Origin of the sequence: Streptomyces sp. NPDC051963 (assembly GCF_044593495.1) — a bacterium.
Classification (GTDB): domain Bacteria; phylum Actinomycetota; class Actinomycetes; order Streptomycetales; family Streptomycetaceae; genus Streptomyces.
In genome coordinates this window covers 114,607-163,666 of sequence record NZ_JBIUCC010000014.1, presented here as the reverse complement: position 1 = coordinate 163,666, position 49,060 = coordinate 114,607, and the positions used below count along the sequence as shown (strand labels likewise).

Annotated in this window: 43 protein-coding genes (1 of these 43 cut by a window edge); 21 read left to right on the top strand and 22 right to left on the bottom strand. The window is 69.7% G+C overall.

Annotation, left to right across the window (positions count from 1 at the left end):
* Positions 1-257 (bottom strand): aldehyde dehydrogenase family protein (locus ACIHFB_RS42550; protein ID WP_400129679.1); only part of this gene is annotated, 257 nt, incomplete at its 3' end.
* Positions 258-671: 414 nt separating this feature from the next.
* Here ACIHFB_RS42550 and ACIHFB_RS42545 point away from each other — a divergent pair.
* Genes ACIHFB_RS42545 through ACIHFB_RS42525 form a run of 5 tightly spaced genes read left to right on the top strand, consistent with a single transcriptional unit; the run spans position 672 to position 5,772 of the window.
* Positions 672-1,691: a sugar ABC transporter substrate-binding protein gene (locus tag ACIHFB_RS42545; protein WP_365285707.1), complete on the top strand. Its 1,020-nt coding sequence runs from the start codon at positions 672-674 to the stop codon at positions 1,689-1,691.
* A gap of 5 nt (positions 1,692-1,696) precedes the next feature.
* Positions 1,697-2,725 (top strand): substrate-binding domain-containing protein, encoded by a 1,029-nt coding sequence (locus ACIHFB_RS42540; RefSeq protein WP_365285705.1) that lies wholly within the window; start codon positions 1,697-1,699, stop codon positions 2,723-2,725.
* Positions 2,725-3,804 (top strand): ABC transporter permease, encoded by a 1,080-nt coding sequence (locus ACIHFB_RS42535; RefSeq protein WP_365285703.1) that lies wholly within the window; start codon positions 2,725-2,727, stop codon positions 3,802-3,804. Before ACIHFB_RS42540 ends, ACIHFB_RS42535 begins: the two co-directional genes overlap by 1 nt.
* A gap of 5 nt (positions 3,805-3,809) precedes the next feature.
* The gene (locus ACIHFB_RS42530; RefSeq protein WP_365285701.1) at positions 3,810-4,724 is read left to right on the top strand and encodes an ATP-binding cassette domain-containing protein; all 915 of its coding nucleotides are present in this window, start codon (positions 3,810-3,812) and stop codon (positions 4,722-4,724) included.
* Positions 4,725-4,752: 28 nt separating this feature from the next.
* Positions 4,753-5,772: a Gfo/Idh/MocA family oxidoreductase gene (locus ACIHFB_RS42525; RefSeq protein ID WP_365285699.1), complete on the top strand. Its 1,020-nt coding sequence runs from the start codon at positions 4,753-4,755 to the stop codon at positions 5,770-5,772.
* Positions 5,773-5,830: 58 nt separating this feature from the next.
* Here ACIHFB_RS42525 and ACIHFB_RS42520 read toward each other — a convergent pair whose 3' ends face one another.
* The 4 genes from ACIHFB_RS42520 to ACIHFB_RS42505 are packed head-to-tail and all read right to left on the bottom strand — an operon-like array spanning position 5,831 to position 9,839.
* Positions 5,831-6,850 (bottom strand): Gfo/Idh/MocA family oxidoreductase, encoded by a 1,020-nt coding sequence (locus ACIHFB_RS42520; RefSeq protein WP_365285697.1) that lies wholly within the window; start codon positions 6,848-6,850, stop codon positions 5,831-5,833.
* Entirely contained in the window at positions 6,847-7,851 is a 1,005-nt protein-coding gene (locus ACIHFB_RS42515) for a Gfo/Idh/MocA family oxidoreductase (protein ID WP_365285695.1), read from the bottom strand. Before ACIHFB_RS42515 ends, ACIHFB_RS42520 begins: the two co-directional genes overlap by 4 nt.
* Before the next feature lie 31 nt (positions 7,852-7,882).
* Complete coding sequence (locus ACIHFB_RS42510) at positions 7,883-8,644, bottom strand: SDR family oxidoreductase (RefSeq protein WP_365285693.1); 762 nt, start codon at positions 8,642-8,644, stop codon at positions 7,883-7,885.
* Between the two features lie 16 nt (positions 8,645-8,660).
* The gene (locus ACIHFB_RS42505; RefSeq protein WP_365285691.1) at positions 8,661-9,839 is read right to left on the bottom strand and encodes a phytanoyl-CoA dioxygenase family protein; all 1,179 of its coding nucleotides are present in this window, start codon (positions 9,837-9,839) and stop codon (positions 8,661-8,663) included.
* A 108-nt stretch (positions 9,840-9,947) separates the two neighbouring features.
* Here ACIHFB_RS42505 and ACIHFB_RS42500 point away from each other — a divergent pair, with 108 nt between their 5' ends.
* The 3 genes from ACIHFB_RS42500 to ACIHFB_RS42490 all read left to right on the top strand — a co-directional run bounded on the left by ACIHFB_RS42500 (position 9,948) and on the right by ACIHFB_RS42490 (position 12,587).
* Positions 9,948-10,994, top strand: a complete 1,047-nt coding sequence (locus ACIHFB_RS42500) for a LacI family DNA-binding transcriptional regulator (protein ID WP_365285689.1) — start codon at positions 9,948-9,950, stop codon at positions 10,992-10,994.
* A gap of 157 nt (positions 10,995-11,151) precedes the next feature.
* Positions 11,152-12,192 carry a glycoside hydrolase family 5 protein gene (locus ACIHFB_RS42495; protein ID WP_400129678.1) on the top strand — a complete coding sequence of 347 codons (1,041 nt, stop codon included), beginning with the start codon at positions 11,152-11,154 and terminating at the stop codon, positions 12,190-12,192.
* A gap of 122 nt (positions 12,193-12,314) precedes the next feature.
* Positions 12,315-12,587 carry an Atu4866 domain-containing protein gene (locus ACIHFB_RS42490; protein ID WP_365285685.1) on the top strand — a complete coding sequence of 91 codons (273 nt, stop codon included), beginning with the start codon at positions 12,315-12,317 and terminating at the stop codon, positions 12,585-12,587.
* A 29-nt stretch (positions 12,588-12,616) separates the two neighbouring features.
* Here the strand turns inward: ACIHFB_RS42490 and ACIHFB_RS42485 are convergent, their stop codons facing one another.
* Positions 12,617-14,239, bottom strand: coding sequence for a glycoside hydrolase family 76 protein (locus ACIHFB_RS42485; protein WP_400129682.1), 1,623 nt, complete (start codon positions 14,237-14,239; stop codon positions 12,617-12,619).
* A gap of 588 nt (positions 14,240-14,827) precedes the next feature.
* Between ACIHFB_RS42485 and ACIHFB_RS42480 the strand changes: the two genes are divergently transcribed.
* Complete coding sequence (locus ACIHFB_RS42480; RefSeq protein ID WP_400129677.1) at positions 14,828-17,713, top strand: MGH1-like glycoside hydrolase domain-containing protein; 2,886 nt, start codon at positions 14,828-14,830, stop codon at positions 17,711-17,713.
* Between the two features lie 78 nt (positions 17,714-17,791).
* On the opposite strand, the gene ACIHFB_RS42475 is transcribed toward ACIHFB_RS42480, so the two are convergent.
* From ACIHFB_RS42475 to ACIHFB_RS42465, 3 genes are all read right to left on the bottom strand, one after another.
* A complete protein-coding gene (locus ACIHFB_RS42475; RefSeq protein ID WP_365285681.1) occupies positions 17,792-18,574 on the bottom strand; it encodes an SDR family oxidoreductase in 783 nt (260 codons plus the stop codon).
* 88 nt (positions 18,575-18,662) lie between these two features.
* A complete protein-coding gene (locus ACIHFB_RS42470) occupies positions 18,663-19,502 on the bottom strand; it encodes an SDR family NAD(P)-dependent oxidoreductase (protein ID WP_400129676.1) in 840 nt (279 codons plus the stop codon).
* A gap of 222 nt (positions 19,503-19,724) precedes the next feature.
* Complete coding sequence (locus ACIHFB_RS42465; RefSeq protein WP_400129675.1) at positions 19,725-20,570, bottom strand: helix-turn-helix transcriptional regulator; 846 nt, start codon at positions 20,568-20,570, stop codon at positions 19,725-19,727.
* A gap of 191 nt (positions 20,571-20,761) precedes the next feature.
* Between ACIHFB_RS42465 and ACIHFB_RS42460 the strand changes: the two genes are divergently transcribed.
* Entirely contained in the window at positions 20,762-21,628 is an 867-nt protein-coding gene (locus tag ACIHFB_RS42460) for a helix-turn-helix transcriptional regulator (RefSeq protein ID WP_400129674.1), read from the top strand.
* A 35-nt stretch (positions 21,629-21,663) separates the two neighbouring features.
* On the opposite strand, the gene ACIHFB_RS42455 is transcribed toward ACIHFB_RS42460, so the two are convergent.
* The 7 genes from ACIHFB_RS42455 to ACIHFB_RS42425 form a co-directional block, all read right to left on the bottom strand.
* The gene (locus ACIHFB_RS42455; protein WP_365285673.1) at positions 21,664-22,332 is read right to left on the bottom strand and encodes a response regulator transcription factor; all 669 of its coding nucleotides are present in this window, start codon (positions 22,330-22,332) and stop codon (positions 21,664-21,666) included.
* Positions 22,329-23,693 carry a sensor histidine kinase gene (locus tag ACIHFB_RS42450; protein WP_400129673.1) on the bottom strand — a complete coding sequence of 455 codons (1,365 nt, stop codon included), beginning with the start codon at positions 23,691-23,693 and terminating at the stop codon, positions 22,329-22,331. Before ACIHFB_RS42450 ends, ACIHFB_RS42455 begins: the two co-directional genes overlap by 4 nt.
* Before the next feature lie 26 nt (positions 23,694-23,719).
* Complete coding sequence (locus tag ACIHFB_RS42445; RefSeq protein WP_365285669.1) at positions 23,720-24,553, bottom strand: ABC transporter permease; 834 nt, start codon at positions 24,551-24,553, stop codon at positions 23,720-23,722.
* Entirely contained in the window at positions 24,553-25,482 is a 930-nt protein-coding gene (locus ACIHFB_RS42440) for an ATP-binding cassette domain-containing protein (RefSeq protein ID WP_365285667.1), read from the bottom strand. The genes ACIHFB_RS42445 and ACIHFB_RS42440 overlap by 1 nt, the downstream gene beginning before the upstream one ends.
* 145 nt (positions 25,483-25,627) lie before the next feature.
* Positions 25,628-26,059 (bottom strand): VOC family protein, encoded by a 432-nt coding sequence (locus tag ACIHFB_RS42435; RefSeq protein WP_365285665.1) that lies wholly within the window; start codon positions 26,057-26,059, stop codon positions 25,628-25,630.
* A 38-nt stretch (positions 26,060-26,097) separates the two neighbouring features.
* Positions 26,098-26,655, bottom strand: coding sequence for a PadR family transcriptional regulator (locus tag ACIHFB_RS42430; RefSeq protein ID WP_400129672.1), 558 nt, complete (start codon positions 26,653-26,655; stop codon positions 26,098-26,100).
* Positions 26,656-26,686: 31 nt separating this feature from the next.
* A complete protein-coding gene (locus ACIHFB_RS42425) occupies positions 26,687-28,702 on the bottom strand; it encodes an FAD-dependent oxidoreductase (protein WP_400129671.1) in 2,016 nt (671 codons plus the stop codon).
* A gap of 221 nt (positions 28,703-28,923) precedes the next feature.
* On the opposite strand from ACIHFB_RS42425, the gene ACIHFB_RS42420 reads away from it, so the two are divergent.
* The gene (locus tag ACIHFB_RS42420) at positions 28,924-30,600 is read left to right on the top strand and encodes a sigma-70 family RNA polymerase sigma factor (protein WP_400129670.1); all 1,677 of its coding nucleotides are present in this window, start codon (positions 28,924-28,926) and stop codon (positions 30,598-30,600) included.
* Here ACIHFB_RS42420 and ACIHFB_RS42415 read toward each other — a convergent pair.
* Together ACIHFB_RS42415 and ACIHFB_RS42410 are read right to left on the bottom strand one after the other, a co-directional pair.
* The gene (locus tag ACIHFB_RS42415) at positions 30,582-31,280 is read right to left on the bottom strand and encodes a glycerophosphodiester phosphodiesterase (RefSeq protein ID WP_365285657.1); all 699 of its coding nucleotides are present in this window, start codon (positions 31,278-31,280) and stop codon (positions 30,582-30,584) included. The genes ACIHFB_RS42420 and ACIHFB_RS42415 overlap by 19 nt on opposite strands.
* A gap of 32 nt (positions 31,281-31,312) precedes the next feature.
* The gene (locus ACIHFB_RS42410; RefSeq protein ID WP_400129669.1) at positions 31,313-32,509 is read right to left on the bottom strand and encodes an adenosine deaminase; all 1,197 of its coding nucleotides are present in this window, start codon (positions 32,507-32,509) and stop codon (positions 31,313-31,315) included.
* A gap of 23 nt (positions 32,510-32,532) precedes the next feature.
* Between ACIHFB_RS42410 and ACIHFB_RS42405 the strand changes: the two genes are divergently transcribed.
* Positions 32,533-33,456 carry a hypothetical protein gene (locus ACIHFB_RS42405; protein WP_400129668.1) on the top strand — a complete coding sequence of 308 codons (924 nt, stop codon included), beginning with the start codon at positions 32,533-32,535 and terminating at the stop codon, positions 33,454-33,456.
* An 11-nt stretch (positions 33,457-33,467) separates the two neighbouring features.
* Here ACIHFB_RS42405 and ACIHFB_RS42400 read toward each other — a convergent pair whose 3' ends face one another.
* Positions 33,468-33,818 (bottom strand): NADAR domain-containing protein, encoded by a 351-nt coding sequence (locus tag ACIHFB_RS42400; RefSeq protein ID WP_400129667.1) that lies wholly within the window; start codon positions 33,816-33,818, stop codon positions 33,468-33,470.
* Positions 33,819-34,031: 213 nt separating this feature from the next.
* On the opposite strand from ACIHFB_RS42400, the gene ACIHFB_RS42395 reads away from it, so the two are divergent.
* The 8 genes from ACIHFB_RS42395 to ACIHFB_RS42360 all read left to right on the top strand — a co-directional run bounded on the left by ACIHFB_RS42395 (position 34,032) and on the right by ACIHFB_RS42360 (position 43,748).
* Positions 34,032-35,561 (top strand): gamma-aminobutyraldehyde dehydrogenase, encoded by a 1,530-nt coding sequence (locus ACIHFB_RS42395; RefSeq protein ID WP_400129666.1) that lies wholly within the window; start codon positions 34,032-34,034, stop codon positions 35,559-35,561.
* A 53-nt stretch (positions 35,562-35,614) separates the two neighbouring features.
* Positions 35,615-36,862: a spermidine/putrescine ABC transporter substrate-binding protein gene (locus tag ACIHFB_RS42390; RefSeq protein ID WP_365285647.1), complete on the top strand. Its 1,248-nt coding sequence runs from the start codon at positions 35,615-35,617 to the stop codon at positions 36,860-36,862.
* A complete protein-coding gene (locus ACIHFB_RS42385; RefSeq protein WP_400129665.1) occupies positions 36,859-38,028 on the top strand; it encodes an ABC transporter ATP-binding protein in 1,170 nt (389 codons plus the stop codon). Before ACIHFB_RS42390 ends, ACIHFB_RS42385 begins: the two co-directional genes overlap by 4 nt.
* The gene (locus ACIHFB_RS42380) at positions 38,028-38,954 is read left to right on the top strand and encodes an ABC transporter permease (protein ID WP_365285643.1); all 927 of its coding nucleotides are present in this window, start codon (positions 38,028-38,030) and stop codon (positions 38,952-38,954) included. Before ACIHFB_RS42385 ends, ACIHFB_RS42380 begins: the two co-directional genes overlap by 1 nt.
* The gene (locus tag ACIHFB_RS42375; RefSeq protein WP_365285641.1) at positions 38,955-39,755 is read left to right on the top strand and encodes an ABC transporter permease; all 801 of its coding nucleotides are present in this window, start codon (positions 38,955-38,957) and stop codon (positions 39,753-39,755) included. It abuts the gene before it with no gap.
* A 29-nt stretch (positions 39,756-39,784) separates the two neighbouring features.
* Complete coding sequence (locus tag ACIHFB_RS42370; protein WP_365285639.1) at positions 39,785-41,203, top strand: FAD-dependent oxidoreductase; 1,419 nt, start codon at positions 39,785-39,787, stop codon at positions 41,201-41,203.
* A 129-nt stretch (positions 41,204-41,332) separates the two neighbouring features.
* On the top strand, positions 41,333-41,779 hold the full coding sequence (locus ACIHFB_RS42365) for a hypothetical protein (protein ID WP_365285637.1): 447 nt from the start codon (positions 41,333-41,335) through the stop codon (positions 41,777-41,779).
* 175 nt (positions 41,780-41,954) lie between these two features.
* Positions 41,955-43,748, top strand: coding sequence for a chitinase (locus tag ACIHFB_RS42360; RefSeq protein ID WP_400129664.1), 1,794 nt, complete (start codon positions 41,955-41,957; stop codon positions 43,746-43,748).
* Here ACIHFB_RS42360 and ACIHFB_RS42355 read toward each other — a convergent pair.
* The 3 genes from ACIHFB_RS42355 to ACIHFB_RS42345 all read right to left on the bottom strand — a co-directional run bounded on the left by ACIHFB_RS42355 (position 43,687) and on the right by ACIHFB_RS42345 (position 47,368).
* Positions 43,687-44,559, bottom strand: coding sequence for a phosphatase PAP2 family protein (locus tag ACIHFB_RS42355; protein ID WP_400129663.1), 873 nt, complete (start codon positions 44,557-44,559; stop codon positions 43,687-43,689). The genes ACIHFB_RS42360 and ACIHFB_RS42355 overlap by 62 nt on opposite strands.
* A gap of 249 nt (positions 44,560-44,808) precedes the next feature.
* Entirely contained in the window at positions 44,809-46,143 is a 1,335-nt protein-coding gene (gene gabT / locus ACIHFB_RS42350) for a 4-aminobutyrate--2-oxoglutarate transaminase (RefSeq protein WP_400129662.1), read from the bottom strand.
* 97 nt (positions 46,144-46,240) lie between these two features.
* A complete protein-coding gene (locus ACIHFB_RS42345; RefSeq protein WP_400129661.1) occupies positions 46,241-47,368 on the bottom strand; it encodes a hypothetical protein in 1,128 nt (375 codons plus the stop codon).
* 168 nt (positions 47,369-47,536) lie between these two features.
* Here ACIHFB_RS42345 and ACIHFB_RS42340 point away from each other — a divergent pair, with 168 nt between their 5' ends.
* On the top strand, positions 47,537-49,060 hold the 5' portion of the coding sequence (locus tag ACIHFB_RS42340; protein WP_400129660.1) for an ATP-binding protein. The gene runs 594 nt beyond the window's last position; the window shows 1,524 of its 2,118 coding nt (coding positions 1-1,524); the start codon lies at positions 47,537-47,539; its stop codon lies beyond the right edge, outside the window.

Here is a 49,060-nt window from a genome sequence, read left to right as displayed (position 1 = left end):
AGCTCCGCAATCGCATCCCGGTTCGCATCCAGCAGCGCACGGAAGCGGAAGAGGATCTCCGTGCGCTTGGCCAGCGAGGACTGACCCCAGGTCACATACGCATCCTTCGCGGCGGCGACCGCGGCGTCCACCTCGTCGACCGAGGCGAGCGGGACCTGCTTCTCCTGGGCGCCCGTGGCCGGGTTGTGGACGGGGCCGTAGCGCTCGGACGTCCCCTCGCTGGGCTTGCCGTTGATCCAGTGACTGAGGTTCTTCATCGGGTGCGGGTTTCCTTCCGGGGCCGTCCAGGAACTTGACGAAGCGCTCGACCCTTTCCAGGAGGTATTTGTCGACGCCCGTTCGACTCATGGTTAATACATCAAAACAAGCGTCCATTGATGGATCTCCTGCATGCGGGCACGCGGCTCACCGTCGCTATCCGGAAGGCGAAGGGAAAGGGTCGGAGGCGCCCTGCCATTTCAGGTGTAGAGGTCAAGCGCAACGAGCGTCAAGTAATTGTTCTGACATCTTTCCTTGATGGACAAATGATGTCATTACAAATGTTGACCTCGCGGTGGCGTGACGGTTCTATCTCGTCATAGGCAACAGCCGTGTTAACGACATGTGATCGGCAGTGTTCGCTCGGTCAGCCGCTCTCCCTTTCCCCTGAAGCACAGTGAGGTGCCGGAAAGATGGATCGCTCGTCCCATCCCCGTTTCCGCAGAATCGCCCCCGTCGTCGCAGCGGCGGCAGCCGCCACCCTGCTGGTGGCCGGATGCTCCAGTAGTTCTGGAGGCAAGAAGGCCGACGACAGCGGGAACAACGTCTCGGCCGGCAAGGCCGACACCCCCCGCATGACGGTCGCGATGATCACGCACGCGGCCCCCGGCGACACCTTCTGGGACACGATCCGCAAGGGTGCCCAGGCCGCAGCCGCCAAGGACAACGTCAAGCTCGTCTACACCTCGGACCCGAACGCGGGCAACCAGGCCACCCTGGTGCAGAACGCGATCGACCAGAAGGTCGACGGCATCGCGGTCACCCTCGCCAAGCCGGACGCCCTGAAGGCCGTGGTCGCCAAGGCCACGAAGGCCGGGATCCCCGTGGTCGGCTTCAACTCCGGTGTGAGCGAGTGGAAGAAGCTCGGCCTGCTGGAGTTCTTCGGCCAGGACGAGATCGTCGCGGGCGAGGCGCTCGGCAAGCGGCTGAACGAGGCCGGCGCCAAGAAGGCCGTCTGTGTGATCCAGGAGCAGGGCAACATCGGCCTGACCCAGCGCTGTGACGGTGTGAAGGAGACCTTCTCCGGCACGACGGACATCCTCTACGTCAACGGCACCGACATGCCGTCGGTGAAGTCGACGATCACCGCCAAGCTCAAGCAGGACAGCTCCATCGACTACGTGGTCGGGCTCGCCGCCCCCATCGCGCTGACCGCTGTGCAGTCGGTGTCCGACGCCGGCAGCAACGCGAAGATCGCCACGTTCGACCTGAACAAGGACCTGACCGGCGCCATCAGCAAGGGCACCATCCAGTTCGCCGTCGACCAGCAGCCCTACCTCCAGGGCTATCTGTCGGTCGACTCCCTGTGGCTCTACAAGACGAACGGCAACTACAGCGGCGGCGGCGAGGCCCCCGTGCTGACCGGTCCGGCCTTCGTCGACAAGACGAACATCGACGTCATCGCCAAATTCGCCGAGAACGGAACCCGGTGATCACCATGACCCAGCACGCCAACCGTCCTCGCTCCCGCTCCCGCAGAATCCTCCCCGTGGTCGCAGTGGCGGCAGCCGCCACCCTGCTGGTGGCCGGATGCTCCAGCGGCTCCGGAGGCAAGAAGGCCGAGGATGCCGCGAACGACATCTCGGCGGGCAAGGCCGACACTCCCCGTATGACGGTCGCGATGATCACGCACGCGGCCCCGGGTGACACCTTCTGGGACACGATCCGCAAGGGTGCCGAGGCCGCCGCCGCCAAGGACAACGTCAAGCTCGTCTACTCCAGCGACCCCAGCGGCCCCAACCAGTCGAACCTGGTCCAGAACGCCATCGACCAGAAGGTCGACGGCATAGCCGTCACCCTGGCCAAGCCGGACGCCATGAAGGCCGTGGTCGCCAAGGCCGTGAAGGCCGGCATCCCCGTCGTCGGGTTCAACACCGGCGTGCAGGACTGGAAGGCCCAGGGTCTGCTGGAGTACTTCGGCCAGGACGAGAGCATCGCCGGTGAGGCGTTCGGCAACAAGCTGAACGAGGTCGGCGCCAAGCACACCGTCTGCGTGATCATGGAGCAGGGGCAGGTCGCGCTGGAGGCCCGCTGCGGAGGCGTGAAGAAGACGTTCAAGGGCAAGACGGACATCCTGTATGTGAACGGCACCGACATGCCGTCGGTGAAGTCGACGATCACCGCCAAGCTCAAGCAGGACAGCTCCATCGACTACGTGACGACCCTCGGCGCCCCGTTCGCGATGACCGCCATCCAGTCCATTGCCGACGCCGGCACCGACACCAAGCTCGCCACGTTCGACCTCAACAAGGACGCGGTCGGCGCCATCGAGTCCGGCAAGATCCAGTGGGCCGTCGACCAGCAGCCCTACCTCCAGGGCTACCTGTCGGTCGACTCGCTCTGGCTCTACAAGACCAACGGCAACTACATGGGCGGCGGCGAGGCACCCGTGCTGACCGGCCCGGCATTCGTCGACAAGACGAACGTCGAAACTGTCGCCAAGTTCGCCGCGAAGGGAACCCGGTGATGACCATGACTCAGACCACGGCACCGGCGACGGGATCCCCGTCGCCGGCCCCGCCGGCGAACCAGAAGGACGGGCGCACGGAAGAGCGCCCCCTGGCGATCCGGCTGCTGGCCCGACCCGAGGTCGGCGTGTTCCTCGGCGCCGTGGCCGTGTATGTGTTCTTCCTGGTCGCGGCGCCGCCGGTGCGTGACGGCAGCTCGATGGCCAACATCCTGTACCAGTCGTCGACCATCGGGATCATGGCGCTGCCCGTGGCCCTGCTGATGATCGGCGGCGAGTTCGACCTGTCGGCCGGTGTCGCCGTCATCACCTCGGCGCTCACCGCCGCGATGCTCGCCTACCAGCTGAGCATGAACGTCTGGGTCGGCGTGATCGTCGCGCTCCTGGTCTCACTGGCGGTCGGCTTCCTGAACGGCTGGCTGGTGGTCAAGACCGGGTTGCCGAGCTTCCTGATCACCCTGGGCACCTTCCTGATCCTCCAGGGCGTCAACCTCGCCGTCACCAAGCTGGTCACCGGCAATGTCGCCACCGACGACATCAGCGACATGGACGGCTTCAGTCAGGCGCAGAAGGTCTTCGCCTCGTCGTTCGAGGTCGGCGGCGTCAATGTGAAGATCACCATCGTGTACTGGCTGGTCTTCGCGGCGCTGGCGACCTGGGTGCTGCTGCGCACCAAGTACGGCAACTGGATCTTCGCGGTCGGCGGCAACAAGGAGTCGGCACGGGCGGTCGGTGTGCCGGTGACGTTCACGAAGATCTCGCTGTTCATGCTGGTCGGCCTGGGTGCCTGGTTCGTCGGTATGCACCAGCTGTTCACCTTCAACACGGTGCAGTCCGGTGAGGGTGTCGGTCAGGAGCTGATCTACATCTCCGCGGCGGTGATCGGTGGTTGTCTGCTGACCGGTGGTGCCGGTTCGGCGATCGGTCCGGTCTTCGGTGCGTTCATGTTCGGCATGGTGCAGCAGGGCATCGTCTACGCCGGCTGGAACCCCGACTGGTTCAAGGCCTTCCTCGGCGTGATGCTCCTCGGCGCCGTTCTGATCAATCTGTGGGTCAGCCGCACGGCGACCAGGAGGTGAACGCAATGACATCCAGCAACGGATCCACGAACGGAACCGGCACTCACGGCGCCATCCTCGCGGACAAGGACCCCACGAAGGACGGGCCGCTCGTCGAACTGCGCAACGCGGGCAAGGCGTACGGCAACATCCGCGCTCTGCACGGTGTCGACCTGAAGGTCTTCCCTCAGCAGGTCACCTGTGTCCTCGGTGACAACGGCGCCGGCAAGTCCACCCTCATCAAGATCATCTCGGGGCTGCACCAGCACACCGAGGGCGAGTTCCTCGTCGACGGCGAACCGGTGCACTTCTCCACCCCCCGCCAGGCCCTCGACTGCGGCATCGCCACCGTCTACCAGGACCTCGCCGTGGTCCCGCTGATGCCGGTGTGGCGGAACTTCTTCCTCGGCTCGGAGATGACCAAGGGGCCCTGGCCGGTCCGCCGCCTCGACATCGAGCAGATGAAGAAGACCGCCGACGAAGAGCTGCGCAACATGGGCATCATCCTCGATGACCTGGAGCAGCCCATCGGCACGCTGTCCGGCGGTCAGCGCCAGTGCGTGGCGATCGCCCGTGCCGTCTACTTCGGCGCCCGTGTGTTGATCCTGGACGAGCCCACCGCGGCCCTGGGCGTCAAGCAGTCCGGTGTGGTCCTGAAGTACGTGGCCGCCGCCCGCGAGCGGGGTCTCGGCGTCATCTTCATCACCCACAACCCGCACCACGCCTACATGGTCGGCGACCACTTCAGCGTGCTGCGCCTGGGCACGATGGAACTGTCGGCCGAGCGCAGCGAGATCTCGCTGGAGGAGCTCACCAACCACATGGCCGGCGGCACCGAACTCGCCGCCCTCAAGCACGAGTTGTCCCAGGTGCGCGGCGTCGACGTGGAGGAACTCCCCGAGGCGGACGCCCTTCAAGTCGGCGCGCCCCAGTCCAACTGAACCTCACCAGCACGGAGACATCACGAACATGCCACCTCAAGCCGACCTGAGTGTTGCCGTCGTCGGCACGGGCAAGATGGGCGCGGACCATGTGCGCAGACTCCAGCACGTCGTCAGCGGGGCGCGTGTGACAGCCGTCGTCGACATCGAGGCGGAGCGCGCCAAGACGCTCGCGGACGCCATCGAGGGCTGCACGGCGTACACCGAACCCGCGGCGGCCATGGCGGCTGAGGACGTGGACGCCGTACTCATCGCCTCCCCGGGGCCCGCTCACGAGGCGGCCCTGCTCGAAGCGCTCGGACGCGATCTGCCGGTGCTGTGCGAGAAGCCCCTCACCCCCGATGCCGCTTCCGCCCTGCGCGTCCTGGAGGCGGAGCAGCGGCTCGGGCACCGGCGTATCCAGGTCGGCTTCATGCGGCGGTACGACACGGAGTACATGCAGCTGAAGCGGCTCCTCGACGGCGGGGAGCTGGGCAGGGCACTGATGCTGCACCATCGGCACCGGAACCTGTCCATGCCGCCGTGGTTCACCAACGAGATGCTCATCAACGACTCGGTGGTCCACGAGATGGACGTGACCCGCTGGCTCCTCGATCAGGAGATCACAGCGGTCACCGTGCACAAGCCGGCCCCGACGTCGCATGCTCCGGCCGGTATGAACGACCCTCAATTCGTGCTGTTCGAGACCGAGTCCGGGGCCCTGGTCGACGTCGAGATCTTCGGTCACTGCGGCTACGGCTACCAGGTGCACGCCGAAGCGGTCTGCGAGCGGGGCACCGTACGCATCGGTGACGAGCACGGGCCGCGGCTGAGCTCCGACGGCCGGTGGGGCGGACGTATCACGCCGGACTACGTCGAACACTTCGAGGACGCCTACGACCGTGAGGTCCAGGTCTGGGTGGACGCCACCCGGCGCGGCGAGGTCACCGGCCCCAGCGTCTGGGACGGCTACGCGGCCGCGGCCGTGTGCGAGGCGGGCGTGCTCTCCCAGCGGGAGGGGCGACGCGTCGAGGTCGAGCTGATCGAGCGTCCTGCCTTCTACCGGTAGGCGGTACACAGCAGTTGAGGGCGGTACCCGGTCGGGTACCGCCCTCAGTCGTTGCTTCTCAGCCGGCGGCCGGCAGGACCGTACGCGGCCGGACCGGGAACCCGGCCGCCCGGTAGCAGTCGTCGATGAGCCGCATGGTGGCCAACGCGTCGTCGGCGTCGAGCGTCAGTGGCTCACCGTGCCGCAGGTGGGCGGCGAAGGCCTCCAGCTGGTAGGTGTACGAGGACCGGCGGCCGAGTTCCTCGGTGCGCTCACCGGCGGCCGTACGGACGACCACCCGGTCGTCCAGGTGGGGCTGTACGAAGTTCACCGCCGTGGCTTCGCCGCGCGAGCCGACGACGCGGAAGCTCATCTGCCGGGGTTCGTGGGCCATGTGGCAGCGGGCGCTGCCCGTGACGCCGCCCGGGAACTCCAGATCGGCGTCCAGCCACTCGTCGACCCCGGCGGCATCCGCCCTCTCACCGCCGCGCGCGGCGAGAAGCCGGGGCGCCCCGCCTGCCCACGGCGCGAGCATGCGCTGGGCGTGCAGGCTGTAACACCCGAGGTCCATCAGCGCACCGCCCGCCAGGGGGAGCGACCACCGAATGTCGCTGTCCGGTGGCGCGGGTATGGCGACCATGGTCTCGACGTGCCGGAGGTCGCCCAACTCCCCGCTGTCCAGCAGTTCGAACAGGCGCCGGGTGACCGGGTGGAACAGATAGTGGAAGCCCTCCATGAACGCCGTGCCCGCCTTGGCGACGGCCTCGTGGACCTCGGCCGCCTCCGCCGTGTTGCTCGCGGACGGCTTCTCGGTGAGGACGTGCTTGCCGGCCTGAAGGGCGGCCAGGTTCCACGGCCCGTGCAGGCCGTTGGCCAACGGGTTGTAGACGACCTCGATCTCCGGATCGGCGACCAGATCGGCGTAGGAGTCCGCCACCCGCTCCACGCCGTGCGCGGCGGCGAAGGCCTCGGCCCGGCCGCGGTCGCGGGCGGCCACCGCGACGAGGCGGTGACCGGTCGCACGGGCCGGTCCGACGATCGACAGCTCGGCGATGCGGGCCGCGCCCAGGACGCCGATCCGCAGGGGTTCGTCCGTCATACCTTGCGCACCTCGTCGAGTCGTACGGGCCGGTGCTCATGGAGCGACAGGGTGCACGCCTCGGCGATCCAGCTCGCCTCGATGGCGTCCGCGACCGTGCACGGCGAGGTGCGGGTGCCGGCGACGACCTCGGTGAACGCGGTGAGTTCGGCGCGGTAGGCGGGGGTGAAGCGGTCCATGAAGAAGTGGTGCGGGGTGCCCGCCGGGAAGGTGGCGCCCGGCTCGACGGAGCGCAGCGGCAGCTTGTCCTCCAGGCCGACCGCGATGCTGTCCTTCATGCCGTGCAGCTCCAGACGCACGTCGTAACCGCGGGCGTTGTGCCGGGAGTTGGAGATGACGGCGATGGCGCCGTCATCGAGGGTGAGCAGGGCGGACGCCGTGTCGACGTCACCCGCCTCACGGATGTAGTCCGCGCCCCGGTTGCCGCCCGTCACATAGACCTCGACCACCTCGCGGCCGGTCACCCAGCGCACGATGTCGAAGTCGTGCACCGAGCAGTCGCGGAAGATGCCGCCGGAGACGGCCACATAGGCGGGCGGCGGCGGGGCGGGGTCGAGCGTGGTGGACCGTACGGTGTGCAGCTCGCCGAGCTCACCGCTCACCACGGCCCGGCGCGCGGCCACGCAGCCCGCGTCGAAGCGGCGGTTGTAGCCGATGTGCACCTCGACGCCGCTGCCCTCGACCGCACGCAGCACCTCCAGGCTCTCCTCCACGCCGAGGGCCACGGGCTTCTCGCAGAAGACGGGGATGCCCGCCTTCACGGCGGCGAGGATGAGCTGGGGGTGCGCGTCGGTCGCGGCGGCGATCACGACACCGTCGACGCCGGCGGCGAGCAGCGCCTCGGGAGATTCGGCGGCGATGGCCCCGAAGCGTTCGGTGGCGTTGGCGACGGCCGCGGCCACCGGGTCGGTGACCACCAGGGAGTCCACCGCGTCGAGCCCGGCGAGGGTTTCCGTGTGAAAGGCGCCGATGCGGCCCAGTCCCATGATGCCTATACGCATGAGAATCGTGCTCCTTCTGCTGTACGGCGGCTCAGTCCTGGCCGCCGAAGACGTTCTGGTCCCAGTCGATGACCGAGCCGGTCACCACGCCGCTGCGGTCGGACAGCAGGAAGACGACGAAGTCGGCGATCTCGTCGACCTGTCCGAGCTTGCCCATCGGCTGCGACCGGGCGGCCTTCTCCCGCCAGTCGTCGCCCGCGCCATGGAAGGCGCGCTGTGTGGCGTCCTCGCCCTCGGTGTCCGTCCAGCCGATGTTGAGGGCGTTGATCCGGATCCGGTCCCAGCGGTGCGCGTGGGCGGCATTGCGGGTCAGACCGGCCAGTCCGGCCTTGGCGGTGGAGTACGGCGCCAGGTTGGGCGGCCCGCCGTGCGCGCAGTTGGAGCCGATGTTGACGATGGTGCCGGGCGCCTTGCGGGCCGTCATGTCGGCCACCGCCGCCTGCATCGCGAAGAACGGAGCACGCAGATTGATCGCGATGTGCTGGTCGAACAGTTCCGGCGTGGTGTCGAGGAGCGATCCACGCGAGGTCAGCCCGGCCGCGTTGACCAGGCAGTCGATACGTCCGTGAGCTTCGATGGCCGCTACGGCGCTGTCCCGCGCCTGCGCCGGATCGGAGAGGTCGGCGCGCACGAAGCGCGCACCCGTGTCCGCGGCGAGTTTCTCGCCGACCTCGGCCCGACGGCCGGTGAAGACGACGCTCGCGCCCTCCCGTACGGCCGCCAGCACGATGCCCGCGCCGACGCCCTGGCTGCCGCCGTTGACGAGGACGACCTTGTCCTCAAGCAGTCCCATGAGTGCTGTGTCTCCTTCAGCTCCTGCGGCGCTTGGCGGCCGCCTGTAGTTCCTGGCTCAACCGCTGCGGGGCCCAGCCCTCGGTGACGGCCTGCCACATGGTGTCCGCCTGGGAGGGCGGGGCGAGACCGTCGACCGGGGGGTCGAGGTCCAGGTTGGTGGGGAAGGGGTAGCCCTCGGCGGTGGCCGCGATCACGCGGCGCAGCCAGTCCTCCGAGGCGCCCTCGGCCTTGCGGCGCAGCAGCACCGGGAACAGTGCGTTCGCCATGGCCTCGCGGTCCACCGTCTCCATGGCGCGGCCGAAGGCGGAGGAGATCTGCAACAGGTTCGCCATGCGCCTGATGCCGGCCGAGCGGTTGTGTCCGGCGGCGTGGAAGAGCGCCGGGTTGAAGAAGACCGCGTCGCCCTTCTCCAGGGGGAGTTGGACGTGGTGGGCGTCGAAGTACTCGACGAACTGCGGGAGCCGCCAGGCGAGGTAGCCGGGCTCGTACCTCTGCGAGTGCGGCAGGTACAGCGTCGGGCCGGACTCCAGCGGCATGTCGCACTGCGCGACCGCGCCCTGGAGGGTGAGCACCGGCGACAGGCGGTGCACGTGCGCGGGGTACGCGGCCGCGCGCTCCTGGGTGAGGAAGCCCAGGTGGTAGTCGCGGTGCACACGCTGCGCGGCCCCGCCGGGATTGACCACGTTGACCTGTGAGGTCACCTGGTAGGCGGGGCCGAGCCAGGCCTCGGCGATCAGCGCCAGCATGTCGTTGGCGTAGTAGTCGGCGAACACCTCGGGCGCCCGCACGGCCAGCTTGTCGTGGGCGTTCCACACCCGGTCGTTCGCGCCCGGGCCGGCGAAGTGGTCACCGCGAGCGGTGCCGCCCCTCCGTTCCTCCTCGATCAGTGCGGTGAAGGCCCCCGAGGCCCGGTCCACGACGGCCGCGTCGGTGAACGCGCGCTTGATGACGACGATGCCCGGCCCGTCCAGCAGCGCCCGGACCAGCTCGTCCTGCACATCCCGACGGCCCTCGGCGGTGACCGTGAGGCCGCGGATCCGGTCGCTGTCGTAGAGCGGCACGTTCTGCTGCACCCGCTCGGCCGACGGGTGGTCACCGGCGTCGGTCTCCCGCTCGACGAGCGAGCGGAACGCGCCGAGATCGCAGTCGGCCTCGGTCAGCCAAGTCCGCTTTCCCGCCACCGTGGACGACATCCGGGTCCTTTCGCAGTTCCTGCATTTCTGCCAGTCTTGAGAACTCGAACCCATCATTCAATCCTCAGCGCTCCATCAAAAGTCCATCATCACCCTCAGGGGCCAGTCATGCGCCACACCTATCCGATCAGGGAAATCGCCCGTCAGGCAGGACTGAGCACGGCCACGGTCGACCGGGTTCTCAACCAGCGGGGCAACGTCCGGGAGAGCACCATCAGGGAGGTGCACGAAGCCATCAAGGACCTGGACCGCCAGCAGACCCAGGTCCGGATCGGCGGCCGCACCTTCATGATCGACATCGTGATGCAGACACCGGAGCGGTTCTCCACCGCCGTGCGCGAGGCACTTGAGGCCGAACTGCCCTCCCTGCACCCCGCGGTGGTCCGCTCGCGCTTCCACTTCCGTGAGACCTGCCCGGCCGACGAACTGATCGGAACCCTGGACAAGATCGCCAAGCGTGGCACCCAGGGCGTGATCCTCAAGGCCCCCGACGTACCGGAGATCGCGGCCGCCGTCGGACGGCTGGTCGCGGCCGGCATCCCCGTCGTCACCCTGGTGACCGACCTGCCCCACAGCGCACGGCTCGCCTATGTCGGCATCGACAACCGCGCGGCCGGCGCCACCGCCGCCTATCTCCTCGAACAGTGGCTCGGCAAGCGGCCCGGCAATGTGCTCACCACCATCAGCCGGGGCTCCTTCCGCGGTGAGGAAGAGCGCGAGATGGGCTTTCGCAGCGCCATGCGCCTGGAACACCCGGGGCGGCACCTGGTGGAGGTCACCGACAGCGACGGCCTGGATGCCACCCAGCGTGACCTTGTGCTCGAAGCGCTCAAGCGCGACGAGGACATCGTCGCCGTCTACTCCGTGGGAGGCGGCAATCTCGCGACCCTCGACGCCTTCGACGCACTCGGGCGGGAGTGCGCGGTCTTCATCGCCCATGACCTGGACCACGACAACACCGTGCTGCTGCGCGAACGGCGTCTGTCCGCGGTCCTCTACCACGACCTGCGCCAGGACATGCGCCGTGCCTGCCAGATCATCATGCGCGCCCACAAGGCGCTGCCCGACGACGGCCCCTCACTGCCCTCGGCGATTCAGGTGGTCACGCCGCTCAACATGCCGCCCGGGGTCCCGTCCGTGCCGGTCGTCGACTGAACTCGCCCGCGAGGGAGCCGATTCCTGCGTTCTTGATGAAATTTGGTGTGCAGATATGTTGACCCCTGTTCGAGGTCTCTTCTACGTTGCCGGAGCCATGGAGCCGCCGGCCCGCAGGTGAGGGGTGCGCGGACGTCACCGCCCAGAAAGGGATGTCGTGCCTCGACAGAACCATCGCGGGACAGCTTGCCTCGGGGCGCTGCTGGCCGGCGTCACGGCATTCGGCGGGGGCCTCGCCGTCCCCGCGTCCGCCGCTCCCGCAGCCGCCGCCACCCACGCCTCGCCACCGCCCGTCAGTGACTTCCGCGGGGTCAACTGGGCCGACCCGCGCGACAACTACGCCGACGACGCGGTCGTGCCCTCGGGCCTGTCCACCTCGGACAGCTACGCCACGACCTACGCCAAGTCCAGGGCGATCATCGGCGGGTTCGCCGAACTCGGCGCCAACACGGTCCGCCTCCCGGTCAACCCCACCTCCGTGAACGGGCCCTTCTGGAAGTCGTACCGAGGCGCGATCGACGCCGCCACCGCCAAGGGGTTCAAGGTCATCCTGGGCTACTGGGAGGCCGATGACGCCAAGGACGGCAAGATCGACGACCAGGACTCCTGGGACCGGATGTGGACGCGGATCACCTCCGCCTACGCGCGCAACCCCAAGGTGTACTTCGAGCCGATGAACGAACCGTTCGGCTACACCTCCCAGGAGTGGCGCGACGTGGCCGCGAACTGGCTGACCGCCCACCGCTCCGTCCCCCGCGACCGGATCCTCGTCGGGGGCGTCAAGTACAGCGAGGACGTCAAGCCCGTGTGCGCCGACAGCCGGCTCAAGGGCACCCGCCTCGCCCTGCACAACTACGGCTTCTGGCACACCGACTGGACCACCGTCGACCAGTGGAAGCAGGACTTCAAGGAGCGCATCGGCGACTGCGCCTCGCGCACCGTCCTCGACGAGTTCGGCGCGACCATGACCTCCGGCCTGGACTACAACGGCCCGGTCGACGGCTCCAGCGAGGTCGCCTACATCCAGGCCGCGACCGACACCGTCCGGGAGCTCGGCCTGGGCTCGGTCTACTGGCCCGGCCTGCGCAACGGCGACACCTACTCCCTCACCACCCTCCAGGGCACCGGCACCCGCCTCAGCCTGAAGCTGAACAACCAGAGCGGGCTCGACCGCCTGCACTGGGCCTGGAAGAAGTGACAGCGCAGGCCGGCACCGACCCACCAGTCCTGGCCACAGGGTGGGTGCCGGCCTCCCAGGAACGCCGCTCCTGAGAGAGCCGTGGCCTGGTTGCCCGTGCGTCGGGGCGTGATCGTGGACGCATGAACACGAACGCAGCACCTCACCCCTTCGTCGGCATGTGGGTCACCGCAGACGGCCACATCCGCCAGGAACTCCTCCCCGACGGCCGCTACGACGAGGCCCGGGGCAACCGGCAGAGCGCCTACACCGGCAGCTACACCGTCACCGGCAACCACATCGACTACGTCGACGACACCGGCTTCACCGCCACCGGAGACGTCCGCGACGGCGTGCTCTTCCACGAACACCTCGTCCTGTACCGGGAGAACGCCGACCGGCCGACCGCTCCGTAGCGGCGAACGCCGCCTCCCGGACCGCTTCCTCAGCCCGCCGCCGCGGTCAGCGCTCCGAGAGCGCCGGCCTGGGTGCGCCAGTCGGTCTGGTTGGGGGCGGTGCCGGCCCAGCGCTGGCCGAGGAGGTTGAGGGAGGTGCGGTCCCGCGCCCACAGGGTGTCCGCCTGCTTCTGGACGTAGGTCCGGTAGGTACTGGAACCGGTGACCTTCGTGAGGTCGGCGAAGTGCCGCATGAAGATGCCCTTGAACTGCTTCTGGTTGTCGTCGCAGGACGCCGAGCCGAGGTCGCAGGACTCGGTGAGGACTCCGTCCCGGGTCAGCGCCGGGCTGCTGACGGCGGCGTCGGCCAGGGTGCGTGCCGTGGTCAGCAGCGAAGCGTCCCCGGTCGCCTTCCACAGTTCGGTGAAGCCGCCGATGGCCAGTCCCTGGTTGTAACTCCACACGGTGCTGCCGTTGTTGGCGCAGGCCGAGGTCAGTCCGTCGTTCACCAGCCCCGAGGAGTTGATCATCCCGCTGGCCTTGTACCAGGCCGCGGCCGTCTTCGCCCGCTGGAGCCATACGGTGTCGCCCGGGACGCGCTGATGCAGTGCCGCGGTCAGCCAGAGGTACTGCCCGTTCGTCACGGCGTTCTTGTAGGTGCGTTCCCGGTCCCACCACACACCGCCCCCGCAGGAACCGGGATCCCAGTACTGCTGCACGTAGCTGGCGATGGTGACCGCCTCATTGAGATAGCGGGCGTCGCCGGTGTAGTCGTACGCGTCGAGCCAGGCGATGGCCCACCAGCCCGAGTCGTCGATGGAACGGCTGATGAAGTGGCCCTCGATCGCGTCCGAGCTGCGCACCCCGGCGGGGAAGACACCCTTGTTCTGATCGAAGGTGCGGGCCACGATCCAGTCGTAGTCGTGTGTACCGGTGGTCCTGGCGAAGTCGATGACCGAGGTGAGCGTGGCGGCGGAGTTCCACCAACTGCTCGGCCACCAGCCGTTGTAGGGGTCGTACGACGTCATGAGCGCGTCGGCCGCGGCGCGCGCCCTGGTCGGCGTGGGCCTGACCCAGGCGGTGCAGCTGCCTTCCTGGTGGGCGGCCTCCCGGCCGCAGGCGCGGACCGCGCCGCCATAGAGGAGACCGCGTGGATCGCGGGTGGCGTACATGGCGGTACGGGTGGTGGTGGCTTCGGAGGGGGTGGCGGTGCGGCCGAGGGAGGAGCCGCCCGGCCAGGTCGAGCCGCCGTCCCAGGAGCGGTCGAGCCAGACCTCGTCGCCGCCGGCGCCGGACTCGATGCTCGCCCAGGCCATGGAGTTCTTCTGGTCGACGTGGAGTCGGACGGTGCGGCCGTAGATGGTCGTGGCCGGCACCGGCTGGTCGTCGCCGGCCGCCTGACCGGCGCCGGTGCCGTCGCAGAGCGTGTCGCAGACGGTGGGGTAGACCCAGTCCGTGCAGCCGACGGTGGCGGCGTCGCCGCAGGCGCGCACCAGCCCGCGTCGGTGGTTGCGGGGATCGGTGATGTTGTACATGAGCGTTCTGGTGCCGGTCCACGTTCCCGGGACGGTGGCCTTGCCGAGCAGCCCTTCCCAGGTGGCGCCGCCGTCCCACGAGCGGTCCAGCCACACCGAGTCGCCGGCCGCGCCGTCGTCGATACTGGCCCACGCCATGTCGTCCGCGTCGGAGACGTGCAGTTCGAGACGGCGTCCGTTGAGGTTCTTGGCCGGTACCGGAAAGGCCTCCCCCCGGGCTTGCGAGGGGTCCAGCGTGTCACAGGCCAGTACGCACACCGGGGTGGCGGCGACCGCGGGGGTCGCGGTCGGGATCAGTGCCGCACCCGTGAGCACGGCCGTGAGCAGTGAGCAGAGAAGCCAGGGTCTGACAACGTTGTCCGAGCTGCGCAGGAACACGGGAACTCGCCTCGATTTCACGATGGGGGATGCCGGTCGGCGGACGTGATCGAGCACTGGTCCATACCTGTCTCCGACGCAGTGAAGCGGCTTGGCGGGGTCCTGTCAATGACGCCAACGTGAGTCGTTTCAAGGTGGGTTCGCGTTGGCCCTGACGGGTTGGCGCGTTGAACCCGACGGGTTGACACCTTGTTTTCGGGCGCCCATCATCGGTGGCACTTCGGCGAGGCTCCTCGTGCATCCACCTGTCCGATCGGGCGCCGAACTTCATGCGCCGCAGATTTGAATCGTTTCAGCATGTGCACGCTCGTATGCCCACTGATTCCGCACCCGCTCCGGGAGGCTTCCATGCGTCGTCGTACCCCGCTCAGCAGACCGCCAGGCCGGCGCCGCATCCTCGGCCTCGCCATGACCGTGGTCGCCGCGCTGGCCGCTGGCCCCACGTCGTCCGCATCCGCAGGAACGCCGACGCCCCCAACGGCGGTCAGCAAGGCGGCACTTGCCGACCTGAACTACTCGCCGACCTCCCGCACCCTCAAGCCGACCGCCGTGTACTCCACCGCCGGCAGCGTCGCGAACCCGCAGAACGTCCTCAACGGACAGCCGACGCGGATCTCCGGCGCACAGTCGGCCATCACGCTCGACTTCGGCAAGGAAGTCGCTGGAATGGCAACGTTGTCATTCGGTTCCGTCAGCGGCAGCGGACAGCGAGTCGGCCTGGCGTTCAGCGAGTCGTCCCTCTATGTCGGCACCAACAGCGACCGGAGCAGCGGCCGCGACGGTGAGGACGGAGCGCTCCACGCCACGGCCTCCGCCAACGGCACGTACACGATGCCCACGGCGCAACAGCGTGGCGGCTTCCGCTATCTCACCGTCTTCCTCGACACCTCGGGCTGGGTGGACCTCACCGGCGTCAGCCTCGCCTTCACCGCGGCCCCGGGGAAGGCCAACCCGGCCGACTACGCCAACTACTTCCAATCCAGCGACGAGTTGCTCAACCGCATCTGGTACGCAGGGGCCTACACCGTGCAGCTCAACACGATCGCCTCCGACGAGGGCCGCGCCTGGCCCCCGCCGGCCGCGGAGTGGGACAACAGCGCCACCGTCGGCGTGGGCGACTCCGTCCTGGTCGACGGCGCCAAGCGGGACCGTACGGTGTGGCCCGGCGACCTGGGCATCGCCGTACCCACGCAGTACGCCTACTCGGGCGACCTCACCTCGACGCGCAACGCGCTCAGCACGATGTACGGCGTGCAGTCCGCCCAGGGTGAAATCCCCTGGTCGGGACCGCCGTTCAACCTCAAGGGCTCGGACACCTACCACCTCTGGACCCTGCTGGGTACGGCGACGTACTACACGTACTCGGCCGACCGGGCATGGCTGGACTCCGCATGGTCCGACTACACCCGCGGCATGGCCTTCATCATCGGCAAGATCGGCGGCAGCGGCCTGCTCAATGTGACCGCCACCCAGGACTGGGCCCGCGCCGGACAGGGCGGCGAGAACATCTCCGCCAACGCGCTGCTGTACGCCACGCTCAAGGGCGGCGCCACCCTGGCCTCGGCCAAGGGCGACAGCGCGCTCGCCGCGAGCTGGTCCGACCGGGCGGCCACCGTCAAGGCGGCGGCCAACTCCCGTCTGTGGGACGCCTCGAAGGGCATGTACAAGGACAACCCGACCAGCGGTCTGTATCCGCAGGACGGCAACTCGCTCGCCGTCTGGTACGGCCTCACCGACTCCACCGCGAAGTCGCGCAGCATCGTCGGCCAACTCGCGACCCGGTGGGGCAACTACGGCCCCCTCACCCCCGAGTGGGGCGGCAACGTCTCGCCCTTCGCCGGCGGGATGGAACTGAACGCCCACTTCGCCGCCAACGACGACCACACCGCCCTGGAGCAGATCCGCCGCACCTGGGGCCACATGCTGAACAGCGACATCGGCACCAAGAGCACCTTCTGGGAGGGCATCAGGGCCGACGGCGGCCACGCCTACGGAGGTTCGTTCATGAGCCTGGCCCACGGCTGGTCCAGCGCGCCCACCTCCACCCTCACCTTCGACGTGCTCGGCACGGCACCGGAGTCGGCGACCGGCGCGTACCGCTTCGTCCCGCACCCCGGCGACCTGACCAGCGCCGAGGGCCGCATCACCATGCCCCAGGGCGCCGTCAACGCGTCCTGGTCCCGCGACCCCGCCGCCGGCACCTACTCCGCGCGCCTGACCAGCCCGTCCGGCACCACCGGCCGTATCGGAGTCCCGAAGTTCGGCGGCGGCAACATCTCGGTGTCCGTGAACGGCAACGTCGTCTGGAGCAACGGAACCTTCACGCCCACCTCGGGAATCACCGGCGGGACCCAGGACGACACCTACGTCTACCTCACCGGCGTCGCTCCGGGCGGCTACACCGTGACCGCCACCGGCCTGGGCAATCCTCCCGCGCCGCCCGAGCCGGGTACGGGCTCCCTGCGCGCGGGCTACACCCGGTGTGCGGGCGAGGGCGGCACCTGCTCCTTCAGCGGCACCCGCTCGGTGGCCTACGGCGCCGGGACGTACACCTACAAGACGGTGACCGGCAGCACCGCCTGCACCAGCGCCTCCTTCGGCGGCGACCCGGCGGCGAATCTCGTCAAGTCCTGCTACGTCGCCGACGCGGGCGGCCCGCCCGGGTACACCGTCTGTGCGGCCGAGGGCCAGAACTGCGCCGTGCCCGGCTACAACCGTGACGTGGCCTACGGCGCCAACGGCAACTTCGCCCACCAGGTCACCAACGGCTCCGTCGCCTGCACCAACGCCCACTTCGGCGACCCCATCGACGGAGTCGCCAAGTCCTGCTACCTGCCACCCGACGGAGCCCCGGCCGGTGGCTGGACCAAGTGCGCTTCGCAGAACGGCACGTGCCCGGCCGCGGCCGGACAGCCGGTGATGTACGGCGCCTTCGGAGCGTTCACGACGCTCAAGGCCACCGGCGACACCCCATGCACCGACGCCGCGTTCGGCGATCCGATCCCCGGTGAGTCGAAGAGCTGCTACACCGCCACCGGCGGCCCGCCCGGCTATGCCACGGCCTGCTCGGACGAGGGCGGGACGTGCGGCTTCGGCGGACAGCAGACCGTCGCCTACGGCGCACGGGGCAGCTTTGTCTACAAGTCGTTCACCGGCGGCACCGGTTGTACGACGGCGGCGTTCGGCACCGATCCGCTGCCGGGCGTACGGAAGGGCTGCTACCTCACCTCCTGACGTGTCACCGCATGACGTGATGGCGGGGGGAACAGCGCTCGGCTGTTCCCCCCGCCATCGCGGGTGTCGGGTCGGATTTCAGATGGCCTGCGCGGTGGGCAGGATGGTGATCTCGGTGAGGTTGACGTGGCGGGGGAGGGCGGCCATGAAGGCGATGGTCTCGGCGATGTCGGCGCTCTGGAGGACGTCGATGTCGTGGATGAGGTCGGCCATCAGCTTGGAGGCGTCGGGGTCGGTTACGTGGTCGGGGAGCTCGGTGTCGACCATGCCGGGCTCGATGGTGGCGACGCGGACCATCTTGGGGCCGAGCTCGACACGGAGCAGCCGGGTGAGGTGGCTGATGTACGCCTTGGTCCCGGAGTAGATGGAGAACTTCGTCAGGATGCGGGTGGCCGCGATCGACGAGGTGTTGATGAGGTCGGCGGGCCGGCCCTGGGCGGCGGAGTCCGTCAGGTGGGGGAGGAAGGCGGCGATGACGTTCATCAGGCCGGTGATGTTGAGGTCGATCTGGCGCTGCCAGTCGTCGACCTTGAGTTCCTCGATGCCGGAGATGAGCTGGACGCCGGCGTTGTTGAAGACGAGGTCGGCCTTGCCGAAGCGGTCGGCGACGTGCTGGGCGGCGGTCTGGACGGCGGCGCGGTCGGTGACGTCGACGGCCAGGGCGAGGGCGGTGCCGCCGGCGGCCTCGATGGTCTTGACGACACCGTCCAGCTTGTCCTTGCGGCGGGCGAGGACGACGACGGTGGCACCGAGTTCGGCGAGGCGCTGGGCGGTGACGGCGCCCATGCCGCTGGAGGCGCCGGAGACGACGGCGACACGGCCGGTCAGGGGGGTGCCGGTGAGCAGGGCAGCAGACATCACAAATCCTCAATCTCTTGGATCGGAAGGTGAGGTGGGGGGGGGAGAGATCGGCGTGGGCGCCCGGTGGGTGATGGCGCCGGGTGGTGGGTCAGGCGGCGTCGTCGTGTGCGGTGGCGGCGGACTTCTCACGCCACGGGGCGAGGTCGTCCTGGACCTGCTGGTACTTGACGTCGAGTCGTTCGACGGTGTCGCGCCCGAGGTAGAGGTGGGTGGGCAGCTTCTCGGTGGAGGCGGCCTCGACGATCAGGGCGGCGCCCTTGACGGGGTCGCCGAGCTGCGCGTGGTTGGCCCGGTCGATCCAGTCCAGCGTCACGTGGGCGGGGGTGTCGTCGTAGTCCGTGATGCGCTCTGCCGCGACCGAGAGGGAGCTGGCGTCGAGGAAGTCGGTGCGGAAGACGCCCGGTTCGACGACCATCGACTGGATGCCGAACGGGGCCATCTCGGCGGAGAGTGCCTCGCTGATGCCGGCGACGGCGAACTTCGAGGCGCAGTAGAGGCTGACGCCGGGCTCGCCCTCGAAGCCCGAACGGGAGCCGATGTGCACGAGCTTGCCCGAGCCCTGCTTGCGCATGACGGGCAGCACGGCGCGGGTGACGTTGATCAGGCCGAAGACGTTGAGGTCGAACAGTGAGCGGGCCTCCGCGTCGCTGACCTCCTCCAGTGCGCCGAGCAGGCCGCGGCCGGCGTTGTTGACCAGGACGTCGATGCCGCCGAACCGGTTCACGGCGGCGTCGACCGCCTGCGGGATGCTGCCGTTGTCGGTGACGTCCAGGGCGACCGCGAAGACCTTGTCGGAGTTCTTCAGATCGTCCGGCACCCGCTCCGGGTTCCGCACGCCGACCACGACGTTGTGACCGCCGGCCAGGGCGGCGCGGGCGATTTCAGCACCGATACCTCGGGAAGCTCCGGTGACGAACCACGTAGCCATGGGAAAACCTCTTTCGTCGCTTCCCCTTGTCGGGGATTTCCTGTTGACGTATTTGAGTGTGCCCGTCGGCTACCGTGCTATGAAGGCCGGGATTTTCCTGGGAGTACCACACCTAGGAAAGACGATCCGTGCGTCTGACCAGGCATGGAATAGAGGCCGCGGCCGGGAAAACTCGGTGGGGTGAATACGGTGGGGCGAATTCGGTGAGGTTAATCCGGCGACCTATTCGGGTGCGCTGAGGGAGCCCAGCAGGGCCAGGCCGTCCGCGGAAGGGGAGCCCGGCTCTGCCTGAAGGATCACGAGCTGCTGTCCCGGTGCGCTGCGGATGGTGAGGGCCTCGTGCCGCAGCTCCAGGTCGCCCACGGCGGAGTGGTGCAGCTGCTTGACCTCGTAGGGCGGGACCCGCGTGTACTCGCGTGCCCACAGGGAGCGGAACTCGCCGCTGCGCACCGACAGTTCACCGACGAGCTCCCGGATGCGGCGGTCCTCGGGGGCGCTCGCGGCGGTCAGCTGAAGGTCGGCGACCGCGCGACGCTTGGCCCGGTCCGCGTTCCGGTAGAAGGTCTTCGCCGCGGGGTCCAGGAAGAGCATGCGCAGCACGTTGTCGTGCTGTGCGAAGTCACCGTAGAGGGCGTCGGCCAGCGCGTTGGTGGCCAGTACGTCCTGGGCGTGGCCGACGACGAAGGCCGGTGTCCTGGTCCAGCTCTCGATCAGTTGCCGCAGATGAGGGCGGACACGCTCGACCCTGACGGGGGGCTTGGTGCGGCGCCGGCCCGCCGACCGGGCCAGCCGGAAGAGTTCCCGCCTGTCCTCTTCCCCGAGTCGCAGCACGCGGGCCATGGCCTCCAGTACCCGGAGCGAGGGGCCGAGCTCACGGCCCTGCTCGAGTCGGCTGTAGTAGCTCGGGCTGACACCCGCCAACGCCGCGACCTCGTTGCGCCGCAAGCCGGGCACCCTGCGGCGGCCGGCGCTGGGCAGCCCTGCGTCCGCGGGGCTGACGCGTTCCCTGCGCGTGCGGAGGAACTGACCCAGCCCTTCAACCGGGTCGGGGCGCGCGTCGTTGTCCATACTGCCGAGGCTAGGCGGAAGGCGCCGGAAAAGGATCAGTCGACCGTGGGTGCGTCACACCCAGGAAAGGGGCTCCTCTTCACTCTCCGTGAAGGGCGAATTGGACCTACTCTCCGTGAAGGGCGTACGACCTGGCGCAATGGCGGGCGACAGCCCCTTCTCGTGGGCCGGAAAGCATCTATTGTTGCCGCATGAGCAATGGGACACCTTTGGGTGATTTCCTCAGAGCCCGCCGCGAGGCCCTCAAGCCTCAGGATGTCGGTCTGCCCGAATACGGGCGACGACGGGTGCCCGGACTGCGCAGAGAGGAAGTCGCGCTGCTCGCCGGAGTCAGCTCCGACTACTACATCAGGCTGGAACAGGGGCGCGAGAACAGCCCGTCCCCGCAAGTTTTGGAGGCCGTGGCGGCGGCGTTGAAGCTGAACGCGGAGGCCACCGACCATCTCAACCGCCTCTGCCTCACCGCCTCGCAGCGCCCGCGCGACTGGGGCAGGGCGGACGTCAGCCCGCAGCTCTTGCAGCTGATGGACGGATGGGAGCACACCCCGGCCTTCGTCATCGGCCCGGCCCTCGACATCATGGCGGGCAACTCCCTTGCCACGGCTCTCCACAGCGGGTTCGACCAGTTCGACAACCTCGCCCGGATGGTCTTCGTCGACCCCGCAGGACGCGGCTTCTACCAGGAATGGGAGCGGGCCGCGCACTCCTGTGTCGCCGAGCTCAGGGCCGCCTACGGCCACGATCCCGAATCGGCCCGTATCGCCGAGGTCGTGGCGGAACTGTCCGCCCAGAGCGAGGAGTTCGCCCAGATCTGGCGGATGCACGAGGTCAAGAGCAAGTCCCAGGAAGGGAAGCACCTCAAGCACCCTGAGGTCGGAGACCTGCACATCAAGTTCGCGGCTTTCACGGTCAACGGAGCCCCGCACCAGCAACTGGTCGTCTACCAAGCCGAACCGGCCGGCCCGACGGCAGCCGCCTTCGAAGCGCTGAGGGCCATGGCCGCCGAGCCGAAGCAGTCCCGGACGGCCGGGCCGACGGCCGACCTGGCCCGGGAGTAGCAGCGGCGCCGCTGTCCGGGCGGGACCGGGGGCGGTCAGGACTTGGCCCTGACCAGCCCGGCGTCGTACGCCATGATCACGGCCTGGATGCGGTCGCGTGCCCCGATCTTGGCGAGGACCCGTCCGACGTGCTTCTTCACCGTGGACTCGGTGAGCACGAGCCGTTCGGCGATCTCCGTGTTCGTCCACCCATGACCGATGGCGACCAGGACCTCGCGTTCGCGGACGCTGAGGGTCGTCAGCCGGGGGTCCACCGGGGCGGGGGCATCGGCCGGTGCCAGTACCTGGTGGGCGTAGGCGTCCAGCAGGCGTCGGGTCAGACGGGGGGCCACCACGGCGTCGCCGGTCGCCACCGCGTGGATGCCGGCCACGAGTTCCTCGGGGCGGGCGTCCTTGAGCAGAAAGCCGCTGGCTCCTGCGCGGAGGCCGTCATACGCGTATTCGTCGAGGTCGAAGGTGGTCACGATGAGCACTCGGGTGCGGCCCCCGGTGGCGATGATGCGGCGGGTGGCCTCGATGCCGTCCATGCCGGGCATGCGGATGTCCATGAGGACGACGTCGGGGCGAAGTTGCGCGGCCAGGCGGACGGCCTCGGCGCCGTGCTCGGCCTCGCCGACCGGGGTCAGACCCGGAGTGCCCTCGATGAGCATGCGCACACCCATCCGCTGGAGGGGCTGGTCGTCGGCGATCAGCACGGTGGTCATGGCAGGCGTTCTCCTGATGCCGACGGGGCGGGTGCGGAGGATGCGTCGAGTGCGACGTCCACCGTCCAGCCGTGCCCTGTGTCGCGTGGGCCGATGGTGACGGAGCCGCCGTACATGGCGGCTCGCTGACGGATGCCGACCAGGCCGTGGCCGGAGCCCTCGGCCCGAGGCACCGCAACTGCCGGTGCGGACGCGTCCGGTGACGCACCCGTGTCGGCGACCCTGACACGTACGGTGGTGGCGTCGACGGTCACGGAGACCTCCGCGGCGGAGCCCGTACCCGCGTGCTTCAGCGTGTTGGTCAGCGCTTCCTGAACGATGCGGTACACGGTGAGCTGCACACCGTTGGTCAGTGAGTCGAGATCGCCCACGGTCCGGTAGGCCACTCTCAGGCCCGCGGCGCGCACCCGCGTCAGCAGGGCGTCCAGATCGCGGATCCCGGGCTGAGGGCTGAGCATCGTGACGTCGTCCTGGTCCTCGCGCAGGACGCCCAGCACGCGGCGCAGTTCGCTCATGGCCTGGCGGCCGGTGTCGCCGAGGATGCGCAGGGGCTCGGCGGACTGCTCGTTCCTGTTGGCGGCGAGGGTGGCGGCGCCGTCCGCGACACTGACCATGACGGACAGGTTGTGACCGACGATGTCGTGCATCTCGCGGGCTACCCGGGAGCGCTCGGCGGCGGCGGTGAGCCGGACCCGTTGCTCGTGCTCGATCTCCAGGCGCCTCGCCCGGTCCTCCAGCGCGGCCAGGTACATCTGGCGGATTCGCAGGGTCAGGCCGACGGCGGTGGCCGCCGTCACCGTCCCCAGCAGGAAGAAGACGCCGCGCAGCGGATTGTCGACCGGCATCATGACCCAGACGGCCAGAATCAGGTTGATGGCAGCCGTCGCGACGGCCCAGCCGAGCACCCGCAGCGAACCCTGCCGGGCCAGGGTGTACAGGCTGATCAGGACGCTGATGCCGGCCGGCTGCCAGATGCCCAGCGACCACTGGCCCAGGGACACCAGCGCGATCACGAAGAACGTGACGGCCGGGGCCCTGCGCCGCCACCACAAGGGAACGGCGAGTGCCAGGGTGAAGGCGAGCAGGACGCCGGTCGGCGCCTGGTCACGCGAGTCCGGCTCCCCGAACGGTGAGTCGGCGCTGCCCGACAGCAGGTCGGGAAGGGTGAGGCACACGACGAACAGCACCACCGCGGTGTCGAGCAGCCACGGATGTCGCCGGTCCAGCCGGTGCCGGTCCTGCTGGCCGCGCCACATACGGCCCAGGACCGGGTGCGCCCAGGCGGCGTCGAACCCCGGGGCCGGCGGCGGCGCCGCCCCCGGGGCGGTGTCCGCGGCGGCTGCCGCGCGTTCCGCGCTCATGGACACCATTGTGCTCGTGGCCCTGGTCAGACGTCGGTCCGGACGAGCCGGAAGGCGGCCCCGGCGAGGGCCAGCGCCACCCAGCCGGCGAACACCGCCAGTCCCGCGCCGGGTGAGAGCGCGTCGGAGGACTCGTGCAGGGTGTAGACGGCCGACCCCGCGTTGCTGGGGAAGTAGGGGCTGAGCGTGTCGTACAACGAGTCGGGCAGCAGCGAGGCCAGGCCGGGGAGGATGAGCAGGATGCCCACCAGGGCCGCGATGGCCCCGGCGGAGGAGCGGATCAGCACGCCCAGGGCCACGCCGAACACGGCCACCAGGCCGAGATAGACGCCGGCGCCGGCCAGACTGCGCAGCACACCCTCGTCGCCCAGGGCGAGCGCGATCTTCTCGCCGTCCAGACCCGGAGAGCCCAACTGGAAGGCGGCCAGCGCACCCACGGTGGTGAGGAGCAGGGCGATGGGCCCGATCACCACGGCCTTGGACCACAGCACCGGCAGCCGGCGCGGGACCGCGGTGAGCGTCGAGCGGATCATGCCGGTGGTGTACTCGCCCGCGGACAGCAGCACCCCCAGCACGCCGATGGCCAGCGACGCGAAGCTCACACCGGTCAGGGCCAGGCTCACGGCATCGCTGCTGCCCTCGGCACCGAGCGGTCCGCCGTCCCCGACCGCGTCGGGACTGTAGGTGAAGGAGGCGATGGCCCCGAAGAGGACCAGCAGGAACACGGCCACGCCCAGGGTGATCCAACTGGAGCGCAGCGACCAGAACTTGGCCCACTCCGAGCGGACCACACGCGCGCCGGTCACCTTGTAGTTCTTCGTGCCGGCAGGGGCAGTGGGGGCGAGGCTGGTGACGGTCATCAGGCTGCCTTTCGCTCGGCGTCGGCCGGAGCACTCTGGTACTCGACGGCGTCGCGGGTGAGGTCCATGAAGGCCGCCTCCAGGGACACGGACTGCGGGGTGAGTTCGTACAACGCCACTCCGTGCTGAGCGGCTATCGCTCCGATCTCACGGGCGTCCCGTCCGGTGACCAGCAGTTCCTCGGCGGAGAACGAGCTGATCGTGACGTCCGGACCGGCCAGCAGCGAACGCAGCCTCATGGCCTCGTCGGTGGCGACCTTCACGCCTGAGCCGCCGGCCTCGCGGGTGAAGTCGTCGACCGTGGTGTCCGCGAGCAGCCGGCCGCGTCCGATGATCACCAGGTGGTCGGCGATCAGCGCGGTCTCGCTCATCAGGTGCGAGGAGAGCATCACGGCCCGGCCCTCGTCGGCCAGCCCGCGCAGCAGGTTGCGCACCCACAACACACCTTCGGGGTCGAGGCCGTTGACCGGTTCGTCGAGCATGACGATCGCCGGGTCGCCGAGCAGGGCCGAGGCGATGCCGAGCCGCTGGCCCATGCCGAGCGAGAAGGCGCCCACGCGCTTGCCGGCCACACTGGTCAGTCCGGCCAGCTCGATGACCTCGTCCACCCGGCGGCGCGGAATGCCGTGGGTGTACGCCAGCGCCATCAGGTGGTTGAACGCGCTGCGCCCGGGGTGGACGGACTTGGCCTCCAGCAGGGTGCCGATCTCGTGCAGGGGTGCGCGGTGCCGTGCGTAGGACCGGCCGCTCACGGTGACCGAGCCCCTGGTCGGGGAGTCCAGGCCGACGATCATGCGCATGGTCGTGGACTTGCCCGCACCGTTGGGGCCGAGAAAGCCGGTCACCTCACCGGCCTTGACGGTGAAGTTCAGCTTGTCGACGACCGTCTTGTCGCCGTACCGCTTGGTGAGCTCACGTGCTTCGATCATGGGTGTGGGCCTTTCCCGCCTCGAACCAGGCCGCGGACGCACCGCGGTGTCTGCATTCGAAACTAGGAGCGCCGCACCTCAGGACTCTGGGACCACAGGGGAATCCTCGGCGCCCGAGTGGTACCCCGGTACCACTCGGACCGCGTCAGCGCTGCGCGAGCGGAGCCGGCGCCTCCTGGACCACCCAGCCGTTGCCGTCGGGGTCGTTGAAGAAGAGGAAGGAGTTCCAGCGGTCCCCGCGGCCCTCCTCCCAGCCGGACGGCCCCACGTGCTGCACCGGGCTCACCTCGACCCCGCGGTCCACGAGCTCGGCCCGCGCCGCCTCGATGTCCGTGACACAGAGCTGGAGTCCCTGGAGCGAACCGGGTGCCATGGTCGGCTGGCCGGGGGAGTCCGGCGTGCCGCTCTCGATGACGACGGAGCAGCGCGAGCCGGGCGGAGTGAGCTGGACGAACCGAACGCCCTCGAAGGGCGACACGTCGACATCGGCGTGGAACCCGCACCGGTCGGTGTAGAAGCTCTTGGCCCGGTCGACGTCGGCAACGGGTACGACGATTACCTCAAGGGTCCATTCCATGCCGGTACTTTACGCCGCAAAAGGGGCGCGAGCCGGTATCAATGGGCGCCTTCGCCCTCGTCCGGGAGCGCCGCGACCTCCACCACCGCCTGCGTCAGCCACCCCGTCCAGAACGTCTCCAGATCGATCCCGGCCCGCAGCACCAGATGCCGCAGCCTGTCCTCGGGGCTGTCCTTCCCGGGCGGGAAATCGCGCCGCTCGATCTCCTCGTACTCCGCCAACTGCCGCCGGTGCAGCTCCAGATGGCGGCGCAGGTCGGCCTCGAGACCCGCCGTGCCGACCACCGCCGCGGCGCGCAGCCGCAGCAGCAGGGCGTCGCGGTGCGGCCTGGGGTCCTGGGCGGCGGCCGTCCAGCGGGCCAGTTCGGCGCGGCCGGCGGGCAGGACCTCGTAGCTCTTCTTCTGCCCCCGGCTCGGCTGCGCGGAGGCCAGGGCGCGGATATGGCCGTCGGCCTCCAGCTTTCCCAGCTCGCGATAGATCTGCTGGTGCGTCGCCGACCAGAAGTAGCCGATCGACCGGTCGAACCGCCGGGTCAGCTCCAGCCCAGAGGAGGGCCTTTCCAGCAGGGCGGTCAGGATCGCGTGCGGCAGGGACATGCCGCACATCCTAAGGACGGCCGTACGACCCTCAGAGCGCCGCCGCCAGCTCCGTGCCCTGCTTGATGGCCCGCTTGGCGTCCAGCTCGGCGGCCACGTCGGCACCGCCGATGAGGTGCACGCTGCGCCCGGCGGCGACCAGGGCGTCGTACAGCTCCCGCCGCGGCTCCTGCCCGGTGCACAGCACGATCGTGTCGACCTCCAGGACCGTGCTGGTGTCGCCGACGGTGACATGCAGTCCGGCGTCGTCGATCCGGTCGTAGCGCACGCCCGGGACCATGTGCACGCCGCGGTGCTTGAGTTCGGCGCGGTGGATCCAGCCGGTGGTCTTGCCGAGGCCCGCGCCGACCTTGGACGTCTTGCGCTGGAGCAGATGCACCGTGCGGGGCGGGGCGGGGCGTTCGGGTGCGGTGAGTCCGCCGGGGCCTTCGTACGCCATGTCGACGCCCCAGTGGCGGAAGTACGTCGCCGGGTCCTCGCTCGCCTTGTCGCCGCCGTCGGTGAGGTATTCGGCGACGTCGAAGCCGATGCCGCCGGCGCCGAGGATCGCGACGCGGTCGCCGACGGGGGCGCTGTCGCGCAGGACGTCGAGGTAGCCCACGACGCTGGGGTGGTCGGTGCCGGGGATGTCCGGGGTGCGGGGGGTGACGCCGGTGGCGACGACGACCTCGTCGTAGCCGGACAGGTCCTCGGCGGCGACCCGGGTGTCGAGGCGTACGTCGACACCGTGGGCGTCGAGCTGGTGGCGGAAGTAGCGCAGGGTCTCGTCGAACTCCTGCTTGCCGGGGACCCTGCGGGCCACGTTGAGCTGGCCGCCGACCTCGCTCGCGGCGTCGTACAGCGTCACCTCGTGGCCGCGTTCGGCGGCGCTCACCGCGCAGGCGAGTCCGGCCGGGCCCGCGCCGACGACCGCGACGCGTTTGCGCCGCCGGGTGGGGGAGAGCACCAGCTCGGTCTCGTGGCAGGCGCGCGGGTTGACCAGGCAGGAGGTGATCTGCCCGCTGAAGGTGTGGTCGAGACAGGCCTGGTTGCAGCCGATGCAGGTGTTGATCGCCTCGGGGCGGCCGGCCGCGGCCTTGGCGACGAAGTCGGGGTCGGCGAGCATCGGACGGGCCATCGAGACCATGTCCGCGCCGCCGTCGGCGATCAACTGCTCGGCCAGTTCAGGGGTGTTGATGCGGTTGGTGGTCACGAGCGGGACCGACACCTCGCCCTTGAGTCGCCGGGTCACCCAGGTGTAGGCGCCGCGCGGCACGGAGGTGGCGATCGTGGGGATACGCGCCTCGTGCCAGCCGATACCGGTGTTGATGATCGTCGCTCCGGCCGCCTCGACCGCCTTGGCCAGCGTGACCACCTCGTCGAGCGTCGAACCGCCCGGCACCAGATCCAGCATCGACAGCCGGTAGATGACGATGAAGTCCTCGCCGACCGCCTCCCGCACCCGCCGGACGATCTCGACGGGGAACCGCATGCGGTTCTCGTACGAGCCGCCCCAGCGGTCGCTGCGGTGGTTGGTCTGCGCGGCGATGAACTCGTTGATCAGATAGCCCTCGGAGCCCATGATCTCGACCCCGTCGTACCCCGCCTGCCGGGCGAGACGGGCGGCCCGTGCGTAGTCGTCGATCGTGCGCTCGACGTCCTCGTCGGTGAGCTCGCGCGGCGGGAAGGGGCTGATGGGCGCCTGGAGCGGGCTCGGAGCGACGAGGTCCTGGTGGTAGGCGTACCGGCCGAAGTGCAGGATCTGCAGCGCGATCCGCCCGCCCTCGCGGTGCACGGCCTCGGTGATCACCGTGTGCTGCGCCGCCTCGGCGTCGGTGGTGAGCTTCGCACCGCCCTCGTACGGCCGTCCCTGGTCGTTGGGCGCGATGCCCCCGGTGACGATCAGCCCCACACCGCCGCGCGCCCGGGCGGCGTAGAACGCGGCCATCCGCTCGAACCCGCGCTCGGCCTCCTCCAGCCCGACATGCATCGAGCCCATGAGCACGCGGTTGGGAAGAGTGGTGAAGCCCAGGTCGAGCGGGCTCAGCAGGTGCGGGTAACGGCTCATTCGGGGTCTCCGGGTACTCCGGTGCGGGGTCGTCCTCACTGTTGTAGAGGACGGCCCGCCGATTATGCAACTAGTTGCACAAGTGGCCTCGCCCACGCCCATCCGGTCGGACGGTCGCCGAAAAACTGTTATCGCGGCCGCCTTCACCCCGTCTCCGTATCTGTGATCATCCTCATGGCGAGCCGCACGGTCACGGCTGAGAAGGTGCGTACGGACACGGAATGACACACGAGAGGACGGATGTGGAAGGGCGGCAGTGGCGCTCCACGATCGCGGCCGCGCAGGCCGGCGACCGGCAGGCGCTGGACGAACTGGTCGCGGGCTGGCTGCCGTTGGTCTACAACATCGTGGGCCGCGCCCTGAACGGTCACGCCGATGTCGACGACGTCGTGCAGGAGACCATGCTGCGCGCCGTCGACAACCTCGGCTCGCTGCGCGACCCCGACAGCTTCCGGTCCTGGCTGGTGGCGATCGCCATGCGGCAGATACGGGACCGGGCGCGCCGCAAGCAGCCCGACCGACTGGACGAGTCCGCCCCGCACGAGGCCGCCGACTTCGCCGAACTCACCGTCCTGCGGCTCCAGTTGGAGGGTCAGCGGCGCGAGGTCGCGGAGGCGGTGCGCTGGCTCGACGACGAGGACCGGCAGCTGCTGTCGCTGTGGTGGCTGGAGGTCGCCGGTGAACTGACCCGGCGCGAGCTGGCCTCGGCCGTCGGCATCAGCCGCCGGCATGCGGCCGTGCGCGTCCAGCGGCTGAAGGAACGCGTGGAGACCGCGCGCGGAATCGTGCGGGCCCTCGACGGCGCCTGCCCCGAACTGCGTGAGCTGACCGCCCGCTGGAACGGCCGCCCCGACTCCGTCTGGCGCAAGCGGCTGGCCCGGCATCTCCGTGGCTGCGCCTACTGCGGCGACACCCGCGAGTCCGTCGTACCGGCCGAGCGGCTCCTCGTCGGCATCGCGCTCGTGCCGCTGCCGGTCGGCTTCACGCTGTCGCTGGCCTTCGGCGGCAAGACGGCCGTGGCCGCGACCTCCGTCGGCTGGTCCGCCAAACTGCTGGGCGCGCTGACCAAGCCCGCCGTCGCGATGACGGCCGGTGCGACCATCGTCGCGGGCGGCGCGTACGTCGTCACCCAGCCCCCGGACGACCCGCCACCGCGCGCGGCGGCACCGACCGCGGCGAGCACCGCCCGCCCGCCGTCCCCCTCCGCGCCCGCCTCACCCACACCGTCGCCCTCGCCGTCCCCGACGCCGACGAAGGAACCCGAGCTGTACGGCACCGTCGTGGACGCCGTCGACCGGGCCCCGGACCCGAACGCCGAGCCCGCTGCCCTGCCGCGCCGTCCCGAGTCCGGCATCACCAGCACCGGCGGCGCGCAGGCCGTCATGCAGCACCGCGGGGAGAGCGTGACCCTCAGCGGCCAGGGATATGTCCTCGTACGCTGGCAGATCTCGCCCGACGACCGGTCCGGCGGACTGACCGTGCCGACCTGGACCGGCCTGAAGGGCAAGCTCTTCCACGTCGCGTCCGGAGGCGGCCGCCGGATGGACGACGTCATCGGCGACGGCTCCGACCGCGGCTACGTCACCGGCATGGGCGGCCCCGACATCGGCTACACCGTCCTGCCCGACGGCACCCAACAGATGTGGCAGAACGAGTACTTCTACGTCGACGGCACCGTCACCCTCAACCAGAACGAACGCGGCGCCTCCTACGGCCTGACCGTCTTCACCTCGACTTGGGACAAGGCGAACGAGGACGTCCGCTACGGCCCTCCCCAGGGCGCCATCCGCTACGGCCTCGTCCGCGACAACGGCAAGGACACCGCGCCCGTACCGCAGTACGTCACCCGTGCGACCCCGGCCGATCCGGCGACGGTGGCTCAGCGCTCGCGCGTGTAGTCCCCGCGCAGGGCGCACAGGGCGTCGATCCGGTTCGTCGTGATCGAGTCGACGCCGATGTCGAGGAGGCGGCGCATGGAGCGGCGGGTGTCGGGGGTCCAGACGGAGACCAGGTAGCCGTCCGCGTGGATACGGGCGGCGAGGTCGCGGTCCACCAGTGGGAAACGGTAGTTGAGCCACCGCGGGCGCACCGCGTCCAGCAGTGCGGGGCGCGGTGGCGCCAGCGTCGTCCAGGTGAGCGCGATCTCGGCCGACGGGTCGGCGGCGCGTACGGCGAGCATGGCGGGGGCGCCGGCGCAGTAGTACACGCGGTCGGCGGCCCCCGACTCCCGTACGACGTCCACGACCCGGCGCGCCGCCTTCTCGCCGGGCTCACCGGGCAGATCGAGCATGACCCGGCTGCCGTTGGTGGTGGTGAGGGCCTCCGCCAGCGTCGGCACCCCGCCGTCCGTGAGGCCGTGCACCTCGGCCGCCGACAGCGAGCCGAGCGGCCGGTCGTGCTCCCACAGCCGCTTGAGCGTGTCGTCGTGCAGCAGCACGGGCACGCCGTCCCTCGTCAGCCGTACGTCGGTCTCGACCGCGTCCGCTCCCCGCCGAAACGCGGATCGCAGGGAGCCGAGGGTGTTCTCACGGAGCCGGTAGGGGTCGCCGCGGTGGGCCACGGCGGTCACGTTCTGCATGGGCCTCATTGTCGCGGGCTTCTCGACGGGGTTCAGGGCGCGAGCCAGGCCGAGGTGTAGGTGTCGATCTCGTCCTTGATGCGGGCCTTGCCGGGCTCGTCGAGGAAGGACGCCTGCACCGCGTTCTTGGCCAGGTCCGCGAGGCCGCGCTCGTCGAGTTCGAGGAGCCTCGCGGCCACCGCGTACTCGTTGTCGAGGTCGGTGCCGAACATCGGCGGGTCGTCGGAGTTGATGGTGACGAGGATGCCGGACCGCACGAACTCCTTGATGGGGTGCTCGTCGAGGGTGCGGACCGCGCGGGTGGCGATGTTCGAGGTCGGGCACACCTCCAGCGCGATGCGGTGCTCGGCGAGGTGCGCGAGCAGCTTCGCGTCCTGCGCGGAGCTCGTGCCGTGCCCGATGCGCTCGGCGTGCAGTTCGTTGAGCGCGTCCCACACCGTCTCCGGGCCGGTCGTCTCGCCGGCGTGCGGCACCGACCGCAGCCCGGCGGCCAGTGCCCGGTCGAAGTACGGCTTGAACTGCGGCCTCGGTACGCCGATTTCGGGCCCGCCGAGCCCGAACGACACCAGTCCCTCGGGGCGCAGCCGGTCGTCCGTGGCCAGTCGCGTCGTCTCCTCGGCCGCCTCCAGACCCGCCTCGCCGGGAATGTCGAAGCACCAGCGCAGTACGGTCCCGAAGTCGGCCTCGGCCGCCTTGCGCGCGTCCTCGATGGCGTCCATGAAGGCGCCCTCGTCGATGCCACGGCGGGTCGAGGAGAACGGCGTGATGGTCAGCTCGGCGTACCGCACCTGCTGCCGGGCCATGTCCCGGGCCACCTCGTACGTCAGCAGACGTACGTCCTCCGGTGTGCGGATCAGGTCGACGACGGACAGGTACACGTCGATGAAGTGGGCGAAGTCCGTGAAGGTGAAGTAGTCGGCCAGCGCCTCGGGGTCGGTCGGGACCTTGGAGTCGGGGTGGCGGGCGGCCAGCTCCGAGACGATCCGCGGGGAGGCGGAACCCACGTGATGCACATGCAGTTCGGCCTTGGGCAGTCCGGCGATGAAGGCGTGCAGGTCGCGCGGTGCGCCTGCGGCTTCTGCGGCTACGTGTCGGGACAAGGTTCCTCCCCGGGAACGGCGTCCCCGGCCGGTGTCCGGCGGGACGCGGGTGATCGGCTGATCGATGACTCGGGGATCATCGTAGGCCGGACCCCCGCCGTCGTGGCACGGGCCGTAGCATGACGGCACGCTCGACAGAGGGGACCCCGCGCATGTCCGACGACGCGCAGACGCCGGAAGCGCGTGACAACGCCGCCGCGCACTGGCCCACGCCGCCGCCCGACGACACCGGCGACCCCTGGGCGGCACCGAGCGCGGCCGACGCCGCCGAGGTGCCGCTGGCCGAGGGCGCGGACCCCGAGGTCGACCTGAAGAAGGCGGACCGGGCGGGGTCGGCGGGCGGAGGCGGGGAGGCCGTTGCCGACGCCCGGCCCGAGCCGAACCCGTGGGCGCCGCCCGTGGACGACACCCCACCCGCACCCGGCGGCCCCGGCAACACGGTCGCGTCGGGCGCCCCGGGCATGACGTGGCCCACCCCTTCCTCCCCTCCTTCCGTTCACGATCGACAGACGGCCACCGGGATGCCGCCGATGGGCACTCCTGCGGCGGCACAGGACGCAGACCAGAGCCAAGCCCAGCCGTCCCAGCCGTGGGCGAACCCCTTCGCACCCCCGGCCCCCACACCCCCGCCGAACGGCTCCGCCAACCCCTTCGCACCGCCCCCACCGGCACCCCCGTACGCCCACCGCGAGCCCGTCCCTCCGCCGCCCATATCTCCCGAGGGCCCCGGCCAGGTCCCGTACGGCTACCCGGCCGGTCACGGTTACCCGGCCGGTCCGGGATACCCGTCCCAGTCCGGCGCGGGCTACTACGGCTGGCCCGGTGTACAGCCGGCGCCGGCCAACGGAATGGGCACGGCGGGCCTGGTACTCGGCATCCTGGCGGCCGTCGTCTTCTGCCTGTGGCCGGTGGCCATCGTCCTGGGCATCCTCGCCGTGATCTTCGGCGCGCTCGGCCGCGGAAAGGCCCGCAGAGGCGAGGCCACAAACCCGGGCCAGGCCCTCGGCGGCATCATCTGCGGCGCGGTCGGCATCGCCCTGGCCCTCGGCGTGTTCGCCCTGGTCCTGGCGATCTGACCGCACCGCGGTCATCCCCCGCCCCCCACCAACCTCTCCCGCGCCCCCATCAACGCAAACCCCAGCAGATTCGGCCCCCGCCACCGCTCAGGGTCCATCGCCGCCGGGTCGTCCGCCGCCAGCCCGATTCTCCACACCCTTTCCAGCGGGCTCGCCTCGACCAGCTTCGAAGCCGCGCACGAGACGCCCGGCCTGCTTGGGACGCCGTCCACGACGAAGGGCGACGGCCACCACTGACTCAGACAGCTTGCGTCGACGCGGCCGTCCCGCTGTGCCCGGTGTCCCCAGAAGTGCAGGTACTTGACTCTCGCCCCCGCGCGGACCTCCCTGACCAGGGACTCCCAAGCATCGATCTTCCCCATGCATGCGAGTCTGGCAGGCACCACTGACAACCCGTCCCCCCTTTTCCATGCCGACTCGACACCTGGTCGACAGATTCCGTCGCGTAACCAAAAGGCAACAACGGAATCACTTGTTGGACGCCCTTAGCTCTGTCAGGATCGGCACTCAAATCGAGCTGAAGCTACGCCACCCACCCCTGATCACCGGGGACGACGGCGGAGGAGAGCGACGACATGCACAACCCGGGAACCCCGGACCGATTCCCCGCACAGGAGCGCCTCGCGGCCGGTGCGCAGTACATCGCGGGCCGTCTGACGAAGGGCACCTCCGGTCGTACGCACGCGGTCGTCGACCCGGCCACCGGCGAGGACGCGTACACGTACGAGCTGGCCGGGCCCGAGGACGTCGACGCGGCCGTGGCCGCCGCGCGCGAGGCCTTCCCGGGCTGGGCCGCGACCACCCCGGGTGAGCGTTCCGACGCGCTGCACCGCTTCGCCGCCGTGCTCGCCGAGCGCGCCGAGGAGTTCGCGCGCGCCGAGTCCCTCCAGTGCGGCAAGCCGCTGAAGCTGACCCGTGAGTTCGACGTGCCCGGGACCATCGACAACACCGCGTTCTTCGCGGGCGCGGCCCGGCACCTCCAGGGACAGTCGGCGGGCGAGTACTCCGGCGACCACACCTCGTACGTCCGTCGCGAACCCATCGGCGTCGTCGGTTCCATCGCGCCCTGGAACTACCCCCTCCAGATGGCCGCCTGGAAGATCCTCCCGGCCATCGCCGCGGGCAACACCATCGTCCTGAAGCCCGCCGAGCTCACCCCGCTGACTTCGCTGCTCTTCGCCGAGGCCGCCACCGGGGCCGGTATCCCGGACGGTGTCGTCAACATCGTCACCGGGACGGGCAAGGAAGCCGGCGAGCACCTCGTCGGCCATCCCGACGTCGCCATGACCTCCTTCACCGGCTCCACCGCCGTCGGCAAGCGCGTCGCCGAGATCGCCACCGCGACCGTCAAGCGCCTCCACCTGGAGCTGGGCGGCAAGGCACCCTTCGTGGTCTTCGACGACGCCGACCTGGAGGCGGCCGTCAACGGCGCCGTCGCGGGCGCGCTCATCAACACCGGCCAGGACTGCACGGCCGCCACGCGCGCGTACGTGCAGCGGCCGCTCTACGAAGCGTTCGTGGAGCGGACCGCCGCCCTCATGGACACCGTCCGGCTCGGCGACCCCTTCGCCCCGGGCACCGACCTCGGCCCCCTCATCTCGCACGTCCAGCGCGACCGCGTCGCCGGTTTCGTCGACCGGGCGCGTGGCTACGCGCGCGTGGTCACCGGTGGTGAGGCCCCGCAGGGGGAGCTCAAGAACGGCGCGTACTATCGCCCCACCCTGGTCGCGGACGCCGCGCAGGACAGCGAGATCGTGCAGTCCGAGATCTTCGGGCCGGTTCTCGCCGTCCTCCCCTTCGACAGCGACGACGAAGGCATCCGGCTGGCCAACGACACCCCGTACGGCCTGGCCGCCTCGGCGTGGAGCAGGGACGTCTACCGGGCGAATCGCGCGACCCGCGAGATCAAGGCCGGCTGCGTCTGGGTCAACGACCACATCCCGATCATCAGCGAGATGCCGCACGGCGGCTACAAGTCCTCCGGCTACGGCAAGGACATGTCAACCTACTCCTTCGACGAGTACACCCAGATCAAGCACGTCATGTTCGACAACACGGCGGTGCCCAGGAAGGACTGGCACCGCACGATCTTCGGGGACCGATAGCAGACAGGCCGCCCGACCGCGGCCGCCCATCCTCCCGAAAGGGCACCAAGCGCATGGAGCAGTACGAACCCGAACCGCTGACTCCGGTCCAGCTGGCCGCCATGCGGCGCAGCCTCCGGAACGGCAGGGGCGCCCTCACCCGTCGTTCGCTGCTCCGCGCCTCCGCGGGCGGCGCGCTCGCGGTCGGCGGCCTCGGGGCGTTGAGCGGCTGCGGGATCCCCGCGGCGGGCAAGACGGAGGGCGGCACCTCCGCGGAGGACCACTCGGCGAAGGAGAAGGAGATCAACTTCTCCAACTGGACCGAGTACATCGACGTCGACGAGAGCGAGAAGCACCACCCCACGCTCGAGGCGTTCACCAAGCGGACCGGCATCAAGGTCAACTACACCGAGGACATCAACGACAACAACGAGTTCTTCGGCAAGATCAAGCCGCAGCTCGCCGCGGGCCAGGACACCGGCCGCGACATCATCGTCCTCACCGACTGGCTGGCCGGCCGGCTGATACGCCTGGGGTGGGTCCAGAAGCTGGACCCGGCCAACCTCCCGCATGCGTACGCCAACCTGTCCAGCCAGTTCCGCAGCCCGGACTGGGATCCCGGCCGCGCCTACTCGTACCCCTGGCAGGGCATCTCGACCGTCATCGCCTACAACAAGAAGGCGCTCGACGGCATCGAGGTCACGTCGGTCTCCGACATGCTCGACAACCCCAAGCTCAAGGGCCGCATCGGCTTCCTCACCGAGATGCGCGACAGCATCGGCATGACGCTGCTCGACATGGGCAAGGACCCGGCGAAGTTCACCGACGACGACTACGACGCGGCGGTCGCCCGGCTCCAGAAGGCCGTCGACAAGGGCCAGATCCGCCGCTTCACCGGCAACGACTACACGTCGGACATCACCAGCGGCGACTTCGCCGCCTGTATCGCCTGGGCCGGTGACGTCGTCCAGCTCAAGGCGGACAGCCCGGACGTCGACTTCATCATCCCGGACAGCGGCTACATGACGTCGACCGACAACATGCTGGTCCCCAACAAGGCGCGCCACAAGACGAACGCCGAGCGGCTCATGGACTACTACTACGAGCCCGAGCCGGCCGCCGAACTGGCCGCCTACATCAACTACGTCTGTCCCGTCGACGGAGTGAAGCCCTACCTCGCGAAGATCGACGAAGACGCGGCGAACAACCCGCTGATCATCCCAGACAAGGAAATGGCCGCGAAGTCGCACTCCTTCCGCCTGCTCAGCAGCAAGGAAGAGACGGCCTACGAAGAGAAGTTCGCGAAGCTCACAGGGGCGTGACCACCATGACGAACGACAGCAGCGGCGACGTCCGCCTCTCCGGGATCAGCAAGACCTACGGCTCCTTCACCGCCGTACAACCGCTCGACCTGACCGTGCCGCAGGGCTCCTTCTTCGCCCTGCTCGGTGCTTCGGGCTGCGGCAAGACCACAACTCTGCGGATGATCGCGGGACTCGAGGAGCCGACGAGCGGCACCGTCTTCCTCGGCGACCAGGAGGTCACCCACCTGCCGCCGTACAAGCGGCCGGTGAACACGGTCTTCCAGTCGTACGCCCTCTTCCCGCACCTCGACATCTTCGAGAACGTCGCCTTCGGTCTGCGCCGGCGCGGCATCAAGTCGGTGAAGAAGCAGGTCGGGGACATGCTCGACCTGGTCCAGCTCGGCGAGCAGGCGCGCAAGAAGCCGCATCAGCTCTCCGGCGGCCAGCAGCAGCGTGTCGCGGTCGCCCGCGCGCTGATCAACACCCCCAAGGTGCTGCTCCTCGACGAGCCCCTCGGCGCCCTCGACCTGAAGCTGCGCCGCCAGATGCAGCTGGAGCTCAAGCGCATCCAGACCGAGGTCGGCATCACCTTCATCCATGTCACGCACGACCAGGAGGAGGCCATGACGATGGCCGACACGGTCGCCGTGATGAACGCGGGCCGCGTCGAACAACTCGGCTCGCCCACCGACCTCTACGAGAACCCCGGCACCACGTTCGTCGCCAACTTCCTCGGCACCTCGAACCTGATCGAGGCCGAGGTCGACGCCAAGAGCGGCGACGACATCGTCCTCAAGGCGGGCGCCGGCAAGCTGGTCCTGCCCGAGGCCCGCTGTTCCGCGCCCACGACGACCGGCGGCAAGGTCCTGGTCGGCGTCCGCCCGGAGAAGATCTCCCTCACCCACGCCGACGACGCGGGCTCCATCCCCGAGGGCCGCAACCGCATCACCGGCAAGATCACGAACGGCAGTTTCATCGGCGTCTCCACGCAGTACGTGATCGACAGCGCCGTCTGCCCCGAGTTCGAGGTCTACGTCCAGAACGTCGACCGCGACGCCCGGCTCGCCCCGGGTGCGGACGTCGTCCTGCACTGGAGCCCCGCGCACACCTTCGGTCTGGACGCGGCCCAGGACATCGACGCCGGAGTCGAGACCGTGGACCCGGAAGAGGGGGTGGCGGCCTGATGGCGGCCATCACCGAGGCACCGCCCCTGGCGCCCGCACCGGAAGAGAAGAAGCCCCCTCGCAAGCGGGGCCGCTGGACGCCGTACTGGCTGCTCCTGCCCGGCATCCTCTGGCTGCTGGTCTTCTTCGCGATGCCGATGATCTACCAGGCCTCCACGTCCGTGCAGACGGGCTCCCTGGAGGAGGGCTACAAGGTCACCTGGCACTTCGCGACCTACTGGGACGCGCTGTCCGAGTACTACCCGCAGTTCCTGCGCTCGGTGCTGTACGCGGGCGCCGCGACCATCCTCTGTCTGGTCCTCGGCTACCCGCTCGCGTACCTGATCGCGTTCCGTGCGGGCCGCTGGCGGAACCTGATCATGATCCTGGTGATCGCGCCGTTCTTCACCAGCTTCCTGATCCGTACGCTCGCCTGGAAGACGATCCTCGCGGACGGCGGCCCGGTCGTCGGCGCCCTCAACACACTGCACGTCCTGGACGTCACCAGCTGGCTCGGCTGGACCTCGGGCGACCGCGTGCTGGCCACGCCGCTCGCCGTGGTCTGCGGTCTGACGTACAACTTCCTGCCGTTCATGGTCCTGCCGCTCTACTCCTCGCTGGAGCGCATCGACGGACGGCTGCACGAGGCGGCGGGCGATCTGTACGCCAGGCCGGTCACGACCTTCCGGCGGGTCACCTTCCCGCTGTCGATGCCGGGCGTCGTCTCCGGCACGCTGCTGACCTTCATCCCCGCGGCCGGTGACTACGTCAACGCCGATCTGCTCGGCTCCACCGACACCCGCATGGTCGGCAACGTCATCCAGACCCAGTTCCTGCGGATCCTCGACTATCCGACGGCCGCGGCCCTCTCCTTCATCCTGATGGCCGCGATCCTCATCATGGTCACGTTCTACATCCGCAGGTCCGGAACGGAGGATCTGGTTTAAATGGCCTTCGTCAACTGGCTCAAGCGTCATTTCGTCGTCATCGCGGGACTGGTGACCCTCGGCTATCTCCTGCTGCCGAACGTCGTCGTCACGGTGTTCTCCTTCAACAACCCGAAGGGGCGCTTCAATTACCAATGGCAGGAGTTCTCCACCGACGCGTGGAAGGACCCCTGCGGTGTCGCCGACATGTGCGGCTCGCTGTCGGTCAGCCTCCAGATCGCGTTCTGGGCGACGCTCGGCGCCACCGTCCTCGGCACGATGATCGCCTTCGCGCTGGTCCGCTACCGCTTCCGCGCGCGGGGCGCCGTCAACTCGCTGATCTTCCTGCCGATGGCGATGCCCGAGGTCGTCATGGCGGCCTCGCTGCTCACCCTGTTCCTCAACATGGGTGCGCAGTTGGGCTTCTGGACGATCCTGATCGCCCACATCATGTTCTGCCTCAGCTTCGTCGTGACGGCCGTCAAGGCGCGCGTCATGTCGATGGACCCGAGGCTGGAGCAGGCGGCGCAGGACCTGTACGCCGGACCGGTGCAGACGTTCGTCCGGGTCACCCTGCCGATCGCCGCCCCGGGAATCGCGGCCGGCGCACTGCTCGCCTTCGCGCTCTCCTTCGACGATTTCATCATCACCAATTTCAACGCGGGCTCGACCGTCACCTTCCCCATGTTCGTCTGGGGCTCGGCACAGCGCGGAACACCCGTTCAGATCAATGTCATCGGTACGGCGATGTTCCTCGTAGCCGTACTTTTGGTGCTGGCCTCCATGGCCGTCAGCAATCGCCGCAACAAGCAAAAGGCGTAACCGGAAAAACCCTGTAGGGAGTTGGAATCATGGCCCCGAGCGCCATGAGTCGTTGGACAAAGGCACTCATCGAAGCCCAGCCGGTCTCGTACTGGCTGGACGACCCCGGCAAGCCCCGCCCCGAACCCGCCCTCACCGGCGCCGAGACCTGCGACCTGCTGGTCGTCGGCGGTGGCTACAGCGGACTGTGGACCGCGCTGATCGCCAAGGAGCGCGATCCGCAGCGGGACGTGGTGCTGGTGGAGGGCCGCGAGGTGGGCTGGGCCGCCTCGGGCCGCAACGGCGGCTTCTGCGCCGCGTCGATCACACACGGTCTGGCCAACGGGCTCGCCCGCTGGCCGGACGAGATCCACAAGCTGGAGCAGCTGGGCGCCCGCAACCTCGACGAGATCGAGGCGGCGGTCGCCCGCTACTCCATCGACTGCGACTTCGAGCGCACCGGCGAGATCGACGTCGCCACCGAGGCGTACCAGGCGCGGGAACTGCGCGAGTGGCACGAGGAGACGGAGCGTCTGGGCCTCGCCGACGGCGTCGAGTTCCTCGATGCCGAAGCGCTACGGGAACAAGTCGACTCACCGACCTTTCAGGCGGGCCTGTACGACCGCCGCGGCGTCGCCATGCTCAACCCCGCCAAGCTGGCCTGGGGCCTCAAGCGGGCGTGCCTGGAGCTCGGCGTCCGCATCCACGAGCACACCCCCGCCCTCACCCTGAAGCCGTACGGCGCCGGCATGGCCGTACGCACCCCCTACGGCTCCGTCCGCGCCCGTAACGTCGCGCTGGGCACCAACATCTTCCCCAGCCTGGTCAAGCGGGTACGGGCGTACACCGTCCCGGTCTACGACTACGCGCTGATGACCGAGCCGCTCACCGCCGGCCAACTGGACTCCATCGGCTGGAAGAACCGCCAGGGCCTCGGGGACTCGGCGAACCAGTTCCACTACTTCCGCCTCTCCGCCGACAACCGCATCCTCTGGGGCGGCTACGACGCCATCTACCCGTACGGCGGCCGGGTGCGCGCCGAGTACGACGACCGCCCGGAGACGTACGCCAAGCTCGCCGGGCACTTCTTCGGCTGCTTCCCGCAGCTGGAGGGCGTGCGGTTCACGCACGCGTGGGGCGGCGCGATCGACACCTGCTCGCGCTTCTCGGCGTTCTTCGGCACCGCGCACCAGGGCCGGGTGGCGTACGCGGCGGGTTTCACGGGCCTGGGCGTCGGTGCCACCCGCTTCGGCGCCGATGTGATGCTGGATCTGCTGGCCGGGGAGCGCACGGAGCGCACGGAGCTCGACATGGTGCGCAAGAAGCCGCTGCCGTTTCCGCCGGAGCCCTTCGCCTGGACCGGGATCGCACTCACGAAGTGGTCGCTGGCCCGCGCCGACGCACACGGCGGGCGGCGCAATCTGTGGCTGAGGACCATGGACAAGCTGGGGCTCGGCTTCGACAGCTGACCGTACGGCACACATGTGACTGTGATTCAGTTCACTCCGACGGGTTGCCCGAACCCGCGTAATGCTGCCGGAAGACCTCCCTCTCCTTCGTGACGCGACTGCGTCGACGAGAGACAGGGAGGACCCCTCATGACAGGGGCGAAGACGGCGGTCGAGTGGCTCGCGGCCGTCGCACCGGATCCCGAGGCCTGCCGCTGGGAGTGGGAGCGCAACCCTCTGGGGGTCGCGCTGCTCCCGGCCGGCAAAGCCTGGGACGTCCTGATCCTGCCGGGTGAACTCGGCTACCCCACCCTCGACGTACTGACCCGCATCATCGACCAACTGGGGCCCGTGCTGGCCGACTTCGGCGACGCCCGGATGGGCTTCTTCGTGCCACCGGGCACGGCCGCCCGCTGGCTCGGCACGGGTATCCGCGCTGCGGGGGCGGGGGCGTGGATCGTCGTGCCGTATCCGGGACGCGCCACCGGCGGGGTCCGCTGGCTGGTCCCGCCCGATGGCTCCGGCACCCTTACGGATCCGGGGCTGCTTGAACTGGCCATGCATGAGGCTGCGGCCGGCTTGGCCGATTCGGACTAAGGGGGTGCCGGGATGGGTTGTGTGTCGGCTGCGGCAGCGTCGTGGCTGGTCGCGCAGTTCCCCGCGCCCCTTGGGGGCGTTGTGGGACCCGGCGAGAGGTATTGACAAGCCGATTGGTCTGGACCAAATTGTGCGGCGCTCCACCCTCCAATTCCCCCCATGCCCGGAGGCACTTGTGGATCGCCCCAGACCTTTCGTCGCCGTACTCACGGCCGCCGTCCTGGCCGTGCCCGGCATCACCGCGCTCTCGTCGGCCGCCCGTGCGGCCGACGCGGACCTCGCTCGCAACGGAAGCTTCGAATCCGGCCTGGACGGCTGGACGTGCTCATCCGGTACGACGGTCAACTCACCCGTGCGCACCGGCAGTTCCGCACTCCAGGCAACCCCGGCCGGCAGCGACAACGCACGGTGCTCCCAGACGGTGACCGTGAAACCCGACTCCCAGTACACGCTCTCCGGCTACGTCCGCGGCGCCTACGTCTACATGGGCGCGACCGGCACCGGCACCACCGATGTCTCCGCCTGGACCCAGTCCGCCCCCGACTGGCAGCAGCTCACCACGACCTTCCGCACCGGCGCCTCGACGAACAAGGTCACGATCTACACCCACGGCTGGTACGGCACCGGCGCCTACCAGGCCGACGACATATCGCTCACCGGACCGGGCGTGGACGCGGGCCAGCCGCCCGCCGCACCCGGCGGGCTGAAGGTCGGCACGGTCACCTCCTCCAGCGTCGCCCTGTCCTGGTCCCCGGTCTCCGGTGCTTCCGGCTACGCCGTCTACCGCGACGGGGTCAAGGTCCAGACGGTGAGCGGCACTTCGGCCACCGTGACGGGCCTGTCGCCGTCCACGGCGTACAGCTTCCAGGTGGCCGCGGGGAACGACGCGGGCGAGTCCGCCAAGTCGGCCACGGTGACCGCGACGACGACCGCGGGAACCGGTACTCCCGTGGAACTCCCGGCCCACGCCCTGGTCGGCTATCTGCACGCCAGTTTCGCCAACGGCTCCGGCTACACGCGCATGGCCGACGTCCCGGACAGCTGGGACGTCATCGACCTGGCCTTCGGTGAGCCGACCTCGGTGACCTCCGGCGACATCCGCTTCAACCGCTGCCCGGTCACCGAGTGCCCGAACGTCGAGAGCGACGCCGAGTTCAAGGCCGCGATCAAGGCCAAGCAGGCGGCGGGCAAGAAGGTGCTGATCTCGATCGGCGGCCAGAACGGCCAGGTGCAGCTGACCACCACGGCGGCCCGCGACGCCTTCGTCACCTCCGTCTCGAAGATCATCGACGAGTACGGCCTCGACGGTCTGGACATCGACTTCGAGGGCCACTCGCTGTCCCTCAACGCCGACGACACGGACTTCAAGAACCCCAAGACGCCGGTGATCGTGAACCTGATCTCGGCCGTGAAGACCCTCAAGGCCAAGTACGGCGACGACTTCGTGCTGACGATGGCCCCCGAGACGTTCTTCGTCCAGCTCGGCTACCAGTACTACGGCACCGGCCAGTGGGGCGGCCAGGACCCGAGGGCGGGCGCCTACCTTCCGGTGATCCACGCCCTGCGCGACGACCTCACCCTGCTCCACGTCCAGGACTACAACTCGGGCCCGATCATGGGCCTCGACAACCAGTACCACTCCATGGGCGGCGCCGACTTCCACATCGCGATGACCGACATGCTGCTCACCGGCTTCCCGGTCGCGGGCAACGCGAGCAACGTCTTCCCGCCCCTGCGCCCGGACCAGGTCGCCATCGGCATGCCGGCCTCCACGAACGCGGGCAACGGCTACGTCCCCCCGGCCGAGGTCACCAAGTCCCTGGACTGTCTGACGAAGAAGACGAACTGCGGCTCGTACGCCACCCACGGCACCTGGCCCGCGCTGCGCGGCCTGATGACGTGGTCGATCAACTGGGACCGCTACTCGAACTGGGAGTTCCAGCGGACGTTCGACGGCTACTTCGGCTGAGGCGGTCGACGACCACCACGAACCCGGTGAGCAGCACCGCGCAGAGGCACCAACTGGCCACCACGTCCAGTGGCCAGTGGTAGCCGCGGCGGACCAGTCCGAACCCGACGCCGAGGTTGAGCGCGGTGCAGGCGAGGACGAGACCGCGGCGGGCCGGGGCGGTGCGGAGCCAGGGGAGGAGGAGCAGGGCCGCGCAGCCGTAGGCGATCGCGGCCGTGGCCGTGTGGCCGGAGGGGTAGTAGCCGGTCGCGGGCGGCACGGCCGGGGTGCCCGGGCGGTCCGTGAGTTCCTTCAGCGGGACGATCAGGGCCGGAACCAGCGCCATCAGTACGGCCGCCGCGGTGGCCGGCAGCCACCACCGGTCTGTACCACTGCGGTGTGAGCGCCAGGCGGCGTACCCGAGGGCGGCGGCCAGCACCGGGATCGCGACCGGGACATTGCCCAGGTCGGCGAGGAGTTCGGAGAGCCGGTCCGGGTGGACGAGGGCCCGGCTGAGGCGTTCGTCGACACGCAGCAGCGGGCCGTCGTCGACGACCTGCCAGGTGATCAGCGCGAAGAGGAGGGCCGGAAGCCCGAGAAGGAGGAGAAAGGAGGTCGGCCGCCCCGGAACAGGGGGGGTGGTTCCGGGGCGGCCGATCAGATCGGATGGTCGGCCGCCCCGGGGGGTTTGGGGCGGGCGACTGTCCGATCGGTGAGGAGATCCGGAGCCGGAAGCTCCGGGTGTGTGCGCGAGGGCACGACCAGGTCGAAGCTGGGGAGGCCCCGGCCTGCTGCCGCCCACAGTCCCCTGTGGGCGGGGTGTATCTCTCATCTGGGTAGAACCTACGGCAGGGGGTGGGCGTACGACAGACGGAATCGCGTCCCGTCATCCACCTCGCACACCTTCTTCACACGCTCTGACGGCCGCCGCCCCCGGCCCTGGAATCGCGATGGAGGACAGGACTGGGGCGGGTGGGACCCATGAGGTGATCCATGGATCAACCACCCATGAGGCCGCTGTGGCTGAACTGCGCCTTTGTGCGCGTCGAAGCAGCTGCGGGTGAAGCTGCCGTGCGTCGGCTCAGATGCGGGAGAAGGCCTGCTCGATGATGTCGAGGCCCTCGTTCAGCAGGTCCTCGCCGATGACGAGCGGGGGCAGGAAGCGCAGCACATTGCCGTAGGTGCCACAGGTCAGGACCAGTAGTCCCTCCTGGTGGCAGGCCTTGGCGAGCGCGGCCGTGGCCTCGGGGTTCGGCTCCTTGGTGGCGCGGTCCTTGACCAGCTCGATGGCGATCATGGCGCCACGGCCGCGGATGTCGCCGACGATGTCGAACTTCTCGGCGATGGCGGCGAGGCGGGCCTTCATGATCGCCTCGATGTTCTTCGCCTTGGCGTTGAGGTCGAGCTCCTTCATCGTCTCGATCGAACCGAGCGCACCGGCGCAGGCGACGGGGTTGCCGCCGTAGGTGCCGCCCAGGCCGCCCGCGTGCGCGGCGTCCATGATCTCGGCGCGACCGGTCACGGCGGCGAGCGGGAGGCCACCGGCGATGCCCTTGGCGGTGGTGATCAGGTCCGGGACGATGCCCTCGTCCTCGCAGGCGAACCACTGACCGGTACGGCAGAAGCCCGACTGGATCTCGTCGGCGACGAAGACGATGCCGTTGTCGGCGGCGAACTGGCGGACGGCCGGCAGGAAGCCCTTCGCGGGCTCGATGAAGCCGCCCTCGCCGAGCACCGGCTCGATGATGATCGCCGCGATGTTGTCCGCGCCGACCTGCTTGGACATCTGGTCGATGGCCTGCGCGGCGGCCTCCGGCCCCGCGTTCTCCGCACCGGTCGGCCAGCGGTAGCCGTACGCCACCGGCACCCGGTACACCTCGGGCGCGAACGGCCCGAAGCCGTGCTTGTACGGCATGTTCTTGGCGGTCAGCGCCATCGTGAGGTTCGTACGGCCGTGGTAGCCGTGGTCGAACACGACGACGGCCTGCCGCTTGGTGTACGCACGCGCGATCTTGACCGCGTTCTCGACGGCCTCGGCACCGCTGTTGAACAGCGCGGACTTCTTGGCATGGTCCCCCGGCGTCAGCTCCGCCAGCGCCTCCGCGACCTCGACGTACCCCTCGTACGGCGTGACCATGAAACAGGTGTGGGTGAAGTCGGCGAGCTGAGCCGACGCCCGGCGCACAACGGCCTCGGCGGACGCACCGACGGACGTCACGGCGATACCCGACCCGAAGTCGATCAGCCGGTTCCCGTCGACGTCCTCGATGATCCCGCCACCCGCCCGCGCGGTGAACACCGGCAGCACGGAGCCCACACCCTGCGCGACCGCGGCCCTACGGCGGGCCTGCAACTCCTGCGACTTGGGACCGGGAATGGCGGTGACGACGCGGCGCTCCTGCGGGATTGCAGTCATGAGGGGCTCCTGGGGGTTCTACGGAAACTTGCGTTCTCTTCTTTTCTCGCAGGCTAGGACCGGGAGAGGGGGGTGGGCATGCTCCATGTGGGCGTTGTCAGCGGGGGCGGTTGTCCTTGGTGGACATAGCGACGCCGAGCGGGCGGGCGCCGCCGGGTACGGAGACGACGCAGCGCGTGGTCGGATCGCCCGCCATCCACAGCCGGCCGGCGTTCGAGTCCACGTACACCCGGAACGGGCTCGGCGTCAGGCTCCGGCCGTCCACGGTGATCCTTTGCTGTCTGCCGTTCGTGCGGACCTCGCAGTCGACCGGCCGCCAGGGGTGCGCGGCGAGCGTGCGGGCCATGCGGCGCGTGGCCACGACCACGTAGATGTGGAAGGGGAGGATCGTCACCTCGAGGATCAGGGCCATGACGAAGACCCCGATCTTGTCGTGGTCCTGGTCGGCGACCACCTCGGCGACCTGGACCGCCAGCAGCGCCGGCCAGAAGGTGAACAGCAGGGCGAAGCGGGCGGACAGCCGGCGGCGTAGCGCGCGCCGGGTGGGGGGATGGGACAGGGCGTCGAGGGAGGGGTCGGGGGCCGCCACGTCCGGTCCGGCGGCGTTCTCCGGCATCATGCCGTGGCGCAGGTACCGGTGGCGCAGGCGATGCGGGGCCTTCTCGTCGGCGCGCGAGGCGGCGATGACCATCTGGTCGCCGGGGATGCCGCTGTACCAGAGGCGGGCGATCCGGGCCCTGCGGTCGGGGCGTGCGGTGGGGCGCATGCCGGCGTGCCACCACATCGGTACGGACCCGAGGATCAGGGGGAACCGCCGCTCGGGGGCGGCGGGGTCCGGGACCTCGAACCATGCGCTGCGGGTGTCCTTGGCCTTCGGATGGTTGCCGACGCCGTGCCGCGGGTTCTCCGCGATGTGCCAGGGGTGGGTGCGCAGGACGCGGCGGACGCGATACGCGTTGGGGAGCTCACCGAGCAGCTCGAAGGGGACGCGGATGCCCGTGAGGAGGAGGAACACGACGTTCAGCCAGACCACCCGCTCGCGCAGCGGGATGCCGATGCCGGAGTACCAGGTCCACCAGGCGGCACAGCAGGCGATGAGCAGAAGACCGGGCCCCACCTGTCGCCACCACGCCCGCCGAGTCGCCGGATCGTCCCACGCGACCGCCCCCGCCCCCGGCCCGGGCCCCGCGAAATCGCCCTCACCGACGGCCACTTGATCCGTCACCTGCGTGTCCCCGTTTCGTCCGCCGCGTGCAATATGAAGGGACGACGATATCCGGAGCGTCTTGGTCCGTTCCGCGCGCCGGACGGCGCAAGCCGTGAACTCCCCTTGCCGGGGCATTAGATTGACTCGCTGACGGTGGACGGAACGGCTGCTCAGGGGGCAAGCGCGATGGACAGCGACGGGACGCAGGACGCGCGGGGTACGCATGCGAACCCTGTGCCGCGTCCAGCGGGGCCGCCCCCCGCGATGCCGCCCCTCCCGGCGCAGGCACCCGGCGTGCCCCCGCGCCCGGACGGCTCGGCGTTCCTGACGTGGCTGCGGACGCCACGGCCGGAGGCGGCACCCGGGGTGTGGCGGTTCGGGCACCGGCCGCGGCCGGAGGAGGAGCCGGAGGTCATTCCCGGGCGGCAGCTGATCAGCGGGGCCGTGATCGCGTTCCTGGTCGGCTGGCTGATCTGGTCGCTGCTGTGGAACGGCTATCTCGGCAGCTGGTGGCTGCTGCCGCTCTACGCGATGATCCCCGAGTCCTGGGTCGAACCGCACAGTTTCGCCGCGGTCGTGGTCGTCTACGCCTACTACGTGCTGATCGCGCTGGTCATCATGGTCGGCGTCGGGCGGCTCGGCCGCTGGTCGGAGATCTGGCGCCGGTACGGCCCGCCCGCCTGGCGTCGGACCCCCCGGACGAACGAGCGCCCGCCCGCCGCCGAAGAAGACCCCGCCCAGTGGAACCAGCTCCGCGCCGCCGGTGCCGCCGACGCCGCCGAGCGGCTTGTCGTCGAGGCGCGGAGTGGGCTGATGCGGGATGTGGACCATGCCCGGATCGCCCGTGCCTGGCAGGGCGTGCGCAGTGGCCGGCACAGCCTGGCGACCTTCACCGGTGCGGTGCTGAAGGACGGGGCCGCTGCCTGTCTGCACCCCTCCGGGGCGCGTGATCTGCCGGCCCGGCTCGGTCGGCACGATCTCCTCACGGGGCAGGTGCGGCTGGGTACGACGGCCGACGACGCCCGAAACCCGTACGCCTACCGGGGCAGCGGTCTCGGTCTCGGCCCCGATCTGCTCGGCACCTCGCTGCTGGCCGTCGGGCCGGCGGGCTCGGGGAAGACCGGCAGTGTGGTCCGTCCGCTCGCCGAGTCGCTGTGTCTGCACGCGCTCGCCGGGCGAGCGGCCGTCGTGGTGGTCGGCGGGGCGGGGGCGGGGCTCGGCCCGGCCGACGCGTATGACGTCGTCGTACGGATCGGGAATCCGGACTCCGTGTACGACCTCGATCTGTACGGCGGGACCACGGACCCCGATGAAGCCGCGGCCGTGCTGGCCGAGGCGCTCGTCGGGGATCTCGCCGATCCGCATCCGGGCAGTGACGGTCGCCGGTCCACGACCGTACTCGCCCAGCTGCTCGGGCCGTTCCGGGCGGTGCACGGACGCTTCCCGTCGGTACCGGAGCTGCGGCAGCTGCTCGACGGGTCACCCGGTCTGCTCGGCGCGCTGCGCCAGGGCCTTACGGGCTCCGACCACGAGTCGCTGCTGCGTGAACTGGACGCCCGGGAGCGGCAGATGGGCCAGCCGGGCGATATCGGCGGGACCCTCGCGGACCGGGTGGCGCTGCTGGACCGGCCGGCGTTCGCGGGGTTCTTCGACACGTCGGGCCAGTCCCGGCCGTTCTCCCTCAAGGCCCTCGACCATCCGGTGCGGGTA

What these genes read in the sequence shown, in the direction of transcription:
- ACIHFB_RS42400 (WP_400129667.1), bottom strand. Translation starts at nt 33,818, where the DNA reads ATGGGGAAGATCGATGCTTGGGAGTCCCTGGTCAGGGAGGTCCGCGCG.
- ACIHFB_RS42380 (WP_365285643.1), top strand. Translation starts at nt 38,028, where the DNA reads ATGGCGGCCATCACCGAGGCACCGCCCCTGGCGCCCGCACCGGAAGAG.
- ACIHFB_RS42370 (WP_365285639.1), top strand. Translation starts at nt 39,785, where the DNA reads ATGGCCCCGAGCGCCATGAGTCGTTGGACAAAGGCACTCATCGAAGCC.
- ACIHFB_RS42540 (WP_365285705.1), top strand. Translation starts at nt 1,697, where the DNA reads ATGACCCAGCACGCCAACCGTCCTCGCTCCCGCTCCCGCAGAATCCTC.
- ACIHFB_RS42375 (WP_365285641.1), top strand. Translation starts at nt 38,955, where the DNA reads ATGGCCTTCGTCAACTGGCTCAAGCGTCATTTCGTCGTCATCGCGGGA.
- ACIHFB_RS42405 (WP_400129668.1), top strand. Translation starts at nt 32,533, where the DNA reads ATGTCCGACGACGCGCAGACGCCGGAAGCGCGTGACAACGCCGCCGCG.
- ACIHFB_RS42440 (WP_365285667.1), bottom strand. Translation starts at nt 25,482, where the DNA reads ATGATCGAAGCACGTGAGCTCACCAAGCGGTACGGCGACAAGACGGTC.
- ACIHFB_RS42445 (WP_365285669.1), bottom strand. Translation starts at nt 24,553, where the DNA reads ATGACCGTCACCAGCCTCGCCCCCACTGCCCCTGCCGGCACGAAGAAC.
- ACIHFB_RS42490 (WP_365285685.1), top strand. Translation starts at nt 12,315, where the DNA reads ATGAACACGAACGCAGCACCTCACCCCTTCGTCGGCATGTGGGTCACC.
- ACIHFB_RS42415 (WP_365285657.1), bottom strand. Translation starts at nt 31,280, where the DNA reads ATGCAGAACGTGACCGCCGTGGCCCACCGCGGCGACCCCTACCGGCTC.
- ACIHFB_RS42390 (WP_365285647.1), top strand. Translation starts at nt 35,615, where the DNA reads ATGGAGCAGTACGAACCCGAACCGCTGACTCCGGTCCAGCTGGCCGCC.
- ACIHFB_RS42425 (WP_400129671.1), bottom strand. Translation starts at nt 28,702, where the DNA reads ATGAGCCGTTACCCGCACCTGCTGAGCCCGCTCGACCTGGGCTTCACC.
- ACIHFB_RS42395 (WP_400129666.1), top strand. Translation starts at nt 34,032, where the DNA reads ATGCACAACCCGGGAACCCCGGACCGATTCCCCGCACAGGAGCGCCTC.
- ACIHFB_RS42450 (WP_400129673.1), bottom strand. Translation starts at nt 23,693, where the DNA reads ATGAGCGCGGAACGCGCGGCAGCCGCCGCGGACACCGCCCCGGGGGCG.
- ACIHFB_RS42480 (WP_400129677.1), top strand. Translation starts at nt 14,828, where the DNA reads ATGCGTCGTCGTACCCCGCTCAGCAGACCGCCAGGCCGGCGCCGCATC.
- ACIHFB_RS42470 (WP_400129676.1), bottom strand. Translation starts at nt 19,502, where the DNA reads ATGGCTACGTGGTTCGTCACCGGAGCTTCCCGAGGTATCGGTGCTGAA.
- ACIHFB_RS42420 (WP_400129670.1), top strand. Translation starts at nt 28,924, where the DNA reads ATGACACACGAGAGGACGGATGTGGAAGGGCGGCAGTGGCGCTCCACG.
- ACIHFB_RS42535 (WP_365285703.1), top strand. Translation starts at nt 2,725, where the DNA reads ATGACCATGACTCAGACCACGGCACCGGCGACGGGATCCCCGTCGCCG.
- ACIHFB_RS42530 (WP_365285701.1), top strand. Translation starts at nt 3,810, where the DNA reads ATGACATCCAGCAACGGATCCACGAACGGAACCGGCACTCACGGCGCC.
- ACIHFB_RS42465 (WP_400129675.1), bottom strand. Translation starts at nt 20,570, where the DNA reads ATGGACAACGACGCGCGCCCCGACCCGGTTGAAGGGCTGGGTCAGTTC.
- ACIHFB_RS42435 (WP_365285665.1), bottom strand. Translation starts at nt 26,059, where the DNA reads ATGGAATGGACCCTTGAGGTAATCGTCGTACCCGTTGCCGACGTCGAC.
- ACIHFB_RS42510 (WP_365285693.1), bottom strand. Translation starts at nt 8,644, where the DNA reads ATGGGACTGCTTGAGGACAAGGTCGTCCTCGTCAACGGCGGCAGCCAG.
- ACIHFB_RS42460 (WP_400129674.1), top strand. Translation starts at nt 20,762, where the DNA reads ATGAGCAATGGGACACCTTTGGGTGATTTCCTCAGAGCCCGCCGCGAG.
- ACIHFB_RS42505 (WP_365285691.1), bottom strand. Translation starts at nt 9,839, where the DNA reads ATGTCGTCCACGGTGGCGGGAAAGCGGACTTGGCTGACCGAGGCCGAC.
- ACIHFB_RS42485 (WP_400129682.1), bottom strand. Translation starts at nt 14,239, where the DNA reads ATGGCGTGGGCCAGTATCGACGACGGCGCGGCCGGCGACTCGGTGTGG.
- ACIHFB_RS42430 (WP_400129672.1), bottom strand. Translation starts at nt 26,655, where the DNA reads ATGTCCCTGCCGCACGCGATCCTGACCGCCCTGCTGGAAAGGCCCTCC.
- ACIHFB_RS42525 (WP_365285699.1), top strand. Translation starts at nt 4,753, where the DNA reads ATGCCACCTCAAGCCGACCTGAGTGTTGCCGTCGTCGGCACGGGCAAG.
- ACIHFB_RS42520 (WP_365285697.1), bottom strand. Translation starts at nt 6,850, where the DNA reads ATGACGGACGAACCCCTGCGGATCGGCGTCCTGGGCGCGGCCCGCATC.
- ACIHFB_RS42515 (WP_365285695.1), bottom strand. Translation starts at nt 7,851, where the DNA reads ATGCGTATAGGCATCATGGGACTGGGCCGCATCGGCGCCTTTCACACG.
- ACIHFB_RS42500 (WP_365285689.1), top strand. Translation starts at nt 9,948, where the DNA reads ATGCGCCACACCTATCCGATCAGGGAAATCGCCCGTCAGGCAGGACTG.
- ACIHFB_RS42455 (WP_365285673.1), bottom strand. Translation starts at nt 22,332, where the DNA reads ATGACCACCGTGCTGATCGCCGACGACCAGCCCCTCCAGCGGATGGGT.
- gabT (WP_400129662.1), bottom strand. Translation starts at nt 46,143, where the DNA reads ATGACTGCAATCCCGCAGGAGCGCCGCGTCGTCACCGCCATTCCCGGT.
- ACIHFB_RS42365 (WP_365285637.1), top strand. Translation starts at nt 41,333, where the DNA reads ATGACAGGGGCGAAGACGGCGGTCGAGTGGCTCGCGGCCGTCGCACCG.
- ACIHFB_RS42545 (WP_365285707.1), top strand. Translation starts at nt 672, where the DNA reads ATGGATCGCTCGTCCCATCCCCGTTTCCGCAGAATCGCCCCCGTCGTC.
- ACIHFB_RS42355 (WP_400129663.1), bottom strand. Translation starts at nt 44,559, where the DNA reads ATGAGAGATACACCCCGCCCACAGGGGACTGTGGGCGGCAGCAGGCCG.